Genomic DNA, 57671 nt, shown 5'->3' on the forward strand with positions numbered 1-57671 from the left:
CCATTGTGCCAATCCAATCCCCAAGCCGCCAAGTGCCCCATAAACCGCCCCAGACAGGATTCTCACAGGGAAAATCTGAGTGCTAGGTACAATCCAACCCACCGCACCAATACCGATAGCGGTGATGATACTCCAACCCAAAAGACTTGACAAAATCCACCTGATACAAAATATAGGTTCTTTGAGAAGACAACCTTGAGGAAGTGCGATCGCAAATCCGCCGATAGCCGCCTCTACTACCCCAATATCTGGCTTTTCGCCAACTTCGATAAACAGTAAACTTAATAAAAAACCGCCAAAAGTAGCGAAAGTCCACAGCAATATAAAGCTAAATCTAGTATTTCTCGGTGCAAATGGCATCAAAGTTTCTTTGGTTTTAACTAGTTCCGTGGGTTTAAGTCCCCCGGTTCAAAAATCACGCAAGTTTTGTGTTGGGGTTAAATCCCCATTACAAAACAAAATTTACGAATTACGAATTACGAATTACGAATTATTTAATAGTCTGACAGTTTTAGCATTAAACAGATCAAAAAAACCTTTGCGTCGCTGTTGGGGTGATTCGGGTACAATGTAACCCCAGAGACTCTCCCAGTAGAAAAAGGAGATACCATCAAAATTGCGATCGCGCACAACCTGAACTTGTTCTCTAATTTGTGCCATTTTCACAGGATTACGCACCGTTCCCGTTGATATACCAATACCTACAGGAATTAGACTTTGAGCCAATTTTATCGATGATTGTTCCAGTTGAGCGATAAAAGAGTTTTTGTCATTTCGATACACCTGCAAAATTAACTCATTAACTAAACCTTTTTTTACCCAATTTTCCCAATCTTGCAAATAGTATTTGTAGGCAAAAGCTTGATAGTTAGGAGACAGAGATATTCTAACTTTGGGTTTAACTGCCTTGACAGCTTGATAGATTTCTGCCATAAAATCAGTAATTTTGTCTGCCCGCCAACGCATCCACTCTGAGTTAAAAGGATCAGTTGGGGGACTTTTGCCTTGATGCTCTTGCTGGTAGAGTTCAATAGTGAAGCGATCGTAGCCAAACTGTACCGGCATCCCAAAATGATCGTCAAGCTGAATACCATCCACATCGTAATCTCTGACTACTTCTAAAATTAGCTCTTGGATAAACTCTTGCACTTGCGGATGTAGGGGATTCAACCAAGCCACCTTACTTACCAAAACATTATCGATTTCTTCTGGTGGGGCATCTTGGGTAGACTTTATCCCTTCTTGCCCAATTGTCAACCAGTCAGGATAACGCCTTGCTAATTGTGAATAATGCGGCGTCATAAATCCGTATTCAAACCAGGGGATCACTCTCAAATCTTTATTTTTAGCAAGTGTTACTATTTTTGCTAAAACATCCTGTCCACCGTGCATGAAGTTGAGCAAAGGTTGAGTTTCGGAACCTGTAGTCATTTTAGCTACAGCACTCTTATAAAAAGTATGTCCTCGGTTCCAAACTACAGGATAAATTGTATTAAAGTTGAGAGTCGATAATTGGTTTATAGCACGGTTAATACCCCAAGGAACAAATAGTACACCACTAGCAACATTAGTGAGCCAAACACCGCGAATTTCTGTAGTTAATGGACTTATATTTTCGGAGTAAACTGGCAGTGAAGAGACTGAAGAGAGTGAAAAAACTGTTAAGGTGGCTACTAATCCCAAACACAGTAAGTAAGAAACACAACGGTGAGCAACCCGATTCATTTGTAAGCGTGACCTAGTGCGATCATAATATATATAACTACAAAATTAAGTTGTAATCCTCCGGATGATGTAAAGAAATGATCATGAATAATTCAGGAGTCATAACTCAGAATTCAGAATTCAGAATAATTGAAATAATGCAGAGCCAATTTTGGTTATAAATATACTTAACGATACCAAAACCTGATAAATTATGACTCCTAACTCCTGTACAGGAGACGCGATTAATCGCGTCTCCTGTACAGACGCGATTAATCGCGTCTCTCCTAACTCCTGTACGCGATTAATCGCGTCTCTACTCCTAACTCTTAAAATCTTTCTACACCTTCAAATTGTTTAAGTGCCGATGCATTTGCTGCTTCACCACAAGTTCGTGGTGTGGGGAATATCTTTTCAGGATTTGCTAACCCTTTAGGATTAAAAACTTGCCGTACCCATTGCATAGTTTCTAAATCAACTTGGCTAAACATCTGTGGCATATAGCATTTTTTCTCTTCACCAATGCCATGTTCACCAGAAATACTGCCACCAACTTGGACACAAAGTTTGAGAATTTTTCCACCCATTTCTTCTACTTGTTCCAATGCTCCAGATACAGAATTATCGTAAAGAATTAGCGGATGAAGATTGCCATCGCCAGCATGAAATACATTAGCAACACGATAACCATATTGTTTACTTAATGCCTCAATTTCATGTAAAACATAAGGCAACTGAGTCCGGGGAATTACACCATCTTGCACATAATAATCTGGGCTTAAATGTCCAGCCGCAGCAAAAGCGGCTTTGCGTCCTTTCCATAATTTCAATCTGGTTTCTGGGTCAGTAGCAGAAGTGACATTTCGCGCCCCATTTTTTTTACAAATTTCGGTAACTCGCTGCTTATTTCCTGCAACTTCTACTTCTAAACCGTCAATTTCTATTAGTAAAATGGCAGTAGCATCGCGGGGATAACAATTAGTTGCTACAACATCTTCAACTGCATTGATGCTGAAGTTATCCATCATTTCCATACCACCAGGAATAATTCCGGCACTGATGATGTCAGAAACAGTTGCTCCCGCAGCTTCAATGCTAGTAAAATCTGCTAACAGCACACAAATTGATTCTGCACTTTTAAGAATTCGCAAAGTAATTTCTGTGGCAATTCCTAATGTACCTTCGGAACCAACAAAAACACCTGTTAAATCATAACCAGGCATTTCTGGAATTTGTCCACCTAAATCGATAATTTCCCCTTCTGGCGTGACAATTTTTAATCCTAAAACGTGGTTAGTAGTAACACCGTATTTGAGACAATGTACGCCCCCAGAGTTTTCCGCAATATTGCCCCCAATAGAGCAGATAATTTGACTAGAAGGGTCAGGAGCGTAGTAAAAACCAGCACCACTAACAGCTTGTGTTACCCAACTATTAATCACCCCTGGTTGTACAACTGTCCGTTGATTTTCCAAATCAATGCTGAGGATTTGCCGCATTAACGAAGTGACAATCAAAACAGAATCTTTTACTGGCAAAGCGCCGCCAGATAGACCAGTTCCAGAGCCGCGTGCTATGAAGGGGATAGAGTATTGGTTGCATATTTTCACAATTTGGGCAACTTGTTCTGTAGTTCTGGGTAACACCACCACAGCCGGACGTTGGCGATAGCCAGTTAAACCATCGCATTCATAGGTAATGAGTTCTTCGCGGCGTTGCACCACACCATTTTTGCCAAGGACAGCCTCCAATGCTTTGAGAATGGGTTTCCAGTTGCGTTGTTTTTTATCTTGGGTAAGCATAGTTTTTTAAAGTTCAAGGTAGATGTTGCAGGCTGGTTAGTATAGCTGTAACTACTATTGTTGCAAGAATAACAGCTAAAAGTGAGTAAAAGCGATCGCTCTGGTCTTCTGCATTCAGTGTAATGTTATACCATCTTAGTTTTCAGGCGACACATTTTTTGGTTCTCGTCTGTATGAGTTTATTAGTAGGTAAACATTTTGAGGGGTTGCTGAGGAAGTTTGGGTTAAATTCATTAATGTGTTTGATAACGAAGCTATATGAATGAGAAGCTGACTCAAAAAATTCAGAATGATTTTGATCGCATTGCTCTATATGACAAACAGGGATGGGATCATAATAATCACTATCACCATTTTCTACTCAAACAGTTTCCAAAGCAATGTAAAACCGTCTTAGATATAGGTTGTGGAACAGGTGAATTTTCACGTCTTCTCGCTAAATATGCTGACAGAGTTGTTGCAATTGACTTATCCCCAAATATGATAGAAGTTGCCAAGCAACGTTCAAGACAGTATACAAATATTGATTTTCAAGTTGCTGATATATTGCAGTGGAAGTTTCCAGTTGAGCAATTTGATGCAATCGTTTCTATAGCTACAGTTCATCATTTACCAATAGAAAACTTGCTGCCCAATCTGAAAGCTGCTTTGAAACCTGGCGGCAGTCTAGTGATTTTAGATTTATTAGAGCATGAGAATGTGCAAGAAATGTTGAGCGATTTTGTTGCTGTTCCTCTAAACTGGTTGCTTCAAACGATCAAAAATAGGCGTATTCAACCCTCATCAGAAGCAGCAGAAGCAATGAGAGAGCATCTTCGCACAGACAAGTACTTGACCTTATCGCAAGCACGACGAATTTATACAAGCTTCTTGGGTAAAGCGAAGGTTAGAAAGCACTTATTCTGGCGTTATTCCGTAGTTTGGAAGAAAGGTAATCTCCGTCAGCTAAGTCCAGCCATTATGTAGTTTTTGAATACCGGATACAATGTTAGTTACTGTTTTACTATGTGCAATCAATTAACCTAGAAATAACGCTCTTACATACTGGATAAAATCATGGTTCAGCAAGTTCTAATCAATGATGATGATTACTATGTGCCAGATGCCAACCAGCTAATCACTGAAGATGATACACCTGTGGACAATTTTGCATCTGCCAAACAACAACGTCTTTTAGTTAGCTCTCTTTACAGTTCCATACAGCAGCAGACTTTTTTGGCTGAGGCTAATGTCGGTATTTACTATACAGACGGTCAACCCGCAATTGTACCCGATGTTTTTCTCAGCTTAGATGTCCAAGTTCCTGAAAATTGGTGGAAAAAACAAAATCGTTGTTATATGGTTTGGCGTTTTGGCAAACCTCCAGAAGTCGTAATTGAAATTGTCTCTAATAAAGAAGGTGATGAACTTGGCAAAAAGCTGAAAATTTATGAACAAATGCGGGCTAGTTACTACATCGTATATGACCAGAATCAGCAATTAGGAGAAAAAGTCCTGCGCGTTTATGAACTCAGAGGAAGGCGCTACTTTGAAACTTCAGAAAATTGGTTAGAACAAGTTGGTTTAGGCGTAACTTTGTGGGAAGGTAAATTTGAAGACAGACAAGATACTTGGTTACGCTGGTGCTACCAAGATGGTAATGTTTTATCGACTGGAGATGAACACGCCGAACAGGAACGACAACGTGCCGAACAGGAACGACAACGTGCCGAACAAGCAGAACAACGCACCCAATTGCTAGCAGATAGGCTACGGGCTATGGGCGTAGATCCCGACACTATCTAGGACACTCAACTGTAAAGACGCAAAGTTTTTTTTGCGTCTTTGCATGAGCAAAAAAATTCTCACTAACTTGTGCGAATTATAAACTCATTTATCCGCTGCCAAACCTTCTCTAATAAATCAGGATCATCGGCATCAAACCATTCAATTTGTGGATATGCTCGAAACCAAGTGCGTTGTCGCTTGGCAAATTGTCGCGTATGCAAAATTGTTAATTCTTTCGCTTCTTCTAAGGAAATATCCCCAGCCAAATATTGCTTAATTTCTTGATAGCCCAAAGTATTCAACAAAGACAAATCAGCGCCATATTTTTGACAAAGATACTCCACCTCAGCAACCAAACCATTTGCTATCATTTGTTCAGTACGCTGTTGAATCCGAGCAAGCAACTTTTCAACATCGCAATCTAAACCAATTTGCAAAATTGGATAATTTGGTGGATTCTCCCCTTGTTGTTCTGAAATTGGATTCCCAGTAACATAATATACTTCTAATGCTCTTAAAGTTCGCACTAAATCATTGCGATGAATCTTTTGTGCAGCAACAGGGTCAACTTGTTGTAACATTGCATAGAGTTGTGGTTGACCGAGAGATTCAAGTTGCGATCGCAATTCCATCTGTGGTGCAACTCTCGGAATTTTCATCCCTTGGACAATGGAACGGATATATAAACCAGTGCCACCAACTAGAAACAGTGGTATAACACCAACAGAAGTAATTAAGGCTTGTGTTTGCTCCTGATAGTCTGCTACTGTCATCGTGTCTGTTGGATCGCAGATATCTATTAAATAGTGCGGCACCAATTTTTGTTCAGCTACAGTTGGTTTTGCCGTCCCAATATCAAACTCACGGTAAACTTGACGAGAATCAGCACTGAGAATTACAGAACCCAACCGTATCGCCAAAGCCAAAGCTAAACCCGATTTACCCGTTGCCGTCGCCCCACAAATTACAATTAATTTAGTCATTAGTCATTAGTCATTAGTCATTAGTCATTAGTCATTAGTCATTAGTCATTAGTCATTAGTCATTAGTCATTAGTCATTAGTCATTAAGCTATTCTCCCCCTGCCCCCTGCCCCCTGCCCCCTGCTCCCCCTGCCCCTCTGCCTCCCCGTGCCCCTCTTCCACGGTAGTGCAACCCCAGTATAAACTTCTCTTGAAAATGCCCTACAGACGCCAGCAAGGCTTTTGTGTTACAATTTTGGAGTGTTTTTACTTTTATTTGCCTTTAGGCGATTTCAACCCCACGCATCAGGAGAGTTTACATGACGAGCAGTTACAGTGCCGATCAGATTCAAGTTCTGGAAGGTCTGGAAGCCGTCCGCAAAAGACCAGGAATGTACATCGGTACCACTGGGCCGCGAGGACTCCACCATTTAGTTTACGAGGTGGTGGACAATTCAATTGATGAGGCTTTGGCGGGTCATTGCACTCATATAGAAGTGGATATCAACGCTGATGGTTCAGTAACTGTAACAGATGATGGTCGCGGTATTCCCGTCGATACTCACTCGCGCACCGGAAAATCGGCTTTGGAAACCGTAATGACGGTACTGCACGCCGGTGGTAAGTTTGGCGGCGGTGGTTACAAAGTTTCTGGAGGATTGCACGGGGTTGGTATTTCTGTTGTTAATGCCCTCTCTGAGGTTGTAGAAGTTACAGTTTGGCGAGATAAAAAGGTTCATCTCCAACGCTATGAACGCGGTATCCCGGTTAGTGAACTGCAAGTCAAGCCTTACAAAGAAGCTAGAACTGGAACTTCTGTCACCTTTAAGCCAGATACCCAAATCTTTACAACTAGCATTGAGTTTGATTACATCACTTTATCAGGTCGCTTACGGGAGTTGGCGTATCTGAATGCAGGTGTCAAAATTACCTTTACTGACCACCGTCTTGAATTACTAAAAAGCGATACACCTAAAGTAGAATCCTACAATTACAAGGGTGGTATTAAAGAATATATCGCTTACATGAACCGCGAGAAGCAGCCACTGCATGAAGAAATTATCTATGTGCAGGGGGAACGCAACAATGTACAAGTGGAAGTTTCTTTGCAGTGGTGTACTGATGCTTATACGGATAATGTTCTAGGTTTTGCCAACAATATTCGTACAGTAGATGGTGGTACGCACTTAGAAGGGTTGAAAGCAGTTCTGACTCGGACATTAAATGCGATCGCTCGCAAGCGCAATAAAATTAAAGAGAATGAACCTAACCTCAGTGGCGAACACGTCCGCGAAGGTTTGACTGCGGTAATTTCCGTTAAAGTTCCAGATCCAGAATTTGAAGGACAAACCAAAACCAAACTCGGTAACACTGAAGTTCGAGGGATTGTTGATTCTTTGGTAGGAGAAGTCCTCACCGAGTACTTAGAATTTCACCCGGCGATCGCAGACTCAATTTTAGATAAAGCTATCCAAGCTTTCAAAGCCGCAGAAGCAGCGCGTCATGCGCGGGAATTAGTCAGACGCAAATCCGTACTGGAATCTTCGCCATTACCTGGTAAATTGGCGGATTGTAGTTCTCGTGATCCCAGCGAATCTGAGATATTCATCGTGGAAGGGGACTCAGCCGGTGGATGTTACATTGGTAGTACGCTAGTAGCATTAGCTGATGGACGTAATCTTAGCCTTGAAGAAATTGTTACCGAACAGGCGATGGGAAAGGAGCATTTTTGCTACACAATCAGAGAAAGTGGGAATATTGGGATAGAAAGAATCATCAATGCCCGAATGACAAAGGCCAATGCCGAAGTCATCAAAATTACATTAGATAATGGGGAAACCCTAATCTGTACACCGGATCACCTACATATGTTGCGAGATGGCAGTTATAAGGCAGCAGAATTACTGACTCCAGAAGACTCGCTCATGCCTTTACATCGTCAGATATCGCAGAAGAATGAAGGGGGAACGGCACTTATTGGCTACGAAATGGTTTGGAATCCATTGAATGATAAGTGGATTTACACTCATTTGCTGGCAGATTTTTACAACCTTGAGCATGGTGTCTATAAGTCGTCAGATGGCAGCGATCACCATCATGTTGATTTCAACAAACTCAATAACAACCCGACAAACATCAAGCGGATGTATCGTGAAGTACACTTAAATCTGCATCGCCAACACCTGAAAAAAACATTACATCGACCAGATGTAATTGAAAAGAGCCGCCAAATTCATCAGAGTCAGGAATTTCGCGCCAAGATGAGCCAAAGAATGCAGCAGCCCCAAACGCGACAGATTTTGTCACAACAGGCTAAGATGCAATGGGCTTCGACAGCTTACAAAGCCTATATGACTGGCAAATGGCGCGAGTTTTATGACAATAACGAAACTTATCGTCAGCAAAACCGCGAACATCTTAATCAAGCACAGCAAAACTATTGGAATGATGAAACTAATTGTTTAGCTCAAGCTCAAAGAGTTAGCAATTATTTTGCTAATAATCCTGAGGTGCGTGAGACTTACTCAGTTCTAGCCAAGCAACAATGGCAAGATGAGGCTTTGTTGGCATGGCGGCGAGAAAAAACACAGGAACAATGGACGCCTGAATTCCGTACCAAACGCCACGCTGCTTTACAGCGAACCTACTATCGCAAAACTATTGCTGCTCTCAAGCAAATCGAAATTGAACAAGGTGCGCTTGAATTAGATGCTTATCAAGCTTACCGTCTACAGACACAAGACAAGTCTCTGTTAAAGTTCGATACGTTTTGTAAGCGCTACTTTGAAGATAATCAAGCTCTTGCTTGTGAAGCAGTTGCTAACTATAATCATCGCGTTGTTTCTATAGAACGCTTAGAAGAAAAGGTAGACGTTTACGACATCGAAGTTCCTCATACCCACAACTTTGCTTTGGCGAGTGGTGTATTTGTCCATAACAGCGCCAAACAAGGACGCGATCGCCGCACTCAAGCTATCTTGCCTCTACGTGGTAAAATTCTCAACATTGAAAAAACCGACGACGCGAAAATCTATAAAAATAACGAAGTTCAAGCGTTAATTACAGCCCTCGGTTTAGGTGTCAAAGGTGATGAATTCGATTCCACTCAACTGCGTTATCACCGCATAGTCATTATGACGGATGCTGACGTAGATGGGGCGCACATTCGGACTTTGTTGTTAACATTCTTCTATCGATATCAACGAGCGCTCATCGAACAAGGCTTTATTTATATTGCTTGTCCCCCACTGTTTAAAGTAGAACGGGGACGTAATCATGAGTACTGCTATAGCGATCGCGAAAAAAATCAAGCGATCGCCAAATTCCCTGCTAACGCCAACTATACCATCCAACGCTTCAAAGGTTTGGGTGAAATGATGCCACAACAACTCTGGGACACCACAATGAACCCAGAAACCCGCAAAATGAAGCAAGTCGAAATTGAGGACGCTGCCGAAGCCGATCGCATCTTCACAATTTTAATGGGCGATCGCGTCGCACCCAGACGAGAATTCATCGAAACCTATGGTTCTAAACTCAACTTCACCGATTTAGATATTTAATATCAATTCTCTGGCACGACTTCAATAATTTGTGACATTGGTAATGAGTGATACGTTTTCACCCATTACCTTTTTTATATCTAAAAATTGCTATAAAAACTATCTCTTTTGGCTGATGACAAATTAGTAAATGCGTAAATCTTTTGTATTAATATTTTTCTTACTACAAACTATGTCGTTAGATGAGTGACTATATCCATAAATTCAATAAGTATTGTTAATACCCTATTTCACTGGATTCTGCACAAAGCTATGAAAGCGAGCAAAGGCATAGTAGAAATATTGTTCAATATTATTGGCATAAGTAGCTTGATTGCTCTGTCTGCGTGCGCTCAACCTGTCGAAACTCCTACAGTAACTGTCCCTCCTATCACCCCAACTCCTACTGCCACCATTGCCACCCAAAATTTAGCAGAACTGGCAAAGTCAGCAGCCAGTCAGGGACAGTTTCAAACCCTTATCCGAGCAGTGCAAGCCGCAGGCTTAACTGAACAACTTTCTGCACCAGGCCCTTACACAATATTTGCACCTACTGACGCCGCTTTCTCTGCTTTACCAAAAACTACTTTAGACCAACTCTTACAGCCAGCAAACAAAAAACAATTAGTTAAGCTTCTGGCCTACCACGTTATACCTGGAGGAATTACCTCCCAACAATTGACATCTGGACAAGTTAAAACAATTGAGGGTAGCCCCGTTAAAATCACGGTTGATCGTGCCAGCAACTCTATCACAGTCAACAACGCTAAAGTGACTCAGCCAGACATCCCAGCTAGTAACGGCATCGTTCATATAGTTGACCAGGTACTTCTGCCACCTAATTTTCCCCCAAGTCTAAAAACCACCCCAACACCACGGTAGTTCAAGCATTGCTGATAGTTTCCAGTTTCCGCTAATAGTCTGTCAAGTCAAATTTGCTGGGTTCGTAGTAAGCACTTCAGTGCTTAAAAATCTAAATCTAGGACTAAAGTCCTTACTACGAACTTTTTCACCCCTCAAAATTAATGACATAAACCACTAGTAGTCTGTCCCATTAGTTCTGATAGGTAAATCAGTTTTAAATTTCTCTTCTTTACCTCTTATACTTCTCTGCGAGACGCTGCGCGAACGCGCTCTTTGCGTCCTTTGCGGTTCGTTTTTTTACCCTTCAAACTTCGCTTTACAGACTAGTAGTGGTTTGTCTCATTAAATTTGCTGGGTTCGTAGTAGGCACTGAAGTGCTTAAAAATCTAGTAGGACTTACGCAAAATATCTCTCAAACTCTGATTTCTCCGTGTACTCTGCGCCTAATAAGGTTCGTTATTCCGTAACTCTTGCGTAAGTCCTATCTAGGACTAAAGTCCTTACTACGAACTTGTTCACCCCTCAAAATTAATGAAACAGACCAGTAGTAGTCTGTAAAGCCAACTTTGCGGGGTTTATGCTAAGAAAACCAAGTTCTTTTCTCCCCCTGCCTCCCCTGCTTGCTTTCACCCTTCGTTTTTGGATTGGTCGAGTACTACGGCTAGATTTGAAAGCCATCCTGACTTTGAACTAGACGCTAACAATCAATAAAAAAATTAGGTTGCTTTACCACGCCAGTCGTAGGTCAGTGCGACATAACTACAAAAATTCTAAATTTTTCACTTAGTCAATAACCATATAATTTGCTTATTGTCAATATTTTACAAAAGTTCAATCTTATAGTGTTAGCTAAACTACCAACTTTATGGAAGTTTAGTTAAGATAATACTCTTTGCACTGACTGGCTGATTTATTTTGTCCACCAGCTAGAAACACATTTGTTATGCTTTAAGAAAATAACTCAATCTCATCTATCAAACAGCAATTAATAAGTATTTTGAGGATTTCTCATAATAAGATGACAGAAGCTTACCGAAATAAAAGTCTTTAAGTTTACAAAGTGCTTACGTAAATCAAGTTTGTAACCAAATCATCAGGCAATCTTCTAGGTTCTCCTTCTTCGAGGTAATGCCTACTGGAAGCGGACACCATCTGGCAGCAAACTTGTTAATATCTTCATGTACTGCCGTGGCGATCGCTATTGTATCGGATGTATCTAATGAACTTTTGCCTTAAATAAGACTATACTGGCGAGTTCGCAGGACAAATTCTTTTTGTATTGATTAAAATATCCTTGTATACAATAAGAAAAGTTTGTCAAGTTTCATAGGGCTGAAATCGCCACAGTGCGCTAACGTGTGAATAAGACCAAATTAGTTAAACCTAAATTGATCTGCTATCAGGTCGATTCTGCCAGAGCCTCAACTCCTCAGTTAAGGTAATTAGTACGCAGAAGGTTAACTGCTTTAAGGCAAACACCATCACCCTTGTTGTATTTACCCAAGGTCAAGAACCGCTTTAGTCTAAGGAATGCGTAATTTGTGAAGGAAATGTAAAAATGGGTAGATTAAGACGAATCGTTTGAGTTAACATAAAATTCACTCTTTCTAAGTAATTAATGTTGTGTAAAATACATGAAATTCGGCAAAAGCAAACGTACTTACTTTGTAATGTAATAAGAGGGTCACTGCAATTGGGAAAAGTGGAGAAAAATTTAAGGGTATAACTCCCGTTTTTAATGTCTTTTTGGTAATAGTGGCTAATAATTGCTTTAGAAGTTCATGATTAATACACAAAAAGAGTGCAATTTCTGTGAAACAGGCTACAATCGGAAGAGTCTTTCTAGGAAAATCTGCCAACAGTCTGAATTAATTAGTATAGAATGGCAAATTTTTTGATAAAGGCGAGTCTTTTTTTTGACCAGTTAGTTGAAAGCAGTGTGTAATAGCAACACACATAACATTTACTAAGATGAGCAAGTCACTTTTAGTAATCGCTTAAACTAAAGTAAAAAACCTCCGACCGGAGGTGTAAAACGTCCGAAAATATCTCTGGCAAATCTGCCAAAAAGCTTATTTTCGGTTGATGAATAGCTCGTTTAAAAGAGCAGTAAACACATCTTGAGTAATTGATTCTGCAAGGAGCATGAGGAACGCGGCATGAACCAGGCTAACAACGTACTCGAAAGCATATATCAGCCTGAACTAGAAATAATGAATCAGCCTGAGCTCGAGTTAGAAGAACTCTTAATAGACGATGAAGAGGACTTGCTGATCATCGATGAAGGTGACGAGGAATTTTTAGAGCCTCAGTCTGATGAGGACGACGCAAAGTCTGGAAAAGCCGCTAAATCGCGTCGTCGGACACAAAGCAAGAAGAAGCACTATACCGAAGATTCAATTCGGCTTTACTTGCAAGAGATTGGTAGAATTCGGCTGTTGCGGGCAGACGAAGAAATTGAATTGGCGCGGAAAATAGCCGATTTGCTGGAATTAGAGAGGGTGCGGGAAAGACTCTGTGAACAGTTAGATCGCGATCCTAGAGATAGTGAATGGGCAGAAGCAGTACAACTACCTTTGCCAGCTTTTCGTTATCGCCTCCATGTTGGTCGCAGGGCGAAAGACAAGATGGTGCAATCTAACCTCCGTCTTGTAGTTTCAATTGCCAAGAAGTACATGAATCGTGGTTTGTCGTTCCAAGACTTAATTCAGGAAGGCAGTCTCGGTTTGATTCGTGCCGCTGAAAAGTTTGACCACGAAAAAGGTTATAAGTTTTCTACATACGCTACATGGTGGATTCGTCAAGCAATTACCCGCGCGATCGCAGATCAATCCCGCACAATTCGCCTTCCAGTTCACCTTTACGAAACCATCTCTCGGATTAAGAAAACTACCAAGTTACTGTCTCAAGAAATGGGTCGCAAACCCACGGAAGAAGAAATCGCCACTCGCATGGAAATGACCATTGAGAAGTTGCGGTTTATTGCTAAATCCGCCCAGTTACCCATTTCACTAGAAACGCCCATTGGTAAAGAAGAAGATTCTCGATTGGGCGATTTTATTGAATCCGATGGTGAAACGCCAGAAGACCAAGTTTCCAAAAATCTTCTGCGCGAAGACCTTGAAAAAGTCCTCGACAGTCTAAGTCCTCGTGAACGCGATGTTCTCAGACTGCGTTACGGCTTGGATGATGGTCGGATGAAGACTCTTGAAGAAATCGGACAGATTTTCAACGTCACCCGCGAACGCATTCGTCAAATTGAAGCGAAAGCACTCCGCAAGTTACGCCACCCAAATCGTAACAGCGTTCTCAAAGAATATATTCGGTAGTCAATTAGTCATTAGTCATTGGTCATTAGTAAATAAACAAAGGACAAATGACAACTGACAAATGACAAAACAATAAAAAACCTGGTAGTGAATTAGCACTCCAGGTTTTTTTATTTATAGGTCATCTTAGATATTAAAACTTACAGGATGCCCCAAAAATGTAGAAAGCCTTGACCAGAAAAAAGCTCAACCAAAACGGCTGCCAAAAAGCCGATCATTGCCAAGCGACCGTTCCAAATTTCTGCTTGTGGGGTAAAGCCCCAGCGCCAAGCGTTGCGATCTTCAATTACAGGAGTAGTTACTTTTGTTGTGGTTGCATTTGTCATGGTTCGGACTCCAAGCTTTATTTTTAAGGTTTATTGCCTTATGTAAACTAATATAACAAATATTTTTATAAAGGCAACATTTTTTATACTTTTGTTTCCATACCTTGACATAAATAGAAATAGCTATTTATACATATAAAAACATCTGCCTTCAGTGAGATTTCCTGAGGTAGAAGAAATGTTATATAAATTTTTACTGTCATAAATAATATAGCTTATTGACAGTATTATTCAAGTAGATAACTTGTATTGCTTGATTTTATATGAGTTTGTTATTTTAAAATTAAAAAATATTTGATAATTTCTAGAGATATTTGGAGTCAAAAATACTTAGCTCAATACCAGACAATTTCCATTTCTTTTGAAGTTGAGACAAAACTAAGCTTCTCATAGATACGTTTACCATCCTCAGTGGCGTGAAGCCAGAGGCGTTTTGCCTCAGTTGCTCTGACAAAGCTGATAATTTCCTTTAAGAGTGCTGTAGCAATTCCCTGTCCTCGCCACATCGGAATTGTATAAACGTTCATAACGTAGGCTTCTAAGCCTGAAAGATTGCCGTTGTAGGGGGGTCGTTGAAAAAATACTAAGCCGCTAGTGGCAACAATTTGACTATCCACTTCAGCTACCCAAGCTAAAAACTCATTCTGCGGCATTTTTTCAGCAAAATACTTTCGAGTTGCTTCTGCTAGGTTTGCGGTGTCAGAGTTACCTTTTATATCGCCAGCCTCCCACAGGAGTTCGAGACGCAGTTGGATCAGCGCCTCTAAATCCCCCAAGTTGGCTTGTCGTAAGTTGAACATCACCCTAATTTACGATCGCACTTCGGCGACTGTGATGATTTTTTCATCACGGTTGAGTTGGAGGATGCTTTCACCTTTGACATCTTTACCTAAAATAGGCACTGTTTCCACAGGTATCCGCACTACCCGCTCCTTATTCGTCACTAAAGCTACCTCGCCAGATGCGTTGGCGTAGCCCGCCGTTCGCGTAGCGTCTCGTAGAGAAGGCATCGCTATAACCATACCAGCTAAGTTATCAGTTTTGCTGGCAAATTTCAGCGCTTGCGTGCCTAAATCGCCGCGATTAGCCGCTCTTAACTGGCTCGCAGGCATTCGTTTGGCATATCCTTCTTGAGTGACTAGCAGTAGCTGGTCATCTTTACCGACGGTGACACAGCCAACCATTTGCTGATTTTTCAATAACCGAAATGCTTGTAAACCCATCGCTGTGCGGCCCATGACCGGTAATTGTTCATCATTAACTGCAAAGCGCAACAGTCGCCCACCGGAACTAGCTAAAATCAGATGCTCCCCTGGTTTGGTGAACTGGGTAAATGACAATTCATCATCGTCTTTGAGCTTCAAAATCGTGATTCCGCGCCGAGTCAAGTTAGTAAATTCTCCCAGAGGCAGCCGCTTAATCCGTCCCTGTTTTGTTAGGAGAATCATCTGCTTAGTTTCGAGATTTTCCGGCAGCAAAAAGCGGCTGACTACAGCTTCTTGAGCACCTTGAGCAGTATTACTGAGCATGGTAATCAAAGGTTTTCCCCGTGGAGAACGTCCAGTGGTTGGGGGAATTTCTCCTACCTTCACAGGATAGACTTTGCCGCCACCAGTTAGTATTAGCAAGTCTTTTTCTGTGTCAGTTAAAACAGTTTGGATAATGAAGTCATTATCATGCAGACCATTTTCACCTTTTGACTTTTTCCCAGATGGCTGGGTGCGGCGCACATAACCCCGTTGGGTAAATTCTAAAACCGCTTCCTCTGCTGGTTCAGAAGATTTAAGTTCCTCTTCTTCCTCTACTCGTCCTCTTGTCCCCTTGTCCTCTTGTATCCTTGTGTCACTGCTGGTAGGCGCTAGCTTAGTACGCCGGGGATCGTTGTACTTGCGCTTGAGCGATCGCAAATCTTTTTTCAGTGCCTTGAGTAATTCTCGGCGATCGCTCAGTAATAGCTCCAACAATCTAATTTGTTCACTTATCTGCTCAAATTCCTGCTGCAAATTTTGCTGTTCTAAACTGGTGAGGCGACGCAACGGCATAGCCAAAATTGCATCTCCTTGTACCTCACTCAAATCTAGTCGGCTACAAAGGTTTATTTTTGCCGTACTTCCATCGGGAGCTTGCCGCAAAATTTCAATTACCTGATCCAAATTAGATAGTGCTTTGAGTAAACCTTCCACCAAATGCACACGACTTTGGGCTTTTTCCAACTCGTAATTGTAGCGACGGTTCAGCGTCTCTTCTCGGAAACTCAAAAACTCCTGCAATAGTTGACGCAAACTTAACTGGCGGGGTTGTCCATTTACTATTGCTAGGAGAATTGCCCCAAAAGTCATTTGCAAAGCAGTTTGATGATACAAATGCTGGAGAACTTCTTGGGGATTGGTATCGCGTTTTAGTTCAATTACCACCCGCATCCCTTCGCGATCGCTTTCATCCCGAAGATCAGAAATTCCTTGCAAGCGACCTTGATTTACTAAGTCCGCTACCTTCTCAATCCAGGCAGCCTTATTCACTTGATAAGGCAATTCTGTAATGATAATTGCCGTCCGTCGCTTGCTTCCCCTTGTGGCTGGAATTTCCTCCAGAGTCGCAACTCCCCGCAGCAGAATCCCACCTTTACCTGTGGTGTATGCTTCCCGAATTCCCGCCTCACCAATTATTTCTCCACCAGTAGGAAAGTCTGGCCCTGGAATTAACTCAAATAATTTTTCATCTGGCAAATCTGGATTGTCGATTAAGGCAATTAACCCATCGACAACTTCCCCCAAGTTATGGGGTGGTACATTCGTCGCCATTCCCACGGCAATACCAGAACAGCCATTGAGCAACAGAAACGGCAACTGAGCAGGTAACACCGTTGGTTCTTGCTGGGAATTATCGAAGTTCCCGACAAATTCCACAGTTTCTTCGCCAATTTCTGTCAGCATTCCCTCATGGCTGATGGGTGCGAGGCGCGTTTCTGTGTAACGCATCGCTGCTGGCGGGTCATTATCGACGCTGCCAAAGTTACCGTGTCCTGCCAGCAAGGGATAGCGGCTAGAAAAATCCTGTACCAGCCTGACTAAAGCATCGTAAACTGATTGGTCGCCGTGGGGATGGTATTTACCCAACACATCACCCACTACACGGGCACATTTTCGATAGGGTCTATCTGGTACTAAACCGAGTTCGTGCATGGCATATAAAATACGGCGATGCACTGGTTTTAAGCCATCACGCACGTCTGGTAGCGCTCGCCCGACAATCACGCTCATGGCATATTCTAGGTAAGACCGTTGCATCTCGGTATGCAGGGCTGTTGTAATTACCTGTCCCGTTGAGAGAAGGTTTAACTGTTTTGCCATGAGTTTTTTCCCTGAAATTTAACTACACTAAAGCCGTCGGAACTCAATATTGCAGCAACCACAGCATAACGGATGAAATGGGATTCCTAACAAAATATTGATAGTCATAAAAGAAAAAGCAGTAGTATCATCCTTGATGACAGGATGTACATTGACTATTAAAAAGGAAACAGATAGCAGATAGCTGTTTTAATCGAATGATAATCTGCTGCACACTTAATTTGTATTGACTCCATAGCCAGGATACTTGCCATGACTGCATTTTCTCATTTTAAATTTTCAATTGCCTAATCACCTTACCTCTACCTCTATAACTAAAAATCTCATGAAAACTGTTTTAATTGTCGAAGACGATCTAATTAATGCTCGTGTTTTTTCCAAAATTTTGTCCAAGCGTGGCGGCTTGGGTGTGAAACACACTGAAAATGTGGAAGAAGTAATAAAAATTGCCCAATCAGGAGAAGCCGACCTGATTTTGATGGATGTTTCTCTGTCTAGAAGTGTTTACCAAGGTAAATCTGTGGATGGAATCAAAATTACACAAATGTTAAAAGCTGATCCAAAAACAGCAAACTTACCCGTTATTTTGGTGACGGCACATGCTATGGAAGGCGATCGCGAAAACTTTCTCAAGCAAAGCGGCGCTGATGGTTACATTTCTAAGCCAGTTGTTGACCATCAACAGTTTGTTGACCAAATCATCGCACTTCTACCCACAGACGACCACTGAGAATTGACGACTTATTTCAGGAATACTCGCCCGCAAACATTTTTGGGCGACTAGTTCCGCAAGGCGGAAGTCAAAAGTCACACATGCTTTAATTTGGGCTTTCTGGATGTAATGAAATGGTAGGTTTATTTCCGCCGACCTGTACTAGTTCCTGTATCTAATCAGTTTAGTATAGATGTACTACGAAAAGGTGCAATTAGGCAAGTGGTAATAAGAGAGTTAGGAGTTAGGAGTTATGAGTGAGGAGTTAAATCAGTGAACAGGGAACAGTAAACAGTGATCGCGGTTTCAGTCAGGGATTTGACACTTCGGCAGACCTACGTGACCACCCGACTGAAACAGACCACTTGTTAGTTGTGGGGGACTCTGACTCCCAACGGACAAATTAACTGATAACTGTTGAAATATTTAACTCCCAACTCCTAACTCCTAACTTTTAACTCCCCACTCCCACTCCTATTGAGTAGGCTGTTGTCCAGGGGCTGATGATGAGTTTTCTCGTTGCTGTAGGGCTGCTTGAATACGAGGTAATTCTAAGAATTTTTTCGTATCAGACAGTAAGCGATCGCCCCAGAGATTTTCTTTGAGAAAATTCAAATTAGCATAGCGCGAATCGATGCGGAGTGCGGTTTCTCCCAAGCTTAATCCTTGTTGGCGTAAGCGTAGCTCGCCGGAGGCATCGCCTTTAGTATACAGTGCCACTGCCAAAGCCAACAAAGGTTCTGCGGCTTGCTTATCAAGGCTTACAGCAGATTGCCATCGCTTAATCGCTTCGGGGATATCACCCTGTTCGTAGTTGATTAAGCCAATATTGTTGAGCGCCGGCCAGAATTTTTTATCTTGAGAAACTGCTGTATTGTACTGTGTGATCGCATCTGGCAATCGACCCAGCAAATAGTAAGCATTACCCAAATTAAACAACCCCTCTGGATCATTGGGTTTTAACTTCAAACCGTCTTGGTAATTGACAACAGCTGCTTGGTAATTTTTCTGCTGAAAATTAGCTGAACCCAAAGCAAACAAAATATCACCATTTTTGGGGTTGATAGATTGCGCTTTTTTCAGGCTAGCGATCGCCCCGTCAAACTCTTTAGTTTGCAGTTGCAATCCACCTAAGAGCAACCAAACTTTATCATTCTTAGGAGCGAGTTGACTAGCCAGCCGCGCTCGTGGCAAAGCTAATTCAACCTGTTGAAACTGAGCCAGTTGAGCCGCTTCCTGTGCCAAGCTCAACCCCTGCTTCTCTAACTTTGTCGCATCTAGCTGCAATGTATGGGGTATTAACGCCTGCGCGTTAGCGGCTTTTGGCATACTCCATAAACTACAGACCATTAGAAAAGAAATCAAACGAACATGTTTAGGCACACTACCGCCTTTAAGCCACTAATCAAAGAATCTTTCAGCTAGCTTAAACGATCTGCGCTGTTGACGGTAGCAAAATCTTACAAAGAAAGGCACGAGGGAGTGGGGATGAGGGGCAGGGGGAGCAGGGGAGGCAGGGGAGACTTGGGGACAAGAGGTGAGAACTTGCAATAAGTCTTTCCCCTTGTCCCCAAATCCTCTTTCTCATGCCCAATACTTCGGCTTACCTCGGCAACTCTTGGAGACGCTATTCGCGTTCGCTCGGCACAAATCGCTCAGTACAAGTGCCCAATGCCCCATTCTCCACTCCCTACTCCCCACTCCCCACTCCCTATTAAAAAAACTTATGACTTTGGTCATACATCAGTCTGGAATTACTAATGACTTTGGTCATACATCGCTTTGGACGTTTTAAGCAATAATTAATATGTATGAATTTATACGAAGAGGTAAATATTAAACACCTTCATACCAAAACAAAAATAACTGTCTAAAGATTGCTGAATTCAAACCTCAGCAAAATATAACTTTAATGCAAATAAGGAATCAATTCCATGTTAAAAGCAAACCGGATATCGATAGTCTTAGCTGCTGCTGCCCTGATCATTGTTCCCACTCTCTTGACTGCGCCTGCAAGTGCCCAGACGAAAGTCTACGTTGTTGGCGATCGCAATAGACTTCCCAACGGGGATATTCTTCTTCCTAATCAGGAAATTGTTCCTGCTGGGAGATTAGTTAGAGTGCGTGATGATTACTTCAGACTTCCTAGTGGATTGGTACTGCAAATAAACCTTTAAAACACTAAAAACTCAAAATCATTGTCAGTATAAGGCTAGCAGGCTATAGTTTTAGCCGTTCTTTATAGACAAATCAGATATGAAAATTGATACAAATAAAACCGTAGATTCACCAGTTTTGGTTCCAGAGGTAAAGAAAAAAAAGGGGGGACATAATTGGCTCTCTTGGCTAATTGCTCTTTGCCTTTTGGGTGGAATTGGCTATGCCGTTTATTACCAAGTAACGGTTGCTCCCCGTCAACAAGCCAGCCGCCGGGTGCTGACACAGCCTGTAGAAAGGCAGAGTTTAACAATCACAGTTTCAGCGAACGGAACGGTGAAACCTGAGCGGTCAATCAACCTCAGCCCGAAAAATTCCGGCATCTTGAAAACACTGCTGGCGAAAGAAGGAGATATCGTCAAACAAGGACAGATTGTCGCTTACATGGATGATTCCAACCTGCGGGGGCAACTCACGTCTGCTCAAGGACAATTGGCACAAGCCGAGGCGAATCTGCAAAAAGCGATCGCAGGCAATCGCCCTCAAGATATTGCTCAAGCACAAGGAGTATTAGACGAAGCCCAGGCGAATCTGCAAAAGGTACAAGCAGGCAATCGCTCTCAAGATATTGCTGCTTCACAGGCACGCTTGCAAAGCACTCAAGCCGTCCTCCGCCAAGCAGAAGATAATTTTGTTCGTAATCAACAACTTTACAATGCAGGCGGTATTTCCCTTCAGACTCTTAACCAAAACCGTGCCGATCGCGACAGCGCCCAAGCTAATGTAAATGAAGCACAGCAAGCACTGGCTCTGCAAAAAGCCGGGTCACGTCCAGAAGACATCGAGCAAGCACAAGCTGTGGTGAAGCAAAGACAGCAAGCTTTGGCACTTCTAAAAGCCGGAACGCGCATTGAAGATATTGACGCAGCCCGCGCCCAGGTAACATCTGCTCGCGGTTCGCTGCAAAATATCCAAGCCCAAATCAATGACACAATTATTCGCGCACCTTTTGATGGTGTGGTGACAAAGAAGTTTGCTGATCCCGGCGCTTTCGTGACACCTACAACTGCCAGTAGTGAAGTAGCTTCTTCTTCTTCTTCTTCAATCTTGTCTCTAGCTTCAACAAATGAAGTTGTCGCAAATTTAGCGGAAACAAATATTTCCAAAATCCGCCTTGGTCAAAAAGTCTCGATTAAGGCAGATGCCTACCCAGGAAAAACCTTTGAAGGTAAAGTGAGCCAAATTGCTGCCCAAGCAATAGTAGAGCAAAACGTCACCAGTTTTGAAGTGAGAGTATCACTTTCAGACCCTCAAAGGCTACTGCGATCTGGGATGAATGCGGAAGTAGATTTTCAAGCCGGCCAAGTTCAAAATGTTTTAGTAGTGCCAACGGCCTCGGTGGTGCGGCAAGAAAATGCCACAGGTGTGTTTGTGGCAGGAAAGAATAACAGACCTGTATTTACTCCCATTGAGGCTGGTGTCAGCGCGAATAACTTTACCGAAGTTAAATCTGGATTGACAGGAAACGAAAGGGTATTGCTCAGTTTCCCACCAGGATCACGTCCGCAATCAACACCAAGAGGAGGAGTTTTCCCTGGTCTAGGAGGAGGCGGAGGCGGAGGTGGTCGTTCTGGTGGTGGTCGTCAAGGCGGTAGTTCCCCTTAAAGTTAGTTTTAAATCAATACGGTTTAGTTAAAAAGAGGCAAGGGAGCAGGGGGTATGGAACAGAAAGGGGAGTAAAAAGGCTCAACTGTCGAGCAAAAAGGCTCAACTGCCGAGCAAAAAGGCTCAACTGCCGAGTAAAAAGGCTCAACTGCCGAGTAAAAAGGCTCAACTGCCGAGTAAAAAGGTTCAACTGTCGAGTAAAAAGGTTCAACTGTCGAGTAAAAAGGTTCAACTGCCGAGTAAAAAGGCTCAACTGCCGAGTAAAAAGGTTCAACTGTCGAGTAAAAAGGTTCAACTTTTTTAGGACTTACGCAGAAAACCTCTCAAACTCTTATTCCTCCGTGTCCTCTGCGTCGCGCCAGTTGCTTCAAGTCGGGGAACCCGCCCAACGCACTGGCTTCTCTGTGGTTCGATTTTCCGTTCCTTGTGCGTAAGTCCTGTTTTTTAACGAACCGCCAAGGACGCCAAGGACGCAAAGGAAGAGAAGGAAGAAATGCTTAACTGAATTGTATTGAGTTTCAAATAAAACTTTATGTTTAAGATATTTAAAGGCTTTTACAAAACTAAGAATACTCGCACAGTGCCGTTGCTGGAAATCTTGACAATGGCGGCAGAGACTCTGTGGAGTAACAAATTACGCACAGGTCTAACTATGTTGGGCGTAATTATTGGGATTTCTTCAGTTATTGCCATTACTTCTGTTGGTCAGGGAGTGCAAAAAGGGGTTGAGCAACAGATACAAGCATTGGGTACAGATGTCATCCAAATTTTAGCGGGTGCGGCAAGAAGCGGGAATGTCCGTCAAGGAGTAGGTTCTAGCAGCACCTTGACTTGGGAAGATGCAAAAGCGATCGCTACACAAGCACCATCAGCACAGATGGTTTCTGCTTATCTTCAACGCAACGCCCAAGTTGTATATGCAGGACAGAACACCTCAACAACCATTTATGGCACAGATTTGAACTACCCAGAAATTAGAAATACCCACCCCCAACAAGGGAGATATTTTACTCAAGAAGAACTAGATACTGTCGCACAGGTAGCTATTCTTGGCCCTACAGTTCAAAGAACACTCTTTGGACAGGGTGTAAATCCTATCGGTGAGAAAATTCGGATTCAGGGAGAGGCTTATGAAGTAATTGGGGTGATGGAACCTAAAGGTTCTCAGGGGCCGATGGATCGAGATGACCAGGTTTTCATTCCTCTAACTAGTATGTCGAAGAGACTAGTTGGGAACAATGCCCTGGTAGGTGTTTCTGTAAATGGAATTTTAGTTAAAGGCGCTAATCAGGAACAGTTAGAAGCCGCTCAGTTTCAAGTTACCAATCTTTTACGGCTACGTCACAACATTTATCCGCCGCAAGCTGATGATTTTCGGCTGACCAATCAAGCTGATATTGTTAGTACCTTCACTAGTATTGTGGGTTTATTTACAGTAATGGTGGTAGCGATCGCTGGAATTTCGTTAGTGGTTGGTGGAATCGGTATTGCTAACATTATGCTGGTTTCCGTGGTTGAGCGGACGCGAGAAATCGGGATTCGCAAAGCCGTAGGAGCCACAAATTCTGCAATACTTAATCAATTTTTAACTGAAGCGATCGTGATTTCCATTGTTGGCGGATGTATTGGGATGGTCACTGGTATTTTATTAGCCTTTATAGCTGCAAACACTTTCAAATTCCCCTTTGTAATTTCTTTATTGTCGATCATTGCTGGCTTTGGACTCTCATTGAGCGTTGGCTTAGTGGCTGGGGTAATTCCAGCACGGAATGCATCTAAATTAGATCCAATTACTGCTTTAAGAAGCGACTAAATAATTCGTAATTCGTAATTCGTAATTCGTAATTCGTAATTCCTAACTTCTAATTCTTATGCCAACAATGATTTGGATGGAATCTATTACTAAAACTTACTACTTGGGAGAAGTTAGTGTCCCAATCCTCAAGGGAATTGAACTCTCTATTGAAGAAGGGGAATATGTCTCGATTATGGGTGCGTCAGGTTCGGGTAAATCCACGCTCATGAATATTTTGGGATGTCTGGATCGTCCGACAACTGGAGACTATATTTTTGAAGGCAGAAACCTGACGACTTTTGATGATGATGAATTAGCCTATATTCGTAACCAAAGAATAGGTTTTGTTTTCCAACAATTTAACTTATTGGCGCGGGCAACAGCGCTGGAAAATGTTATGTTACCAATGGTTTACGCTAACTTGCCTAAGCCAAAACGCCGTCAAAGGGCATTAGATGCCTTGGAAAAGGTGGGACTAGGGGAACGCATATTTAACCGTCCGAGTCAACTATCTGGGGGGCAACAACAACGGGTAGCGATCGCTCGTGCTTTGGTCAACCGACCTGCATTAGTTTTGGCAGATGAGCCAACAGGAGCTTTAGATACTGAAACTTCCCATGAGGTGATGAGTTTGCTGACAGAACTTAATGACCAAGGGATCACGATTGTGATTGTCACTCATGAACCAGATATCGCTGCTCAAACCAAAAGGATTATTCGAGTTCAGGATGGCTTGATTGTAGGCTAATTTGTTAATATCAACCCTTGGAGGGGGAATTTAAGATTTAAATTTCTGTAGGTCAATCAGGATGAAAACTTTTGATTGTTCCCTCAAAGAAACCTAATTAATGACTAGATTTATTTATGAATTTCAGCTTATTGTTCGTGCATTCTACCTGGGTTAGCGTAGCGTTGGCGGTAGCCTTGCCGTCAGGCATCGCTATTTTTTTTCCAAATGCAGCAAGTGCAGCAACTCCCCCAAAACCGCAGAATTCCTCAAGCGCTGTACAGGTTCCCGATTACCTCAACCCCAATCCCAATCCTCTCCAATTTCCTACCAAACCGGAAGAAGTAAGGATTCAGAGAAATGTACCAATCAGTTTGGCACAAGCTTTAGAACTAGCAAAACGCAACAATCGAGACTTACAGGTAGCCATATTAGAGCTAGAACGCAGTCGCTCGTCCCTACGCGAGTCTCAAGCTGCCTTATTTCCTACTCTTGCAATCAACAGTAGTTTAATTAACAGTGGTAATGGTTTTACTAGCAATTCATCTCAAGCCAGCACCTCTTTCAATGGTTCAGCACAACTGAATTATGGCCTCTACACTTCTGGGAACCGACAAGCTGCTATCCGAGCCGCAGAGGAACAGCTACGGGTAGATGAATTAAATGTTGAAAGCACATCTCTGGAAGTCGATCTGAATGTTACTACTGAATATTACGATTTGCAACAAGCAGATGAAGAAGTACGAATTAATCGGTCTGCTGTAGAAAATGCCCAGGCTAGTTTGCGGGATACCCAAGCAAGAGAACAGGCTGGAGTGGGTACGCGGTTCGATGTGCTGCAAGCTCAGGTGAATTTAGCAAACGCCCAACAACTACTGACTAATGCTATCTCAAACCAGCAAATTGCTCGTCGTCGGTTAGCAACTCGGTTAAGTTTGGCACAGTCGGTTAATATCACTGCGGCAGATCCGGTACAATTAGCGGGCCTTTGGCAGCCAACACTGGAAGAAACTATTCTCCGAGCATTTCAAAATCGTCCAGAACTGCAACAGCAATTAGCACAACGTAACATTGATGAGCAACGGCGACGACAGGCACTTTCACAGCTAGGGCCACAAATTAGTTTGGCAGCCAACTACAATCTGCTAGATCGCTATGATGATGGCGTCAGCATTACTGATGGCTATTCAGTGGGACTTGAAGGAAATGTCACTTTGTTTGATGGGGGAGCAGCAAGAGCAAGCGCGGCTCAGTCGAGAGCTAATATTGCGATCGCAGAGAGTCAATTTGGTAGCCAGCGCGACCTAATTCGCTTTGATGTAGAACAGTACTATTCTCAATTACAATCCAATTTAAATAATGTGCAGAGTTCTACTGTGGCTTTAAATCAAGCTAGGGAAGCTCTGAATTTAGCAAGGCTGAGGTTCCAAGCTGGTGTGGGTACTCAAACAGAGGTGATCTCTGCTGAAAATGACCTGACAAGAGCAGAAGGAAATCGAATTGCAGCTATTTTGGATTACAATCGCGCTCTAGCTAATTTGCAAAGATCAGTAACTTCCAGGGCTTCGCGCTAAAGTCAAATAATTCGTAATTCGTAATTCGTAATTCGTAATGGGCTTCGCCCCGCAACGCTTTCGTAAATTTTGTTTTGTAATGGGGATTTAACCCCAACACAAAACAAAATTTTTATTGAACCGGGGGACTTAAACCCACGGAACTAGTTAAAGAAAAGTTTACTTAGTACTGCTTTACGTAAAATCGTAGCGAATTGAGGGTTGAAATTTAAACGCACAGGGGAGGCAGCGCGTTGCGGTGAGTCCAGCGCTGTAGGCGGGTTTCCCGCCGTAGGCGACTGGCGAACCCGGAGGGGGGTTCCCACGCCACTTGCTTTATGCCGGGGAACCCGTCCACCGCAGTGGCTCCCCGTTGTAGCGACTGCCGTCGCGCAGAGGTAAGCGCAAAGGTATGCGTTTACTTCGACATCGGTCTAAAAGATTAAACTGTCATTGTCATTAGTAACGGTAAGATTATTATGCAATACGCTTGGGTTAAGGATAATTGTAGGTTGGGTTGAACTTTAGTGTTACCCAACAAATGCCCGAAAATGTTGGGTTTCGTTCCTCAACCCAACCTACGCAAATTTATTTTTATGGCTTAACTGAACTGTATTGGATTATTATGCGCGATCGCCCCTGTAAATTCAGCAGCAAAGCTTTGCTGATCAACTTATTTTCGAGCGCGAACAAAGAACTTTGTAGTGTCTTCCCAAATACCTTGATCAGTTGCTAGTTTCTCAATTTCTGCTTTGTACTCAACTTGTAACTGATTTAATTGTTCTTGTGATAATTTTGACAACAAAGGATTACCTTTAAAATTTATATTAATTGCAGTCCAAGGTAATCTGTTATCCCTTAGAGGGCGATAACGTCCTGATGGCTCAATCTTAATTTCGATATCTCTAAAACCTGCCTGATTGAGTAAATTGCGGCATTTTTCTGGAGTCCCAAGTGGTTCAAGGATATGTGGTAACGATACACCCAAAACTCTAGCGCAGATACTCTGATGAAAAGATGCCATAATAGCAGTTTCGGGAGGACAGGTAAATGCCACAAACCCTCCTGGTTTTAAGTAGCGATACCACTTTTGCAAAGTAGAAAGGATATCAGGAAAAAGTACAATTGCCTCACAGCAAAAGACAACATCAAAACTAGCATCACTAAAGTTGAAATATTCTGCATCTGCCTCAATCAACTCGATATTTTTTAATTTTGCTGCTGCAATCTTCAGTCTTGCTTGATGCAACATTTCAGGGGTCATGTCAATCCCAATCACGTAGCCTTCTGAACCAACTTTTTCAGATGCAGGAATCGCAACTAAACCTGTTCCAGTTGCCACATCAAGGATTTTTTGTCCAGAATCTAGTGGAACAAATTCAAGTAGAAGCTTGGCTTCTAGAGGATGGCGAGTACCTTCCTCATGGTCATAAGTCGTCCTACTACCATAAAATTCTTTTAGTTGCTGCTTATAGCTATCCAGATCAGTCATAACCAAATGTCAAATTTTTTCCACTTTTTTCTACAATTTATAGTAACTCTTGTTGTGATGTTGAGTTGCTTGCTGCTGAATCCAACTCTGTCAGCACAAGCCGCGACTGGTGCGATGTCTACGACGGGCTACGCCTACGCTGTTTACGAACAACGGATAATCCATAGTCCAAATGGTATCGGCAAATATTACATGGGGCGAGAAATTGCCAAAGTCATGGGATACACAGGTGCTGGGTGGCTAGAACGTCCAAGCCGAGAGGGAGAGGAACAGCCAAGTAAAATAGTCAGCCTCCTCAACCTAAAAGCTAACGATGTAGTGGCAGATATTGGCGCTGGTACAGGCTACTTAAGCTTTCGCATCGCGCCGCTATTAACAGCAGGTAAAGTGTTGGCTGTAGATGTTCAGCCAGAAATGTTGGAAATCATTGAGTTATTCAAAAAAGAAAAAAATATCACCAATGTTGAGCCTGTTTTAGCAACCCTTAGCGACCCAAACTTACCATCTGAAAGTATCGATTTGGCGTTGATGGTAGATGCTTATCATGAACTTGAGTATCCCCAAGAAGTGATGCAAGGAATTGTGAAAGCACTTAAACCAGGTGGTCGGGTAGTGCTGGTTGAGTACCGGGGTGAAAATCCCTTTATTATGATTAAAGGTCTGCACAAGATGACCCAAAAGCAAGTCCGTAAAGAAATGCAAGCTGCCGGTTTGGTTTGGCGTGAAACTAAAAACTTGTTACCTCAACAGCATTTAATAATATTTGAAAAACCTGAATCTAGCGATTTTAGTTTACTCTGAACTTACTTCGATTCCTCTCTCCTAAAAGGAGAGAAGCTTTGATACTTACTCCCATTCCCTTGTAGGGAAGGGGCTGGGGGTTAGGTCTGTATTGAACTCAACCCAGAAGCGCTATATAGTTATTTAATAAATCTGTAGAAAAATATAGCAGTCCTAAATCATTCGTGAAAATTATATCTCTCTTTCTTCTTTCTTTCCTTTGCGTCCTTGGCGTCCTTCTCTTACGAGACGCTGCGCGAAGGCGGTTCGTTTCCTAACCATATTTTTCACAACTCAAATAGGATTGCTATATGCACCAAGCCATAAGAAAGTAAGACTCCTTAGCAGAGCAGAAAATCATGGTCAACTTATCACTCAAGCAGCGAATTCCTCCTTTAGAGAATGGCGATCGCCTCACTCGCTACGAATTTGAGCGCCGCTATCAAGCAATGCCCCGTCATCAAAAGGCAGAATTAATTGAAGGAGTTGTATACTTTGCATCCCCATTACGCTTTGAAAGTCATGCTGAACACATGGTCATCTAATAGGTTGGTTGGGAGTTTATGAAGCATCAACTCCTGGTGTGAGATTGGGAATTAAGCCAACAGTCCGCTTAGATCGAGACAATGAACCGCAACCAGATGGAGTGCTATTAATCACACCAATAGCTAACGGACAATCTCGTTTTAGTGATGATGATTACATAGAAGGTGCGCCAGAATTGGTAATAGAGATAGCAGCTAGCAGTGTTGCTATTGATTTACATGACAAGAAAAAAGTCTATGGTCGTAATGGGGTAAAAGAATATATTGTTTGGCAAATATTTGAAAACAAATTAGATTGGTTTAGCCTGCAACAAGGAGAATATGTGTCTTTACAAGTGGACGCAGATGGAATTATCAAAAGTCAAGTATTTCCTGGTTTGTGGTTGTCAATGTCAGATTTACTTGCTGGCAATATGCAGCAAGTATTGGCTGTATTGCAGTTGGGATTAAATTCGCCAGAACATCAAATATTTGTGCGGCAATTGTCTGGGGAAAAAAGATAGTCAAATTAATTCGTAATTCGTAATTAATTGCACCATTAATTACGAATTACGTTAGCGTAGCGGTAGCGATAGCGCAGCGTTAGCGAGTCATCGAGCGTCGGAACGAGCGTCATTACGAATTACGAATTATCAGACTGGCGCTTTTGGTTGCACTATCCCAAACAATCCAGCTAATAGAATTATCTAAATCTTCGGGGCTGTTTGAAACTTTGAAATATAGCTTTTCTTCGCCTTTAGTTTCAATAGCAAAGTCGGCATTTTGAGCATAAACGACTATAAAACCTTTGTCTCGCAAACAATACATCGCCCAGGCTTTCAATGATTGCTTGTATGGTTCGTGTGGAATTGGCGGTTTTTTGATTGTGTCTTCAATTAGTTTAAATATTTGCGTGATTTTCGCAGTCATAGTAGATACTTTTCTGATTACCCCTAAGTTAACTTGCTTCTGGATCGCAACGAATTTCAATCATAAAGCCATCTGGATCGTAAAAATACACTCCTCGACCAGTAGGACGAGTGACTGGGCCATGTGCGATCGCTATTTTATTTTCTCTGATCACTGTCACCGCTTGCTCAAATAACTGCGGATCGATGTCAAAGGCTAGATGGTACGCCCTGGTGAAAGTCTTTTCTGGGTCTGGATTTGGTGGTGATAATTCTGGTTCCCCAAATAAATCCAGAATCATCCCATCCGGGGTGATGAAGTTGGCTACTTTCCCAGATGCGACAAGTTCCGTTAGAGTTGCGGGTACTTCATCGCCTGTGAGTTCATGCAAACCCAGGATTGTGCCATAAAAGTAGCGGGAAGCTTGCATATCTTGGACGTTGAGGGCAATATGATGCACTTTACGCAGATTTCCTGGCGCAAGGACACTGTTCACGGATTGGGTGCTAGATAGCATAATCAAACAAAATCTCAATACTTAGATAGAAGTTGAACTTTTTTTTAAAGTTTACTATTCCTAATAAAAATCTATCATGGCTTTTGATTATTCTTTAGACTTTAAAAATATTGATTTTCGCCAACATCCTGAACTCTATCGTGTTGGCAAGGGTGAGCAGGGTGTGCTTTTGGTTGAACCATACAAATCAGAAATCCTTCCCTACTGGCGGTTCAAAACTCCTGAGATTGCTAAAGAGTCGAGTGAAAAAATCTACGAGATTTTTCTTGATTATTTAGAGAAAGATGATTTTGTCGGCGCAGATATGGCAAGAAAGTTTATCCAAATGGGTTATACTCGCTCTCGCCGTTATGCTAATCATAAAAGCGGCAGGAAGTATAAAAAAAATTCTGAAACTTCAGATTCCAAAAAAGAGATTCTTCCTTATGAAGTAGATGCAGTTAAAGCGGAATCAGCAGCAATATTTAAAGCCAAGTGGGTAGAAGCAAAGACAAATGAGAAATATCAAGAGCTTTTAGCCAAGCATAAGCAGATGTATGAAGTAGGTTAGTGACCTTGGAAGGTGCGTTAAGAACTTAAAGCACCTTCCAAGATGTTTTTACTGCCTTATGCTGTCGCTAACACACTCTACCAAACAGCCGATGAGTCTTTGATACTCGCCGACGAGTCTTTGATACTCGTGAATGAGTCTTTTATACTCGCCGACGAGTCTTTGATACTCGTGAATGAGTCTTTGATACTCGTGAATGAGTCTTTTATACTCGCCGACGAGTCTTTGATACTCGTGAATGAGTCTTTTATACTCGCCGACGAGTCTTTTATACTCGTGAATGAGTCTTTGATACTCGCCGACGAGTCTTTTATACTCGTGAACGAGTCTTTTATACTCGTGAATGAGTCTTTTATACTCGCCGACGAGTCTTTGATACTCGTGAACGAGTCTAGAGGACTGATTGCATAAGCTGGTTATATTGTCGCCAATTAATTTAAGAGTAACGCGATCGCATTTCCCCTTCAACAACCCGAACAAATCATACTGTGCAACAATAGCTGTAGCTTAGTCGGAGTAAAAACTATGGACTGGCGACAGTACATTCATTCAGACCCCAAAATTCTGCTGGGTAAGCCGACTGTGAAAGGAACTCGTTTATCTGTAGAGTTCTTATTGGGTTTGTTTGCTGCGGGATGGACAGAACAACAAGTGCTAGAAAACTATCCTACTCTTACCTCAGAAGCACTAAGAGCGGTGTTCGCTTTTACGGCAGAGTGTATGCGTGAAGAATCTTTGTACACTCTACCGCTTTTGTCTGAGGCGGGATGATGCGGTTTCTAGCAAATGAAAATTTTCCTCTGATGAGCGTTAGATATTTGCGCTCTGCTTCACCGTATTATCACCTTTTTCCCGAAATTATCGCCGATACTCGTCGCCACAATCGCCGATTAGCTGGTACAAATCGCGTGATTGGCGAGATACTGCATTGATGCGATCGCGATCGTCTGCATCTAAACTAAAATTAAATACTTTGGCGTTATCTTCTATATGTTCAGATACACCAAGTTTTGCACCAACTATCACACCGCCCACGGTTGGCTGATCTAAAATGTAACGCACTGCTACGTTAGAAATGCTTACCCCATGCTTATTAGCAATTTCCTTTAGGATAGCTAGCAACTCTTGAAATAATCGCCAACCACCCCAAGCATCGATCATATTTTTATATTTTTTCAAACTGGCAGTAGATAGATCAAATCCTCGCGGTTCCGGTTTACCCAAATAGTTTTCTGATAACAAACCGCCGCACAGTGTACCGTAAGTAAAAAGCTTTATGTCATGCTGTTGACAAAACTGCACCATATTAACTTCGGGACGGCGGTCAACAAGGGAAAATTGCACTTGGTTAGAAACAATTTTGATACCTGCTTCGGTAATCAGCTTCAAGTTTTCTGTGTCAAAATTAGTTAAACCTAGATGCTTAATTTTACCCTCAGTCTGAAGCTCTGCCATATATTTGAGGGCATCCAGGTAATTTTTATCCTGATATTCCCACCAGTGGAATTGCATCAAATCTAACGATTCCACATTCATCCGTCTCAGGGAAATATCAATATTTTCTTCAACGAGTTTTTTCGTCATTTTGCCAGGACGAGGCACCCATTTTGTAAAAGCTTGCACCTGAGATAAAGCATCTTTCCCACGAGTGTCAATTAGTTGACAGCGAAACTCACCAATAAAGTCTTCTGCGGGGCCATAGTGGTCTGCTAAATCCCAAGTGGTAAAGCCTGCATCTACATATTTGAACATAGTCTCAATAGCGGCATTGGGATTAATGCGTCCGTGTGCGCCGGAGACTTGCCACATCCCATTTAATATGCGGCAGATATTTAAATCGGGAGTGAATTGGAGACGGCTAGCTGTGGGTAAGTTCATTTTCCAGTTTAGGAGGAGTGATAAGTGAGGAGTGAGGAGTTAGAGGAATGAAGAATTAGTTAGTAAACATCTTATTACAACATTCTTAGGCTTTATACCTTCTTAAGAACCATTTATAACAGCGATAATCAATAACTCTTAAATCTTGTACAGACGCGATTAATCGCGTCTCTTAACTCTTGTACAGACGCGATTAATCGCGTCTCTACTCCTAACTCCTGTACAGACGCGATTAATCGCGTCTCTACTCTTAACTCTTGTACAGACGCGATTAATCGCGTCTCTACTCTTAACTCTTGTACAGACGCGATTAATCGCGTCTCTACTCCTAACTCCTGTACAGACGTGATTAATCGCGTCTCTTCTAACGCCAGCCTTTTTCAGCTTGTTGGAGAACGTAAGCAGCAACATCTTGAATTTGCTGTTCAGTGAGGCGTTCTTTGTAGGCTGACATATTATTTTTACCATTGGTAACTATAGATGTAACTGCCTCTATTGAATCCATACCATACTTTTTCAGCGCTTGCTTTTTGAGATTTTTACCTCGCCTGATGATGTTGCTGCCGTTAATATGACAACCAGCACAATGAACACTAAATATTTGTTCACCGTTAACTGTGTCTGCTGCACTAGCAGGTAAAGTAAAAGTGCTTATCAATAACAAAAACATTACTAATACTAATGTAAGTAGTCTTTTCAATTAATTTCTCCTGATTTGGACATATTGGTTGCAGAGATTAGTGTCAGAACCAATACTACAAGGATTCAAAGTCAGTTGTAAATCCAGCAAAATTTGCACAATCTTCTTGAAAGGCTTCGGCATCGCTAACATCTTCAATTTTATAAGACATGATGCGAGTCCCATCTGGCATTTTTTTGGAACCAATCAATTCACCTTGATATTTTTCTGCGATCGCTTTAAATTCAGTACCATAGAGCTTCCAGGCATCGGCTGAACAAGTAATATTTACTCGCCACATATTTGCATCTCAATTACTACCAACAATTAATCATCTCACGAATGGGCAACATGCTACACATCACCTCTTAAGGGTTATTATTTTCTATCTAAAGGAAGTGCCTAGCTCTATCAGACTACGCCATAATGTGGGTATGGGAACATGTCTAGAAAATATTATCCAAAATAGTTAAACCCTAAGAGTTGAAAATGCCTAACAATATCAAACAACAAATTCAAGCAGACCTGCAACAAGCTAAAGAAACTGGACAATTAAGAACTGAGCGGATTCGAGAAATTGTGAAATCCGCAGTTTCTCAAGTCGCTTCTGAGTTTAAACAAGGTTCAAGTGAAGTTCGTAACCTTGTTAAAGATGCTGTTTCTGCTGTAATTGAAAACTTCCAAGAAAAAGGTAGCGAACTCAAAGATGAAGTGACAGCTTCTATTGAAGGAGCGCTGGAAGGGATTAATAGCAAAAGACACGAAAGCATTGCTAAAACTCAGACAGATATAAAGCGGCTACAGGCTCAACTAGATGGTGAAGAAGAACAACTACAGCAAGAGGTTGATGTAATTTTGGCAGAAATTGAAGAGACGAGTAAGGAAAAACCTGCTAGTACCAAAACTGCAATTGATTCTGCTATCAATGCCCTTAAAGATAGTGAAGAAGCAGGATTGTTAAAGAAACGTTACGCCCAACTGCAAGCGCAGCTAGCGATTGTCCGAGCTAACTTAGCTGCACGCTATGGCGGACGTAATATGGAGGTTCAGGATTATCTAGACGAGGCTAAACACTGGTATGATAAAGCTCGTCCTCAAGCAGAATCTATGGCTGTGCAGGTAGAACAGAAGCGATCGCAGCTAGAAGATAAACTGGGTGAAGCTGGTACCTCTCTAGCAAGAAAAGAGCGCCAAATCAAACAAACGTTAAGGGAATTACTCTTAACGGCGGCTGACTTATTCAAAGATAAGGAACCTGCTAATAAAGAGCGGGATACAATTCATAAATAGACTAGACTGCTTTTTCACAAAACTCTGATACATATAGAATTTTCGTAGGGACACGGCAATGCCGTGTCCTTAATAACGTATTTGTATAATTATTAAACGTAGGGTGCGTTAGCCTTTGGTATAATCCACCGCTTGATAAGCTGAAAAATATCTAGATTGGATAATCGTAGGACTATTGTTATAGCGGTTCTTGACCCAGTAAGGTACAATTTTCACCTCACTTCCATTCCTCTCTCCTAAAAGGAGAGAGGCTTTGAATTTTTCCCCCTTCCCGCTTCGGGAAGGGGGTTAGGGGGTTAGGTCTTATAACTTCTAATTCTGCTAGAAACTAAAATGGTGCGTTACGGCTTTAGCCGTAACGCACCCCACTCAAGATTCCCTAAAATTCATCTTGCGTATTAGTAAATATTTCCTTCTCTATTCAGTTGTTCATCATGCTTGGCAATAACCCAAATTGCATGAATACTACCGGGTAACCAACCTAGAACTGTGAGCAAGATGTTAATAAATAAGGTTGGGCCAATTCCAACTGTCAGGAAAACGCCTAAAGGAGGCACTAACAAACCTAGAAGAAAACGAACTAATTTCATGATTTTGCCGTATTTTTGTGAGTTTCTTTAATTACATTTTGGTGAAGATACCGAATTAGTAAATCCACTTTCGGTTATTTGGAGTAGAAACGTGAGAGAATTAGTATTTCTACTCCTTATAATACTTATCTAGAAGGTAATTCACCTTGGCTTTTTACATCACCACTGCCAGTTAACAGGTTTCTTTCAACAAAGTAGTTGTTAATGAAGGTGTTAGCAAAAGTTAGAATAACTGGCCCAAGAAGGAAACCAATAATTCCGCGAACTGCGAATCCAGGAACTAGCACTGCTGCTAACCAGAAACACAAACCGTTGACGACGAGCGAAAATGCTCCAAATGATAGAAAGTTAAGTGGTAGAGAAAGAGCAGACAAAACTGGTTTAACTGAACCGTTAATTAGACCAATTACTAAAGCAGCAATTATAGCTGCCGGAAAATTAGCAATATTAACGCCTGGAACAACTAAATCAACAATCAACAGGCTCAAAGCTGTAGCTAGGGCGGTTAATAATGGTGTTAACATTTTTCTTACCTAATCACTAAAGATTTTTTGTAACTTCTTATCTCATATTCAACTATCTACTAGGTTTTAACCTCTCTTGCAAGATAGAATTTCCTTCTACCGTTAGGCCGATCATTGAGAAAAATATAGCGATTTCAATACTGCGTAGGTTTTGCTTAAAAAAGCACTCCGAGGTAGTTGGGTTGAGGAACGAAACCCAACATTTTCATGGTTTTGTCGGGTTTCACTACCTTTAACCCAACCTACAAATCTTCTTAAGCGATTAGTATTGCGATCGCTTAGATTTTCCCGACTCAGGCTGATAGTAAAGGGCTGATTTATACAAGATTTGTTCTTGATGGGTTTCTAAAGTGCAATTAGATAAGGGATAAGTTACACAAGTAACAACATAACCAGCCTGTACTTCACTTGGGCGCAGAAATTTTTGCTCACTTTGATCAACTTCACCGCTAATCAGTTTGGCGACACAGGCAGAACATTCGCCTTGTTTGCACCCAGATGGTAGGCGGATACCTGCTTCTTCTGCCATATCCAGAATATATTGATCGTCTGGTACTGGAATAGTCCGATCTAATCCAAGTGTAGGATTGATGAATTGAACTTGATAAACTGCCATCTGCTGTTTGTAATTATTGTTTAACTGCTTTCATTGACAAACTAATCCGCTTGAGTTTCTCGTTGATTTCTAGCACCTGCACTTTGACTACTTGTCCGACTTTGACAACTTTGTTGGGATCGTCTACAAATCTATCAGCAAGTTGGGATATATGCACCAAGCCATCTTGATGTACGCCGATATCAACGAAAGCACCAAAGTTGGCAACATTTGTGATCATTCCCTCTAGTTCCATTCCTACCTTTAAGTCCCTGATTTCCTTAATTCCTTCTCTGAAGGTGGCATACTTAAATTCTGCACGGGGATCTCTACCTGGTTTTTCTAGTTCGCTGAGGATGTCGCGCAGTGTGGGTTCGCCGACGTTATCGGTAACATATTTTTTCAGGTTGGTCTTTTTGAGTTTCTCGGCAATTTGTGTCACCTGATTTAATGGCACATTTAGATCGGATGCGATCGCTTCTACTACAGAATAACTTTCTGGATGCACTGCTGTATTATCTAATGGGTTGTCACCGCCGCGAATCCGCAGAAAACCCGCCGCTTGTTCAAAAGCCTTTGGCCCCAGCTTCGGAACTTTCAAGAGTTGTCGGCGATTTTTAAAGGCTCCATTCTGGTTACGATAGGCGACAATGTTATTGGCAACTGTTGCCGTAATCCCAGAGACGGAAGTCAGAAGTTCTTTGGAGGCCATGTTCAAGTCTACGCCGACGTAGTTAACGCAGCTTTCTACAGTCTCATCCAATTTCTTTTTCAGCAACTTCTGATCGACATCGTGCTGATATTGTCCCACACCAATAGATTTGGGATCGATTTTCACCAGTTCCGCTAGAGGGTCTTGCAAACGGCGGCCGATGCTAATTGCACCGCGCACGGTAATATCTAAATCGGGAAACTCTTCTAGCGCCACAATACTTGCAGAATATATAGATGCGCCAGATTCATTTACCATCACCTTAACTGGTTTGCGTTCTATGGTTTCCAATACTTGTGTGACAAACTCCTCTGTCTCGCGGGACGCTGTACCGTTACCAATGGCGATTAACTCAATTTTGTACTTTTCAATCAGATTTTTGACAGTTTGTGCAGCTTTAGCGCGTTGTTCAGCCGCTTGGTGGGGAAAAACCGCTTGGTATTCCAAAAATTTCCCCGTTTGGTCGAGGACAGCAACTTTACACCCAGTTCTAAATCCAGGGTCTATCGCCAAGGTGGGTTTCATTCCTGCTGGTGCAGACAGCAGCAACTCTCGCAGATTAGTTTCAAATGTCTTGATTGATTCCATGTCTGCGTAGACTTTAATCTCAGAAATTACCTCTCCCATTAGAGAGACTTTCATCAAACGATTGAATGCATCCTTCAACATCGCTTGATAAAAATCCCGAATTGTCCGAACTTTGGTTTTAATTTCTTTCGACTCAAGATAGTAAAGTACCGTATCCTCATCAAAAGCAATTTCAAAGCTTAATACTTTCTCCGTTTCACCCCGACACAACGCCAGCATATTGTGGGGTGCAATATTTTTTACCTTAATTTGATAGTTACGGTACATCTCAAATTTGGTTGTACCTTCGGGATAATCATCTTTGATACGGGAGACAAATACCCCTTCTTCGAGAAGATAATCGCGGATATATGCCCGTAATTCAGCTTTTTCAGCCACTTCTTCCGCTAAAATATCAGCAGCGCCTTTGAGCGCTTCTTCTGCTGTTTTTACTCCCTTGGTTTCAGAAATATACTTAGCCGCTTCTTCTTCTAGAGAAGCCGTTGCAGCATTTTTTACATTTAGCAACTTGATAAATTCCGCCAGAGGTTCGAGTCCTTTTTCTCTGGCGATAGTGGCGCGGGTGCGTCGTTTTGGGCGATAGGGTAGATATAAATCCTCAAGTTCGGTTTTTTGTAAGCAGGATGAGATTTTGGCTTTGAGTTCATCTGTGAGTTTACCAAGTTCTGCGATCGCACTTAAAATCACAGATTTTCGTTCTTCCAGTTCTGTTAAATAAGTATATCGATCAGCCAGTTCACGTAGTTGCACTTCATTCATCTCATCGGTGCGCTCTTTACGATAACGTGCAATAAAGGGAATCGTTGCACCCTCCGCCAAAAGTTCCAGCGCGTTTTGCACCTGATGGGGTTTGAGGTTGATTTCAGTTGCCAGTAATTGAGGAATGTTCAGCATTGAGTGTCTAAAATGAAAAAATGAAAATGCTACTTCTATAGGACTTACGCACGGGTAACAACGGAAAACGAACCACAGAGAAGCCAGTGCGCCCTTGCGGTTAAGAGACTTGAAGCAACTGGCGTGTCACGGAGGAATGAGAGTTTGAGAGGGTTTTTGCGTAAGTCCTATTCTAAAGGTAATATGCTAGATCCTTATCCTGGCGCAAGGCCAAAGTTTTAAGCTAATTTACCAGATGATTGTTCACAAAAGTGCAATTGGCTAAATAGACAAAACCCACCTTCGCAAGTTTTAAAGCCTTCCAATCTGCGTGGGTAAACAAGAGTTTGTATAGCATAGCGCAGCTTTACTGAGTTGGGATGTCACCAGAAGGGATTTTGCACTCCTCACCAAGCTACGCCTAGCGTCTGGTAACCTACTGTTAAAGCCAGCTTGGCTCACTATCGACCACAAAAGAAGGAGTTATTAGCCAAGCTTTTGGGCGCTGCTTCTGTCGCAAGAATTATTCCAATTTGTGTAAGATACGACGTTGCGTAATCTTGATTTTCTATAATGTTTATTTCAATGGGCTGTTGTGGCTAAAACCTCATTGGATGTAAAATTAACCACAATTCCAAAAAACAATTTCAGTTTGTTTTATAAGCACAACAACTTATAGTTCAGAAGTTAGTAAAATGGCTTTGTTTTTTTTGATACCACTGTGTACGGCTTTAGCCACTGGCTACTTCTTTAAAAAGAGTAGTGATGAACTTGCATATATTGCAGGTGTATTTGCAGCTATTAGCTTAATTTTCAGTTTAGTATTAGCACCCTGGCAGATTCAGTTTGGATTGTTAATCATTGTCTTAATTATTACCAATAGACTTTTGCAGGAAAATGAGTCCAAACAAACTCCAAGCAAAGGAGAACAATTTAGAGAAACTAAATAAGAGCAACTACCATGAACTAATTTTTTTAGGACTAATTTAAAGCACGTTAAAGAGTGGGTGTAGTTTCTGTTGGACTTAATGACTAATAACTCTCGCGTTGCGGTTTGATAAGAGAATTCAGAAATAGGGGCTTGCGGCTTACTTAGTGTATAAGTTAACCTTCAACTAAGTTTTGTCTGAGATATCTGAATTTGAAGATTTTCATGGATAAATAAAACACGATTCAGACTATCGGTTAGCATCTATAGTTTTGGTTGCTTAAACGTTTTTATACTAAAAGCACAGCTATTTTCACTGTTGTTAAAATTTAAATTCTTCTTTTTCACACTCTTAGCTTTGCACTTTTAGAGTCTGACACTAAATCCCTACTTCTGCAAGTTTATTAGCCAGAAACTGGTACATCAATGTACAAATTCTTAAAAATAAAGATTCATCAAGAGCAAAGCGTAGATTTTATAAAGTTTTTGTTTAGGTATATTTTATTAAAATGAATTTTTGATGAAGTGTGGCGATAAATTTGCAACATTGTTTTCTCGTGGTATTCTAGTAAGTGATTATATGTAAAAATTAATTTTGAGATAAAGCTCTAGTTAAAATTACATATAGTTAAGAACAATCAAACAACACTAATACTTAAGATAATGTAAAAACATCTCAAATTGACTTAACTCAACGTAAGTAAGCTGCAAGTTGATCACCAAACGCTAGTTTACATTAGCCCTTAGTCCCGTCGAAAACTCCATTTTGACATTCAATAAAATTCCCCAAAAACCTGTAAAGCACATCACTGTAGAGTTATCTATCGATGGTTTTCTCTCTCAGGCAGATTTCTGTTATCCATTGTGTTCCGATGTCCAAAAAGAACATCTATGCACACTCAATTTGAGTACAAATTTTTATGAATCGGCTTAGTCTCCAGCCGAAATTGCAGATATGTCTGTGAACCTGGATAAATTCTATGGTATGTCATAAAACTAATAAACACTTCCTGGAGAAAATTAAAAACATTTATCAATCCAGCTTAGTTTTGATGCACAAGTTAATGGCTTGAGAAGTTGAGTAGTGTCTTCAACAAGGTTTCTATAGCAGGATACAACTGATGAAAGTTAATGAATGGATTAATCAAAAATTCCGGAAATCCATTATTATTCGCTTAACTCCATCTGTTGAACATGCGGGCCGAATCCGAGTTCAGCATAAGCGATGTCTCACTGCTAAACTTTGTCCACAAATTTGTGGCAGAGGACTCAATGTTCCCTATATCTGCATCCACTATGACATAGATATTGCGATCGCACTAAAACTAGTCTGGAAACATAACTGGCTGATACGGAAGACATCTGCAATTCACAATTGGGCAAAGCCTAAATTGATTGTACCAATTGTCAAGCAAGGAAACTGTTATGTCTGCAAGTGTAACCGATTCTACTCGGATAATATCGGGCGTTGCCATGAGACAGCAACCGTCCTACAAGCTGCATAGTATTTAGTTGCTAACTCTTAGACATGAGCTTCGATGATGATTTTGATATCAGCCACTTCAACATACCCTTCCTAATTTTGTTGTCTATTTACTGAAGTGGAAGTCGAATTGCACAAAAGGTGTGACCAAAATCCGAAACGTTCAAAACGATGGGCTGTTTACTGTCCGGTTCATACCTACTATCTTGATTGAGGCAAATGTACTATGAAATCTATCTCGCAAACTTCAAGCGTTAAAATAATTCCTTATATTATCCTGTTTGTCAGTATTTTATTTAGTATTTCTGGGCAATTGCTGATGAAGCATACCATGAGTAATACAAATGAGGGACTATTTAATTGGGTATTTATTCAAAACTTAGTATTAGCTATTAGTGTTTATTGCTTGGGAGTAGTAAATTGGATTTTGGCTCTACGATCTGTAAAATTGAGTGTTGCTTATCCACTGACTAGTTTAAATTATGTCGGGATACTTTTCGGCTCATACTACTTTTTTACTGAAGAGATTACACTAACTCGAATAGCAGGAGTAATCACTATTTTTTTTGGTGTTCTTTTAGTAGTTATTCCATTGAAAAAATCTACATAAACTTATAGTAAATCTTATCAGGAAGCCTTCACAAATGAACATCATTACTTGGCTAGTTTTAATGCTTGTGGTTTTATTCGGAACAACAGCTAACCTATCACTAAAGTATGGACTTTACATTTCTAGCCCTACTAAGGGAGCAAGCGCATCTATCCAAAATCTGTTATTGTCTCGTTATTTTTGGATTTGGTTTGTTTGCTATACATTTATGACTATATTGTGGCTTTATGTATTGCGGACAATTCCTCTGAGTCAAGCATTTCCAGTTCTAGGATTAATGTATGCACTTATACCCATTGCTTCTCACTATCTTCTAAAAGAGCAGGTTATATTTAGCCAGTGGGTAGGAATTTCCATTATCATAACTGGTGTCGTTCTTGTTGTAAACTAATAGCTAAATCGGCAGATAGCAAGGCTATTAGAACTAAAATTCTCTGAAAATAGAATTTCCAAGATATTCCTACAAAAATCTGAATTAAATTTATGAATATAGGCATCATTGGCGGGGGTATAACTGGGCTGGTATTAGCCCAACGTCTTTCAAATCAAGGACATAAAGTAACTGTATTCGACAGTAATAAACAGCTTGGTGGACTTACCACTTATCATGATTATGGGTTGTTTACCTGGGATCGGTTTTATCATGTTATCCTCCCTTCTGATACTCATTTAATAAATTTTCTCAGAGATATTGGCCTTGGAGATAAACTGCGCTGGCATCGAAGTTTAACTGGCTTCTACGACAATCAAAAGTTTTATTCTATCAGTAACTCTATAGAATTCCTCCGCTTTCCTCTATTTGGACTTATAGGTAAAATAAGATTAGCTTTCACTCTCTTGTATGGTTCGCGCCTTAATAACTGGCGGCGCTTAGAGAAGATATTAGTTGAAGATTGGCTATTGAAACTTGGTGGTAAAAGCACATACGAAAAGCTCTGGAAACCCTTGCTTCTATCCAAATTAGGAGAGAACTATAAGCGAATATCAGCAGTTTTTATCTGGGCTTATATCAAACGGTTATTTTCAGCGCGGGATTCTTCATTAAATAAAGAACAACTTGGTTATGTCTCAGGCGGTTACAAAACTGTTTTTGACCATATAGAAAAATTAGTTTACGCTGCTGGGGGTGATATCCGCACAGGCGTTGCGGTGGAATATATTGCACCTCATCCAGAGGGTGGAATGTGGGTAGAATATCAGGGTAAAAAGGAACATTTTGATAAAGTCATCTTTACTGGCCCAGTTAATATTCTGCAACAGGTTGCTGCCAAAGAACTGGTAAAAGTTTCAGACACAGGTGAAACAGTGGAATACCTGGGCGTAATCTGCATGGTACTTATTACTCGCAAGGCTTTAATTCCTTATTACGTAGTAAATATTGCCGATAGAAATGTTCCCTTTACTGGAGTCATCGGGATGAGTAACCTAGTTTCTTTGCAAGAGACAGCAGGATATCATATCACATTCCTACCAAAATATATCCTTTCCACTGACCCGTTGTTGAAACAGCCAGATGATGAATTGCGCCAAGTATTTTTCCAGGGTATACGTTTGATGTTCCCAGAACTCAAAGCAGATGATATTGTCGCAGCACACATTAATCGAGCTATTAAAGTACAGCCGCTACAAGTTTTAAATTATTCAAGCCTTGTGCCAAAAGTGAGTACTGAAAACGATGATTTTTTCGTCGTCAATACCTCACAGTTGGTCAATGATAGCGTCAATAACAACGCAGTCGTCCGACAGGTCGATGAATTTCTCAAGAAATCAACATTACTGAATTCTTGAAATCTGATAATTATATTTTGAAAATCACACGAGGTACTTATGAGTCTTTTTGTTCTTTTACCCGCATACAATGAGCAAGAATCAATTTGCCCCTTGTTCAAAAAGTTTCAGGTATTGCAGGAAATCTCTAATCTGGAGATACGGCTGATTCTTGTTGATGATGGTAGCAAGGATGCAACTGCTCAGACTGCAATAGATGAATCTCAATCGTTAGGGATATCACTGAAATTAGTCCAACATGCCAAAAATGCTGGTTTAGGTCAAGCAATTAAAACAGGTTTCACAACTTTCTTAGAAATTTCTAAAGAAGGCGATTTTTTAGCCGCGATGGATTGCGACAACACTCAACCACCAGAACTATTAATTAAGATGTATGAGACGATGATAGCTGGTAGCTATGATATTGCGATCGCATCTAGATATCGAAAAGGCTCCAAAGTCATAGGTTTATCAAAATTTAGAGAGATAATGAGTTACGGAGCTAGCTGGCTTTTTAGAATTGCAGCCCGTGTACCAGGTGTAAGAGACTATACTTGCGGCTACAGACTGTATAACCGTACTTTCGTCAGCAAACTAGATATGTATTATGGCGATAGTTTATTCACTGAAAGTGGATTTGCTTGCATGATAGATTTACTGCTGAAAGCCAAACTGCTCAAACCAAAAATTGTAGAAATTCCAATGGTTTTGAGATACGATCAAAAGCCGAGTGCCAGCAAAATGAAAATTCTTAAAACTATTACTCGAACTCTAAAGCTTTTGTTTAAGAATTTAACATCAGCAGCGCCAACTGCTGCTAATTTAGGTCAGACTTTCAATCAGCAAGAAACAGCAAGAATTCCCTTGAAAATGACAAATCGTAAATAAACCTGAGAAGGAATAGGCTCTCACCAAGAATTAACTGGATGGAAAATGGTAATTTATCAACGGTATCATTCTAGGGACGAGCAAGGCAGAAATCAAAAATAAGTTTGATTAAATTGTTGCTTTTACCAATATATGTCGATCTTCTTTCCTATAGTTTAAGAAATTGGAAGGCAGTCTAAAACTGTCTTCCAATTATTTATGTATGAATGTTTTCACTTTCTGATTTGCTCATTCTCTGCGTCTAAAACGTTACACCCATTATTGCAACTGATTCTCTAAACATTCTCTTCACTTATTACCAGGGTGCAACTATGCCATAGATAATTTGAATATTTTGCTTCATGCCAAGGTCAGTAACAGTGACAAGATATTGTAACAACGCATCAACATCCTTAATAGCTTTAGCAGTAAGCCGAACTTTTCCAGTTGGTGTTTGTGTCCAAGAACATGCAGGGATGGGAAAACCATGAGCAAAACTGTGTCTGACTTGCAGAATATCGTTTAGCATCTGTCGAGTGGCGAGTGCATTCATGCTTCTTTTTGACCAAACCCAATCGTTGATAGGGTCATAGTCAGTATATTGAACCAAAAGGTTACGCGAATTATCTGCATTTGGTGTATTAAATTGTTTAAGCGATCGCTCTGCTGCATTTTTAGCAATAGAATGTACAGCATGAAACTGAGGATCTAAAGGATTTGCGGTTACATCAAAAAAGTTGCGAACTAGTTCCTCAATATAAGCCTCCCATCCAGCAACAAACATCGCTAAAGCTGAATGGTAATAGACTTGAGTTTGGCTGTTTAATATTGGACGTAAGCGGGGATCTGTCGCAGTATCACGTAGGACACGAGCCTTATAAGCCGCTTTATTGTACCTTAATGCTGCTGGTGATGGCACGGCGATGCTCTTAGAGACAATTCACAAACTCTTCAAGTGCATCTCGATACCTCTGTAATGGCTCTGAATTTAATTGCACTTGCTGTTCACCAATTTTTTTGATACCTGGTTTGAGTTTATGTAAAGGGGTGCCAGTTGTCGCAACAACCATAGCAACAGTGTGAAAAGCAGGAATTTCAATTATACTCTTACTGGGAATTTCAAGAAAACTATTACTCGGTAAGTCTTTGGGATTAGCAAAAATATGACGATTTTTCTGATGTATATCATCCATAGTTTTCTGAATCATTTTGTTTATAGCTATGGATGCAGAAGCGGTTCTACCTGCGTACATTGTCACCCGATTAAGAACAAATGCATATAATTTTGGCACGGATATGCCTTCTTCTTTTGCACGTTTAGCAAAGCTAATTTTTGCATAGGGTGCAGTATTGATATCAGTTATGCCATATAAAAGTGCAACTACATTTTCAATCGCATGAAGTGAACTTTCTTCCGCAGTAAATGGGATAACAACACCCTCTGCTGCAACCAGACCAAGCTGTGTATAAATAGCGAAACTAGGGCTACAGTCAATTAAAAACACAGTATCTCTCTCACCACTAGATATACGCAGAGAAACTGTTAAATCTCGAATCCAATTAAGCACCTGTTTCCAAGCATCATTTGGTATGGACAGTTGAGAGGTTTGCCTAATTGCTTCAGAAATTATTTCGAGAAGATTGTCCCCACATACGAGTTTCAAATTTTCTGGTATTTGGGGATTAAATTCTCTTGGTTCACACACATAAGGAGATACATCGGTAATCATTCGGAAGGGAGAATTAAGACGTGCTTCCAGGTAGCCAGCCACAGTCGAGCGCGGTGTTTTACTGCTCAAAGAATGTAGTGCTTTTGGACTATTAAGATATCCCCCTAGTATGGTTTCTGAGACATTGGCTTGGGGACACAAGTCAATTACATAAACATCTGTATCGGGGTGACGGTGAGCATATTCAGCAGCAGCCACAAAGCAAAGAAAGCTCTTTCCCACGCCACCTTTGTTGTTCCAAAAAGCATACGAACTCATTTGTTATATTCCTTTTCTAGGTAAAACAGTCCCGGCGGGTATTAGCAATGCTGTGGAACTTTTACCCCTATTGTCGCAAAATGAAACTGTATTCTATCTTGAATCTAGATGATAGCGATCGCTCTCCAAAGGGCGTTACTTACAATATTTCCCTGACGGAGGGGAAAGTAAGTTTCCCAGGTGAGGAAACCCCTACTACTTAATTGCCGACTCTGGCTTTCACTGATTTGTTAGACTAAACACACCAAGATTTTTCAGTCAAATCTCTGAACTACGCCAGCAGACGAGGCTACCCATGCTTACAAGTACGCTACTTCTCTCGAATCAACTTCCTACTCTACAATATTCCTCCACACCAGAGCGTTTCGATGAAACCTGGGAAGCCCCCCTGGCTACCCTCCTGGGACTAGGACGCGCCGCAGGTGCTGACTTCATCGAATTATTTTTAGAACGTCGCAACTATATTAGTTGTCTTGCAGAAGATGACTCCATAACTAGTATTTCACCCAGTCTGTCTACAGGCGCGGGAGTCAGAGTATTTCGTGGCAAAGCCGATTGCTACGTCAGCACCAATGACCTTTCTTTTTCAGGTTTGAAAGCAGCTTTAGAAAAAGGTCTTTCTATCCTGGGATTGCAACTACCAACTCCTAAATCTTTTATCCCAGAAATCAATCTGGAATTATTGAGAGATTACGCCACCAAAAGAGGTAAAGATGCCTGGCTACCAGTGTGTAGCTCCATCCGAGAAATGGGAGAAGTCCTTCTTGATGGTACTGGCCACCTGAAGCAAAAAGCTAGCCACGTCCAATCGCGCCGTGCTACCTATTTCCGTGATTGGCAAGAAGTCTTAATCGCCGCTAGTGACGGTACTTTTGCCCGTGACATTCGCCTTACCCAGTCGGTAGGATTTAACCTGTTGTGTGCTGATGGTGCTAATCGTGCTTCCATCGGTGAACGCGCTGGTAACACCAGCGATGCCAACTTCTTGAGGACTTGGGATTCTCAACAAGCCGCCGAAAAAATAGCAGAATCTGCTGGCAAAATGCTCTACGCCGATTACGTAGAATCAGGTACTTACCCGATTATTATGGCCAATCACTTTGGCGGCGTAATCTTCCACGAAGCTTGCGGACACCTGCTAGAAACCACCCAAATTGAACGCAATACCACTCCCTTTGCTGACAAAAAAGGCGAAAAAATTGCCCACGAAAGTTTGACAGCCTGGGATGAAGGGCGGTCTGAAAATGCCTTCGGGACAATTGATATGGACGATGAAGGTATGCCTGCTCAAAGAACCCTATTAATTGAAAAAGGCGTTCTTAAAAACTTCTTAGCAGATAGAACAGGTTCTGCACGCACCGGACACCCCAGAACTGGAAGTGGACGCCGCCAAAATTATACCTTTGCTGCTGCTAGCCGGATGCGTAATACTTATATTGATTCTGGCGAATATAGCATTGATGATTTATTTACCTCTGTTGATAAAGGTATTTACTGTAAAAAGATGGGTGGCGGAAGCGTTGGTGCTACAGGCCAATTTAACTTTAGTGTTGATGAAGCTTATTTGATTGAAAATGGCAAAATCACCAAACCGCTAAAGGGAGCAATTCTAATTGGTGAAGCCAAGGAAATTATGAACAAAATTTCCATGTGTTCCCAAGATTTGGAAATTGCACCAGGTTTTTGTGGTTCCGTCAGTGGCAGTATTTACACCACAGTAGGACAACCCCACATCAAGGTTGATTCTATTACCGTCGGTGGACGATAATAATTTTGGATTTGAGATTTTGGATTGTGAATGATCAGGATATTGTGTCAATAAAAAGCTATGAGACAAATATAAGTCATAAGCTAAACCACATCTAGCATAATACTCAGTTGTAGGGTGGGCGTCTCGCCCGCCCAAGAAATACAAGCAAATTTTATGTGGAAAAGCTTAACATCCAAAATCCAAAATCTAATATCCAAAATAAAATTGCTTCAAATCTAAAATTCAAAATCCAAAATTGACTATGCCAAATATCAATGAAATTGCAAATTCTGCCAAGGATAATGCTGAGAAGCTTGGTATTAATAAATTCGACATTTATGGCTCAACAGTAGATGATACTAGCGTGCAAGTAGACCAAGGTGAGCCAAAACAAGTCAAAGCTTCAAACCGCTCTGGTGTTACTGTTCGTGTCTGGAATGAAGATAATACAATGGGTGTCACCAGCACCACAGATGTAGACCCCAAAGGACTGGAATTAGCTTTGAAAACTGCCTACGAAGCCAGTTTCTTTGGTGTTAAAGAAAATGTTCCTGATTTTAGTCCAGAAGCTACTGCTCCTATTGAAAATAAACCTCTAGATAAGACACCCCAAGCACCTGTTGCTGAACTCATAGAAAGATTGTTGGTAGCTGAAAAAGAACTACTAGCAGCTCATCCAGCAATTAAAGGTGTGCCTTATAATGGGTTATCGCAAAGAGATATTGACAGGTTTTATCTCAATAGTGACGGTGCCGTGAGAACTGAATCTCACTCCTTAGCATCAGTTTATCTTTACAGCAAAACTGAGGAAGAAGGAAAAAAACCTCGCAGTGCAGGTGCTTTTAGAATCAACCATAGTTTAGATAATCTAGACATCAATGGTTGCATCAAAGAAACCGCAGATAAAACTATCAGTCACTTAAACTATGAAAAAATTAAAACTGGTAAATATCGGGTTGTTTTTTCACCGGAAGCTTTCTTAAGTCTGTTAGGTGGTTTTTCTAACTTATTCAACGCTCAAAGTATTTTGGACAACCAAAGCTTATCTACTGCTGATGATTTAGGTAAGCAAATTGCTTCTCCTCTGCTTTCAGTTTTTGATGATGCACTTCACCCAGCTAACGTAGGCGCAGAAAGTTTTGATGGTGAAGGAACTCCTACTCGTCAGGTTTCGCTGATTGAAAATGGTGTTTTAACAAGTTTTCTCCACAGTGCAGGCACTGCCAAAAGGTTCAATACCCAGCCAACAGGTAATGCCAGTATTGGTGCAAAAGTTAGTGTTAGTCCCAATTTTTATCACGTTTTTTCAACAGCAACTCCTGACCAGGAGTTTAGCTTAGAAACTGCTGAAAATGTGATTTTTATCGATGATTTACAAGCTCTCCATGCTGGAGTGAAAGCTTTGCAAGGTTCGTTTTCTTTACCGTTTGATGGTTGGCTAGTTAACAAGGGTGTGAGGACGAGTATTGAGTCAGCAACTGTTGCTGGCGATTTCTTGGAAGTCCTGAAGTCAATTATTTATGTAGAAAAAGAGGCAGAGTTAACGCCAGGGGGAGTTTGCCCGAAAATCTGGGTTAATGAACTGTCGATTACTGGTGAGTAAAAGTTAAAAAGTAGAGAGTTAGGAGTTGAATATAACTCTTAACTCATCACTTTGAAGTCATTACTCACCATTAGTATTCACCACCAATGCTAATGGCAGTATTAAATACATCAGCACCGCTTAAATCAATATTAGCCATAACAGCGCCATCTACGTCACTATTATATAAACGCGAATTACTCAAATTAACGTTGGTAAGATTAGCGTTATTTAAGGTAGTATCGCTGACGAATGCTTTTGTGAGATTAGCAGACTTCAAATTTGCACCAGTTAAATCAGCACCTTCTAAGTTAGCACCTTCGAGATTAGCCCCTTTTAAATTTGCATTTCTGAGGTCAACACCTATCAGGTGAGCGCCTTTGAGGTTGGCTCCTGTTAAATTACATCCAGAACATTCTCTAGTTTCCAGCAAGCGCCGGACAGGGGCGGAGTTTTCTGCTTTGACGGAAAGGGGAGCAGCTAGAGATAGCGTGCTGAGTAAGGCTGCTGCCGTCAAAAAAATTCGTTTCATATTTACCTCCGACACTTCTAGAAGTCATTAAATTTTTGAACTTCTACGATACCAGTGTGCCAAGATTAGAGAATTCTGTACTCATGCGATCGGAGTAATACATAATTTCTATGAGAATAGGTATTCTTCGGTAAGCTAGTCCGATGGGACTAATATTAAAAGATTGTTAGCAATAACTCCGCAGGCTACCGCAAAGGAATAAGAGTTTCAGACAATTTTTGCATAAGTCTTATCTGACATCACCAAACTGCTATCGGGTGAAAATGTATTGCCAGGATGTAGCTTGAGTCTATCCTGTTATTAAGCTTTGCCGCTACCTAATAAATATAACAGCGCCATACGAACGGCGACACCACTGGTAACTTGCGATTGAATGAGACTAAATTCTGGGTCATCCATCAATTCAGAACTAATTTCAACACCACGGTTAACTGGGCCTGGATGCAAAACTTTGACGTTAGGTTTACAAAGTTGTAACTTTGTACGGGTAATGCCAAATAGCTGATGATATTCTCGCAAACTTGGCAGTAAATGAGCCGTCATACGTTCCTTTTGCAGGCGCAAAGTCATGACAAAATCGGCATTTTGCAAAGCTGGTTCTAGTTGCCAATGTAGAAATAGTTGGGGAGTGGGGAGTGGGGAGTGGGCTTGCCGTGAGCGAAGCCGAACGGGAGTGGGGGATGAAGAGATAATAAACTGCTGATTCTTGACTCCTGCCTCTTCCAAGATATACTCGGCAAATAATTTAGGTAAGAGGGTGGGTGGGGCTGCGAGATGCACTTCGGCACCACTGGCAATTAAACTCCAAATATTCGATCGCGCTACACGAGAATGCAAAATATCCCCAACAATGGCAATCTTTTTCCCCTTTAAAAGTTCTAGTCGGGGACTAGCTGGGTCAATTAGAGTACAAATGGTAAATAAATCTAGCAGTGCTTGGGAAGGATGCTCATGTTGACCATCACCAGCATTGAGGACACTAACTTTTACACCTAGACGATCCATTTCAGCCGCGATCGCATTTGGTACTCCTGCCTCTCGATGGCGGACTACCATAATATCAGTTCCCATTGCCAAATAGGTTTTCGCCGTGTCGAGAATTGTTTCTCCCTTAGTCATAGAAGATGTGGCTGCGGCGAAATTCAGCGTATCTGCGCTTAACCGTTTCGCCGCGAGTTCAAAACTGCTACGGGTGCGGGTAGACGATTCAAAAAATAAATTCGCCACCACTTGTCCCTGTAAGGTTGGTACTTTCTTCGTCCGCCGTGATAGCACCTCTTGAAAACTGGCCGCAGTTTGCAAAACTGTATCGTATTCAGTAGTAGTGAAGTCAGCCAGGGAAAGAATGTGATGACGATTCCAGGTAGTAGTAGGCATATTTGGGGACTGGGGACTGGGGATTGGGGATTGGGGGAGATAAGGGAGAAATAATCAATGCTCAATACTTCGGCTTCGCTCAGTACAAGTGCCCCATGCCCAATGCCCAATCCTTTTACGTTGGTAAATGCAAAACGTTTAAAGCTAGAGAAATTAGGCTGAGGAACGTTAAAAACCCAATTGTATCTAGCATTGTAGTCACTAACGGGCCACTAACTAAAGCAGGGTCAAGCTTCAGCCGTGTCAAAGCCATTGGCAGCAAAGTGCCGAGTGTAACAGCCACAATTGTATTAGTTGCCATTACCATTCCGGCAATTAAAGCCACCCATCGTTCTTGGGGTCGCGCCCAAATTAAGGAAAGCAGGATCATCGTTGTGGCTAAAGCTAGGGCTGTACCTAAACCAGCTAGAAGTTCCTTGCGGAGAATTTTTAAAGTATCTTTGGGTGTTACCTCGCCCACTCCCAAGCCACGAATTGTCACCGTTAATGATTGAATCCCAACAGTACCACCAGTGTTAGAAAAAATCGGCATGATTACTGCTAAGACTGGCACTGCGGCAATTACAGATTGAAAAGGCGCGATCGCACTAGCTGCACCAATATACATTGCCATGATGCCCAACAGCCAAGGTAAGCGGTTACGGATAGTGAGGAGGGGAGAGGATAAAGCGGCTTCATCACCACTGACACCCGCCAGTTTTTGGATATCTTCTGTGGCTTCCTCTTCCAAAATATCCATGACATCATCAATGGTGACGATGCCCACCAATCGGTCTTCTCGGTCAACCACGGGGATAGCGATTAAGTCATAGCGCTGCATGATTCGCGCCACTTCTTCTTGAGGGGTTTCAGTTCTAACTTTGATGACGCGATCGCTAGCAATATCTTTAATGAAAACATCGGGAAAAGTAAACAACAACTGGCGCAGTGAAACTACTCTCACCAGCGTCCGATTGTCATCTGTGACGTAGGCGTAGTAAATCGACTCCTTGTCTTCGTCCTGACGGCGGATTTTGCTTAGGGCTTCACCTACAGTCAATCCTTGGCGTAATCGGACATATTCGGTTGTCATCACCCGCCCAGCAGTGCCTTCGGGATAGCCGAGAATTGTTGCTGTTGCTTGTCTTTGTTCTGGACTCAGTTCTTGTAATAGCCGTTTGATTACTCCAGCAGGGAGTTCATCAAACAATTCTGCCCGTTCGTCGGGACTCATCGCTTCTACAAGTTGCACTACCTGGACATCATGCAGAGAATTAATTAGTTCTTCCTGCACCTCTGTGGGCAGATATTCAAATACATCAATTGCCTGAGCTTTGTTGAGTAAACGGAATGCGATCGCGCGTTGTTTTTCAGGCAATTGTGTAATGTATTCTCCCACATCCACAGGTTGTAAGCGATTTAAATCCCATTTCAACTGGTTTAAATCGGTAGTATCAGTCAGCAAATCACGAATATCTTCTGTGAGCATGAGATATATCTCCTAAGTCTCCCCCGCGCTGGGAGACTTCCTCACCACAGCTCAGAGGAGGTTGATACTGCCATCTTGTGGACTATGGTCCATAAAATTTCAACAATTCAATATCGATAGCTAAATCAAAGCATTGCTAGTCATCATCCTAACCCGGAATAGCGCTCTCCGGTAGATACTGAGATATCAGTATTGAGTACTTATGATATTTCTCACTAGAAACTAACTTAATTTCCCTGACTTTCAGGAAATTTTCGTGTAACTTAAGGTAGATTTTATTACTGCCACAAGTTATGTCAACCCAATCAACGAATTTACTCGCAAACTTTATAGAGTTAAAATATTTACAATATCAATAAGTAATATTTGATATCAAGCAACTTCATGCATAGTCACCTGGACGACGGAGAATCAGAAATGGGTTAGCAGGTTTCACTTCATAGTCGCGGTAATGTGTTTGAGCTTTGGCGATTGCTTCTGATGCAATCCACTCAGGATGGTTGTCTTGCCACAGAGGATGGCGTAAAATCAGGATTGTCTGACGGTTCTGATTTTGGTGTACGTAACCTGTAAGAGTTCCGAACTGAGTGGGTAAGCCGTAACCAAGGCGTTGAAGGGTAGCGGTAATTGGTGCATTCATCCCTTGATATAGTTCACTCCAAGGATTTGAAATACTGCCGTTGGGGGACTTGAGATCGATTGCAGATGAGGCTGATAACACTAATTGCGCCATATCTAAAGCCAGTCGCCAGTCTAATAACCCGTGATAAGCAAGGTTCTGGTAGTCTCGCAAACATAAGTTGCATGATGTATCACAAGCGTTTCCATGTGGCTGATTTATCCACTTGCTGGCAATGCTATTAAGAATATTGGGATTCGCCAAATTCATCAATTTTTTAAATTCTTTTGGCTTTTGCAGAAACCGACAATATCCTGCCCCATTTTCCAGATGATCGCACAAAAAAGCCTGCCCGATCACAGATCCATTTTGCTCTAGCGATCAGAACCCAGCTTGCAACTCCATTGCATCCACATCTAATTGGGTGGCGGCTGCTACCCGCAACCAAAAAGCAAAGGAATACCAACCAGCACGTCCTATAACTGTGGTTGGGTCTGCAAAAATACCAGTAGGCCACTCTTCAATATTTACCAACAAAATATCTGTCTTCCGCCGAGATAACAACGCCACCCGATAGGCAGAACCAGATGTTGTCACCTTATTCTTGTTATCTGGAGAAACGGCGTAAGCTCCGGGTTTGGGCTTACCATAAATTAAGGCATTTTGAAAGTCAAATCCGCCAACGCCACCGTTGTCATTCACAGAAATGATGTGGTCATTAAATGCAGACACGGAAGCGTTAAGGGTACGCTGGATATTCCCGACCTGAGCATTTACACTTAAAGATGGTCTGGTTGATCGCGGTTGCCACTCAAATTGTCCATCAAAGTCATCTGATACCAAGTCGGTAAAAAATCCTTTGGGTTCTCTAGCATCTAGACAACGCAAAGCATCCACCCCGCAGACTGGACAGATATCTTTTGGCGGTTCCTGATATCCCGGATGTGGTTTATTTAACAATTTGTATGGGTAAATAACCGCTTGACAATTACCACAAAGTCCCAAAGATTTATTTTCTTGGGTGAGTGCTGGCACAAGTCCTGGTTTAGATTTTATGTTCTTACCTTGGGGATATAACTCGACTACACCACAAGCTGTATGCACAGCTTTGTCTTTGACAGTTTGGGAACGAGGGGCAAATTGACTTAGGGCAATATCTAGATTTCGATCAACTACTCCCTCTGTTGGCGGCCATTGGTCGGTGCGTGTAGGAAAGTGGGTATAAAGCGATCGCACCCGTGTCGGAAAGCCAAACATCGGCAATAACCCGGCATTTGCCAGACGTTCACTCAATTTATCTTGGGTGTAAGTATCGTCTTCCACAACTGTTTGAATTTCTGAGATTAAATCATCGCGCAGGAAATTCAACATTTGGGCATTGTTGGCGTTGGGTAAAGCTGTCTGCACTCGCAAGCTATCTAATATAGTGATTATGGCTGGCTCATTCTTGGGATCATGCAACCAATCTTGGATATCTGGTTTGTAATTGTTCCAATCAATTACATTACCAAATTCCCCGTGTACATTGTCACCTCCATTAGCAGCACTAATACCTAAATCGCTAAAGGCTTGGCGCAAAACTTCTTTGATCAGAACCCGTTCAAAAATGGGAACGCTTGTCATATCAACATAGGGCGGCGGTGGCGGATCGCCTGTAATACTTTCCGGGCGTTGGAAGTAAAAATCATCGTGGCTTCTACCGCGACAGAAGGTAACAGCTAAGGCAACTCCAGCAGAACGTCTACCCGCGCGACCGACTCGCTGTTGATAGTTGAAGCGACGGGGTGGCATATTTGCCATCATCACTGCCAACAGCGCACCGATATCAACCCCAGCCTCCATTGTAGTTGTGACGCTTAAAAGGTCGATACCTTGGACGCGGGAGATTTCATTATTGATAAAAATATCTTGAAACCAGCGTTGGCGTTTGGTACGTTGATCTCGGTCGGTTTGTCCAGTCAACTCGGCGGCGTTCATACGGAACGGCTGACCTGACGAAGAAAGATAGGTATAGTAATCGAAGTCGCCAGTTGGGGTTCCAGCACCAAGTTGTTGAGGATTTTTGTTGGTGTTATTACGGGTATTGCATTCAGGACATAAACCAGCAGCAGGATGCAGATAGAAAGCATTGCAGCGATCGCACCGATATCCTTGATTTTTGGCCGACGGTAGCATTAAATAAAGTTTATTTGGATCTAATGACAAATTACCACTAGCGGCAATTCCAGCTTGTGAGTTGAGTAATTGCTGTTGTATATCTTGAGGTTTTAAACCTGTAGACTCAATATACTTTTGGGCAAAGCTAGGTAAGTTATGATCTGTTCCAGGGTAAAAAAACTTAGAATACTGGTGTCGGCGACGGATGCCCAATTGTCTAATTACTGCGTCAGTCGCTTCAATGATCTTAGATGGTGTATTTTCTAGCGGTTGATAGCTGACCCACCCTTGCCCGAAACCCTCCATTGTGCGTACCATGTGATCAAACAATGGATTCATCAGTTCAGCAGTGAGCATATCTTCCAGTCGGGTAGCATGGTCAGTCTGGGTTTGTGTCGCTGGAAAAATTCTCGTCACCGAATTACCAGACCAGTTGTAGCATTCAAACCAAGAATACCGTTGCTGACCCTGATTTTGTCCAATTGAATAATTCAAGGCGCGGAAACTAGAACCACCGGGACAAATACCACACTCTAATAAAGCATCTCTAACTTTTTGCCGTAATTCCAACAAAGGAATGCGTTCGGGGTAGCGTTCGAGTAAACCAAGCCATGCACTACTCGCCTGTTGATTACTCGCGGGTAAACCCATCACCCAGAAAAGCGCCTCTGTAACTAAGGTAGGATTAGCATTAGCAAAGCGATCGCGCCGAGTCATATCATCTGCTGCTTGGGCTACAGCATTATAAAGATTAGCGTTTAAAGTCTGCAATTTCGCAAGACTGGCTGGGTTATTAGCACTAGTAATCCGCAAAAAGGCTATCAGGTCATCCCAATATTGATAAAATGACTGAATAAGTAGCAAACGCACCATATCGCGGTAATGGTCGAGTTCCATTCCCGCAGCCAGTTTCGCTGCATCTTGGCGACTATCGGAAAATATTACCAACTTGCGAGAACTACCTAATCCCTGTTGAGACGGTGCTGGCATTTCTCGTAACAGTCCACTAGCAATAACTTGACAAGCCTTTTGAAAGCCGGTGCGGTGGATACGTAAAGGTGTGGGGAATTTCTCTCGTCTACCGTAGTCAGCATCACATCGGGGACACTTTGTTGGTAGTGCTGGTTGATCTAAATCATCTCCCGTTACCTGATACAGCCACCCTGGAATCTCATCAGTTTTCGGTGGTGTGGCATTCTGGATAAGTACGCCTGTTTGTTTGTCTAACTTTGCTTTCACCCACTGGCGTTTTATCCGATCAACAGTCCATTCTAAAACTTGAGGTTGTGTAGTCCAGGCTGGTGTTTCTCCCGGTAATGGCCAAAATACTCGATAGTTGCCGTAACGTTGATTCATCACAACCAAATCGGGTATACCTTCTAAGTTCGGCTGATCTGGCGTGAGGATATCTACTGTTAGGTTAATTAGCTTGCGAGTACTTTTGTATCCTCCCAAAAAGACATCGCCACAGACTTCGCACACAATTAAATCGAGAACGCGGGAACCACAACCGCAGCTGAGGCGATGGTTAGCATGGATAGCACCAATGGTTGGTGGATCGCTTTGTCTTTTCACGTCATCTGGAAAACCTAACCCCCCAGCCCCCTTCCCTACGAGGGAATGGGGAGAATTCAAAGCCTCTCTCCTTGCAGGAGAGAGGTTTGGAGAGAGGTTTTCTAGATTCTGTGAAAAGTCAGGTTGATCGCTTTGTCGCTGAATTTGATCAACTTGGGTACAACTTGGGTTACAGCAAGCCCATAAGCTTTGCAAGTTGTGGAAAAATAAAT

The 57671-nt window shown here is 41.8% G+C and carries 50 protein-coding genes and 1 pseudogene (2 of these 51 cut by a window edge); 25 read left to right on the forward strand and 26 right to left on the reverse strand.

All coding sequences use genetic code 11. The features are described from left to right. The 3 genes from LC653_RS07345 to glcD form a co-directional block, all read right to left on the reverse strand. A protein-coding gene (locus tag LC653_RS07345; protein WP_229493760.1) for a hypothetical protein crosses the window boundary here: on the reverse strand, window positions 1-360 show its 5' portion. The gene continues 204 nt to the left of window position 1, outside the view; 360 of the gene's 564 nt are visible here — the first part of the coding sequence; its start codon is at window positions 358-360; its stop codon lies off the left edge, out of view. 123 nt (window positions 361-483) lie between these two features. Further along, window positions 484-1725 (reverse strand): glycoside hydrolase family 10-like protein, encoded by a 1242-nt coding sequence (locus LC653_RS07350; protein WP_229493761.1) that lies wholly within the window; start codon window positions 1723-1725, stop codon window positions 484-486. Between the two features lie 308 nt (window positions 1726-2033). Continuing rightward, window positions 2034-3506 carry a glycolate oxidase subunit GlcD gene (gene glcD / locus LC653_RS07355; RefSeq protein ID WP_229493763.1) on the reverse strand — a complete coding sequence of 491 codons (1473 nt, stop codon included), beginning with the start codon at window positions 3504-3506 and terminating at the stop codon, window positions 2034-2036. A gap of 258 nt (window positions 3507-3764) precedes the next feature. On the opposite strand from glcD, the gene LC653_RS07360 reads away from it, so the two are divergent. Next, window positions 3765-4472, forward strand: a complete 708-nt coding sequence (locus LC653_RS07360) for a class I SAM-dependent methyltransferase (protein WP_229493765.1) — start codon at window positions 3765-3767, stop codon at window positions 4470-4472. Between the two features lie 90 nt (window positions 4473-4562). After that, the gene (locus LC653_RS07365) at window positions 4563-5291 is read left to right on the forward strand and encodes a Uma2 family endonuclease (protein WP_229493767.1); all 729 of its coding nucleotides are present in this window, start codon (window positions 4563-4565) and stop codon (window positions 5289-5291) included. Window positions 5292-5353: 62 nt separating this feature from the next. Here LC653_RS07365 and miaA read toward each other — a convergent pair whose 3' ends face one another. Continuing rightward, entirely contained in the window at window positions 5354-6256 is a 903-nt protein-coding gene (gene miaA / locus LC653_RS07370) for a tRNA (adenosine(37)-N6)-dimethylallyltransferase MiaA (protein ID WP_229493769.1), read from the reverse strand. A gap of 371 nt (window positions 6257-6627) precedes the next feature. Between miaA and gyrB the strand changes: the two genes are divergently transcribed. The 3 genes from gyrB to rpoD all read left to right on the forward strand — a co-directional run bounded on the left by gyrB (window position 6628) and on the right by rpoD (window position 13970). Beyond that, entirely contained in the window at window positions 6628-9798 is a 3171-nt protein-coding gene (gyrB, locus tag LC653_RS07375; protein WP_443689852.1) for a DNA topoisomerase (ATP-hydrolyzing) subunit B, read from the forward strand. 252 nt (window positions 9799-10050) lie between these two features. Beyond that, the gene (locus LC653_RS07380; protein ID WP_229493772.1) at window positions 10051-10659 is read left to right on the forward strand and encodes a fasciclin domain-containing protein; all 609 of its coding nucleotides are present in this window, start codon (window positions 10051-10053) and stop codon (window positions 10657-10659) included. Between the two features lie 2141 nt (window positions 10660-12800). Further along, window positions 12801-13970, forward strand: coding sequence for an RNA polymerase sigma factor RpoD (gene rpoD / locus LC653_RS07385; protein ID WP_196525044.1), 1170 nt, complete (start codon window positions 12801-12803; stop codon window positions 13968-13970). Between the two features lie 140 nt (window positions 13971-14110). Here rpoD and LC653_RS07390 read toward each other — a convergent pair whose 3' ends face one another. The 3 genes from LC653_RS07390 to gyrA form a co-directional block, all read right to left on the reverse strand. Continuing rightward, window positions 14111-14296 (reverse strand): CAB/ELIP/HLIP family chlorophyll-binding protein, encoded by a 186-nt coding sequence (locus LC653_RS07390; RefSeq protein WP_109009401.1) that lies wholly within the window; start codon window positions 14294-14296, stop codon window positions 14111-14113. A 335-nt stretch (window positions 14297-14631) separates the two neighbouring features. Further along, window positions 14632-15096 carry a GNAT family N-acetyltransferase gene (locus LC653_RS07395; RefSeq protein ID WP_229493774.1) on the reverse strand — a complete coding sequence of 155 codons (465 nt, stop codon included), beginning with the start codon at window positions 15094-15096 and terminating at the stop codon, window positions 14632-14634. 9 nt (window positions 15097-15105) lie between these two features. Further along, window positions 15106-17646: a DNA gyrase subunit A gene (gene gyrA / locus LC653_RS07400; protein ID WP_229493776.1), complete on the reverse strand. Its 2541-nt coding sequence runs from the start codon at window positions 17644-17646 to the stop codon at window positions 15106-15108. Between the two features lie 325 nt (window positions 17647-17971). On the opposite strand from gyrA, the gene LC653_RS07405 reads away from it, so the two are divergent. Continuing rightward, entirely contained in the window at window positions 17972-18376 is a 405-nt protein-coding gene (locus tag LC653_RS07405) for a response regulator (protein ID WP_229493777.1), read from the forward strand. Between the two features lie 456 nt (window positions 18377-18832). On the opposite strand, the gene LC653_RS07410 is transcribed toward LC653_RS07405, so the two are convergent. Beyond that, window positions 18833-19741: a tetratricopeptide repeat protein gene (locus LC653_RS07410; protein WP_229493779.1), complete on the reverse strand. Its 909-nt coding sequence runs from the start codon at window positions 19739-19741 to the stop codon at window positions 18833-18835. Between the two features lie 551 nt (window positions 19742-20292). Here LC653_RS07410 and LC653_RS07415 point away from each other — a divergent pair. The 5 genes from LC653_RS07415 to LC653_RS07435 all read left to right on the forward strand — a co-directional run bounded on the left by LC653_RS07415 (window position 20293) and on the right by LC653_RS07435 (window position 26276). Continuing rightward, window positions 20293-20535: a hypothetical protein gene (locus tag LC653_RS07415; RefSeq protein WP_229493781.1), complete on the forward strand. Its 243-nt coding sequence runs from the start codon at window positions 20293-20295 to the stop codon at window positions 20533-20535. 79 nt (window positions 20536-20614) lie between these two features. After that, window positions 20615-22180, forward strand: a complete 1566-nt coding sequence (locus LC653_RS07420) for an efflux RND transporter periplasmic adaptor subunit (protein ID WP_229493783.1) — start codon at window positions 20615-20617, stop codon at window positions 22178-22180. A 532-nt stretch (window positions 22181-22712) separates the two neighbouring features. Next, complete coding sequence (locus tag LC653_RS07425) at window positions 22713-23993, forward strand: ABC transporter permease (protein WP_233715439.1); 1281 nt, start codon at window positions 22713-22715, stop codon at window positions 23991-23993. A 58-nt stretch (window positions 23994-24051) separates the two neighbouring features. Next, the gene (locus tag LC653_RS07430) at window positions 24052-24723 is read left to right on the forward strand and encodes an ABC transporter ATP-binding protein (protein WP_308189050.1); all 672 of its coding nucleotides are present in this window, start codon (window positions 24052-24054) and stop codon (window positions 24721-24723) included. Window positions 24724-24839: 116 nt separating this feature from the next. Further along, window positions 24840-26276, forward strand: a complete 1437-nt coding sequence (locus LC653_RS07435; RefSeq protein ID WP_229493785.1) for a TolC family protein — start codon at window positions 24840-24842, stop codon at window positions 26274-26276. A gap of 652 nt (window positions 26277-26928) precedes the next feature. On the opposite strand, the gene LC653_RS07440 is transcribed toward LC653_RS07435, so the two are convergent. After that, window positions 26929-27747 carry a class I SAM-dependent methyltransferase gene (locus LC653_RS07440; protein WP_229493786.1) on the reverse strand — a complete coding sequence of 273 codons (819 nt, stop codon included), beginning with the start codon at window positions 27745-27747 and terminating at the stop codon, window positions 26929-26931. A 6-nt stretch (window positions 27748-27753) separates the two neighbouring features. Between LC653_RS07440 and LC653_RS07445 the strand changes: the two genes are divergently transcribed. Then, complete coding sequence (locus LC653_RS07445) at window positions 27754-28548, forward strand: class I SAM-dependent methyltransferase (protein WP_229493788.1); 795 nt, start codon at window positions 27754-27756, stop codon at window positions 28546-28548. A 338-nt stretch (window positions 28549-28886) separates the two neighbouring features. Beyond that, window positions 28887-29575: pseudogene (locus LC653_RS07450) on the forward strand (Uma2 family endonuclease). A gap of 112 nt (window positions 29576-29687) precedes the next feature. Here the strand turns inward: LC653_RS07450 and LC653_RS07455 are convergent. Then, window positions 29688-29981 carry a hypothetical protein gene (locus tag LC653_RS07455; protein WP_229493790.1) on the reverse strand — a complete coding sequence of 98 codons (294 nt, stop codon included), beginning with the start codon at window positions 29979-29981 and terminating at the stop codon, window positions 29688-29690. A 28-nt stretch (window positions 29982-30009) separates the two neighbouring features. Beyond that, window positions 30010-30477 carry a VOC family protein gene (locus LC653_RS07460; RefSeq protein ID WP_229482705.1) on the reverse strand — a complete coding sequence of 156 codons (468 nt, stop codon included), beginning with the start codon at window positions 30475-30477 and terminating at the stop codon, window positions 30010-30012. A 76-nt stretch (window positions 30478-30553) separates the two neighbouring features. On the opposite strand from LC653_RS07460, the gene LC653_RS07465 reads away from it, so the two are divergent. Then, the gene (locus LC653_RS07465; RefSeq protein WP_229482704.1) at window positions 30554-31027 is read left to right on the forward strand and encodes a DUF4385 domain-containing protein; all 474 of its coding nucleotides are present in this window, start codon (window positions 30554-30556) and stop codon (window positions 31025-31027) included. 48 nt (window positions 31028-31075) lie between these two features. Here LC653_RS07465 and LC653_RS07470 read toward each other — a convergent pair whose 3' ends face one another. Further along, the gene (locus LC653_RS07470) at window positions 31076-31507 is read right to left on the reverse strand and encodes a coiled-coil domain-containing protein (protein WP_229493791.1); all 432 of its coding nucleotides are present in this window, start codon (window positions 31505-31507) and stop codon (window positions 31076-31078) included. A 45-nt stretch (window positions 31508-31552) separates the two neighbouring features. Here LC653_RS07470 and LC653_RS07475 point away from each other — a divergent pair, with 45 nt between their 5' ends. Beyond that, window positions 31553-31798 carry a DUF433 domain-containing protein gene (locus tag LC653_RS07475; RefSeq protein ID WP_229482702.1) on the forward strand — a complete coding sequence of 82 codons (246 nt, stop codon included), beginning with the start codon at window positions 31553-31555 and terminating at the stop codon, window positions 31796-31798. An 87-nt stretch (window positions 31799-31885) separates the two neighbouring features. Here LC653_RS07475 and LC653_RS07480 read toward each other — a convergent pair whose 3' ends face one another. The 3 genes from LC653_RS07480 to LC653_RS07490 all read right to left on the reverse strand — a co-directional run bounded on the left by LC653_RS07480 (window position 31886) and on the right by LC653_RS07490 (window position 33885). Then, on the reverse strand, window positions 31886-32905 hold the full coding sequence (locus LC653_RS07480) for an aldo/keto reductase (protein WP_229482701.1): 1020 nt from the start codon (window positions 32903-32905) through the stop codon (window positions 31886-31888). 364 nt (window positions 32906-33269) lie between these two features. Beyond that, a complete protein-coding gene (gene petJ, locus LC653_RS07485; protein ID WP_229493792.1) occupies window positions 33270-33605 on the reverse strand; it encodes a cytochrome c6 PetJ in 336 nt (111 codons plus the stop codon). 55 nt (window positions 33606-33660) lie between these two features. Further along, window positions 33661-33885, reverse strand: coding sequence for a hypothetical protein (locus LC653_RS07490; RefSeq protein ID WP_229482699.1), 225 nt, complete (start codon window positions 33883-33885; stop codon window positions 33661-33663). 188 nt (window positions 33886-34073) lie between these two features. On the opposite strand from LC653_RS07490, the gene LC653_RS07495 reads away from it, so the two are divergent. Continuing rightward, entirely contained in the window at window positions 34074-34874 is an 801-nt protein-coding gene (locus LC653_RS07495) for a histidine kinase (protein ID WP_229493794.1), read from the forward strand. Window positions 34875-35272: 398 nt separating this feature from the next. On the opposite strand, the gene LC653_RS07500 is transcribed toward LC653_RS07495, so the two are convergent. From LC653_RS07500 to LC653_RS07515, 4 genes are all read right to left on the reverse strand, one after another. Further along, the gene (locus LC653_RS07500; RefSeq protein WP_100898558.1) at window positions 35273-35464 is read right to left on the reverse strand and encodes a YqaE/Pmp3 family membrane protein; all 192 of its coding nucleotides are present in this window, start codon (window positions 35462-35464) and stop codon (window positions 35273-35275) included. Window positions 35465-35589: 125 nt separating this feature from the next. Beyond that, window positions 35590-35988, reverse strand: coding sequence for a phage holin family protein (locus tag LC653_RS07505; protein ID WP_229493796.1), 399 nt, complete (start codon window positions 35986-35988; stop codon window positions 35590-35592). 262 nt (window positions 35989-36250) lie between these two features. Then, window positions 36251-36604, reverse strand: coding sequence for a 2Fe-2S iron-sulfur cluster-binding protein (locus tag LC653_RS07510; RefSeq protein ID WP_229493798.1), 354 nt, complete (start codon window positions 36602-36604; stop codon window positions 36251-36253). A gap of 13 nt (window positions 36605-36617) precedes the next feature. Next, window positions 36618-38777, reverse strand: a complete 2160-nt coding sequence (locus LC653_RS07515; RefSeq protein ID WP_229493800.1) for a Tex family protein — start codon at window positions 38775-38777, stop codon at window positions 36618-36620. A 674-nt stretch (window positions 38778-39451) separates the two neighbouring features. Between LC653_RS07515 and LC653_RS07520 the strand changes: the two genes are divergently transcribed. From LC653_RS07520 to LC653_RS07550, 7 genes are all read left to right on the forward strand, one after another. Next, window positions 39452-39706 carry a hypothetical protein gene (locus LC653_RS07520; protein WP_229493802.1) on the forward strand — a complete coding sequence of 85 codons (255 nt, stop codon included), beginning with the start codon at window positions 39452-39454 and terminating at the stop codon, window positions 39704-39706. 744 nt (window positions 39707-40450) lie between these two features. Beyond that, window positions 40451-40618 carry a hypothetical protein gene (locus LC653_RS07525; RefSeq protein ID WP_229493804.1) on the forward strand — a complete coding sequence of 56 codons (168 nt, stop codon included), beginning with the start codon at window positions 40451-40453 and terminating at the stop codon, window positions 40616-40618. 187 nt (window positions 40619-40805) lie between these two features. Beyond that, window positions 40806-41189 carry a hypothetical protein gene (locus tag LC653_RS07530; RefSeq protein ID WP_229493806.1) on the forward strand — a complete coding sequence of 128 codons (384 nt, stop codon included), beginning with the start codon at window positions 40806-40808 and terminating at the stop codon, window positions 41187-41189. A 204-nt stretch (window positions 41190-41393) separates the two neighbouring features. Next, window positions 41394-41777, forward strand: coding sequence for an EamA family transporter (locus LC653_RS07535; protein WP_229493808.1), 384 nt, complete (start codon window positions 41394-41396; stop codon window positions 41775-41777). Between the two features lie 34 nt (window positions 41778-41811). Continuing rightward, window positions 41812-42168, forward strand: a complete 357-nt coding sequence (locus tag LC653_RS07540) for an EamA family transporter (protein WP_229493809.1) — start codon at window positions 41812-41814, stop codon at window positions 42166-42168. A 92-nt stretch (window positions 42169-42260) separates the two neighbouring features. Beyond that, a complete protein-coding gene (locus LC653_RS07545) occupies window positions 42261-43565 on the forward strand; it encodes an NAD(P)/FAD-dependent oxidoreductase (RefSeq protein WP_229493811.1) in 1305 nt (434 codons plus the stop codon). Window positions 43566-43604: 39 nt separating this feature from the next. Then, window positions 43605-44432, forward strand: a complete 828-nt coding sequence (locus tag LC653_RS07550; protein ID WP_229493813.1) for a glycosyltransferase family 2 protein — start codon at window positions 43605-43607, stop codon at window positions 44430-44432. Window positions 44433-44727: 295 nt separating this feature from the next. Here the strand turns inward: LC653_RS07550 and LC653_RS07555 are convergent, their stop codons facing one another. Further along, complete coding sequence (locus LC653_RS07555; RefSeq protein WP_229493815.1) at window positions 44728-45330, reverse strand: HEPN domain-containing protein; 603 nt, start codon at window positions 45328-45330, stop codon at window positions 44728-44730. A gap of 10 nt (window positions 45331-45340) precedes the next feature. Then, window positions 45341-46399, reverse strand: coding sequence for a ParA family protein (locus tag LC653_RS07560; protein ID WP_229493817.1), 1059 nt, complete (start codon window positions 46397-46399; stop codon window positions 45341-45343). Window positions 46400-46694: 295 nt separating this feature from the next. Here LC653_RS07560 and LC653_RS07565 point away from each other — a divergent pair, with 295 nt between their 5' ends. After that, a complete protein-coding gene (locus LC653_RS07565; protein WP_229493819.1) occupies window positions 46695-48167 on the forward strand; it encodes a TldD/PmbA family protein in 1473 nt (490 codons plus the stop codon). A 244-nt stretch (window positions 48168-48411) separates the two neighbouring features. Next, window positions 48412-49752 carry a TldD/PmbA family protein gene (locus LC653_RS07570; protein ID WP_229493820.1) on the forward strand — a complete coding sequence of 447 codons (1341 nt, stop codon included), beginning with the start codon at window positions 48412-48414 and terminating at the stop codon, window positions 49750-49752. 70 nt (window positions 49753-49822) lie between these two features. Here LC653_RS07570 and LC653_RS07575 read toward each other — a convergent pair whose 3' ends face one another. The 5 genes from LC653_RS07575 to LC653_RS07595 form a co-directional block, all read right to left on the reverse strand. Then, a complete protein-coding gene (locus tag LC653_RS07575; RefSeq protein WP_229493821.1) occupies window positions 49823-50263 on the reverse strand; it encodes a pentapeptide repeat-containing protein in 441 nt (146 codons plus the stop codon). 300 nt (window positions 50264-50563) lie between these two features. Then, entirely contained in the window at window positions 50564-51640 is a 1077-nt protein-coding gene (locus LC653_RS07580) for an aspartate carbamoyltransferase catalytic subunit (RefSeq protein ID WP_229493823.1), read from the reverse strand. 115 nt (window positions 51641-51755) lie between these two features. Further along, window positions 51756-53108, reverse strand: a complete 1353-nt coding sequence (gene mgtE, locus LC653_RS07585; protein ID WP_229493825.1) for a magnesium transporter — start codon at window positions 53106-53108, stop codon at window positions 51756-51758. Window positions 53109-53490: 382 nt separating this feature from the next. Further along, entirely contained in the window at window positions 53491-54087 is a 597-nt protein-coding gene (locus LC653_RS07590; RefSeq protein WP_229493827.1) for a hypothetical protein, read from the reverse strand. 21 nt (window positions 54088-54108) lie between these two features. After that, on the reverse strand, window positions 54109-57671 hold the 3' portion of the coding sequence (locus tag LC653_RS07595; protein WP_229493829.1) for a DEAD/DEAH box helicase. The gene runs 1684 nt beyond the window's last position; 3563 of the gene's 5247 nt are visible here — the last part of the coding sequence; the start codon falls outside the window, past its right edge; it ends in the stop codon at window positions 54109-54111.

The sequence above is a fragment of the Nostoc mirabile CHAB5784 genome (genome assembly GCF_020829645.1).
Taxonomy (GTDB): Bacteria; Cyanobacteriota; Cyanobacteriia; order Cyanobacteriales; family Nostocaceae; genus Nostoc; species Nostoc mirabile.

Bases quoted from the DNA above. Each gene is read 5' to 3' on its own strand.
- LC653_RS07395 (WP_229493774.1), bottom strand. From the start codon at position 15,096: ATGTTCAACTTACGACAAGCCAACTTGGGGGATTTAGAGGCGCTGATC.
- LC653_RS07455 (WP_229493790.1), bottom strand. From the start codon at position 29,981: ATGACTGCGAAAATCACGCAAATATTTAAACTAATTGAAGACACAATC.
- LC653_RS07490 (WP_229482699.1), bottom strand. From the start codon at position 33,885: ATGTGGCGAGTAAATATTACTTGTTCAGCCGATGCCTGGAAGCTCTAT.
- LC653_RS07550 (WP_229493813.1), top strand. From the start codon at position 43,605: ATGAGTCTTTTTGTTCTTTTACCCGCATACAATGAGCAAGAATCAATT.
- LC653_RS07580 (WP_229493823.1), bottom strand. From the start codon at position 51,640: ATGCCTACTACTACCTGGAATCGTCATCACATTCTTTCCCTGGCTGAC.
- miaA (WP_229493769.1), bottom strand. From the start codon at position 6,256: ATGACTAAATTAATTGTAATTTGTGGGGCGACGGCAACGGGTAAATCG.
- LC653_RS07350 (WP_229493761.1), bottom strand. From the start codon at position 1,725: ATGAATCGGGTTGCTCACCGTTGTGTTTCTTACTTACTGTGTTTGGGA.
- LC653_RS07430 (WP_308189050.1), top strand. From the start codon at position 24,052: ATGCCAACAATGATTTGGATGGAATCTATTACTAAAACTTACTACTTG.
- LC653_RS07360 (WP_229493765.1), top strand. From the start codon at position 3,765: ATGAATGAGAAGCTGACTCAAAAAATTCAGAATGATTTTGATCGCATT.
- LC653_RS07515 (WP_229493800.1), bottom strand. From the start codon at position 38,777: ATGCTGAACATTCCTCAATTACTGGCAACTGAAATCAACCTCAAACCC.
- LC653_RS07575 (WP_229493821.1), bottom strand. From the start codon at position 50,263: ATGAAACGAATTTTTTTGACGGCAGCAGCCTTACTCAGCACGCTATCT.
- LC653_RS07420 (WP_229493783.1), top strand. From the start codon at position 20,615: ATGAAAATTGATACAAATAAAACCGTAGATTCACCAGTTTTGGTTCCA.
- LC653_RS07415 (WP_229493781.1), top strand. From the start codon at position 20,293: ATGTTAAAAGCAAACCGGATATCGATAGTCTTAGCTGCTGCTGCCCTG.
- gyrB (WP_443689852.1), top strand. From the start codon at position 6,628: ATGTACATCGGTACCACTGGGCCGCGAGGACTCCACCATTTAGTTTAC.
- LC653_RS07435 (WP_229493785.1), top strand. From the start codon at position 24,840: ATGAATTTCAGCTTATTGTTCGTGCATTCTACCTGGGTTAGCGTAGCG.
- LC653_RS07520 (WP_229493802.1), top strand. From the start codon at position 39,452: ATGGCTTTGTTTTTTTTGATACCACTGTGTACGGCTTTAGCCACTGGC.
- LC653_RS07500 (WP_100898558.1), bottom strand. From the start codon at position 35,464: ATGAAATTAGTTCGTTTTCTTCTAGGTTTGTTAGTGCCTCCTTTAGGC.
- LC653_RS07475 (WP_229482702.1), top strand. From the start codon at position 31,553: ATGGACTGGCGACAGTACATTCATTCAGACCCCAAAATTCTGCTGGGT.
- LC653_RS07570 (WP_229493820.1), top strand. From the start codon at position 48,412: ATGCCAAATATCAATGAAATTGCAAATTCTGCCAAGGATAATGCTGAG.
- LC653_RS07565 (WP_229493819.1), top strand. From the start codon at position 46,695: ATGCTTACAAGTACGCTACTTCTCTCGAATCAACTTCCTACTCTACAA.
- gyrA (WP_229493776.1), bottom strand. From the start codon at position 17,646: ATGGCAAAACAGTTAAACCTTCTCTCAACGGGACAGGTAATTACAACA.
- LC653_RS07545 (WP_229493811.1), top strand. From the start codon at position 42,261: ATGAATATAGGCATCATTGGCGGGGGTATAACTGGGCTGGTATTAGCC.
- LC653_RS07535 (WP_229493808.1), top strand. From the start codon at position 41,394: ATGAAATCTATCTCGCAAACTTCAAGCGTTAAAATAATTCCTTATATT.
- LC653_RS07440 (WP_229493786.1), bottom strand. From the start codon at position 27,747: ATGACTGATCTGGATAGCTATAAGCAGCAACTAAAAGAATTTTATGGT.
- LC653_RS07445 (WP_229493788.1), top strand. From the start codon at position 27,754: ATGTCAAATTTTTTCCACTTTTTTCTACAATTTATAGTAACTCTTGTT.
- LC653_RS07365 (WP_229493767.1), top strand. From the start codon at position 4,563: ATGGTTCAGCAAGTTCTAATCAATGATGATGATTACTATGTGCCAGAT.
- LC653_RS07495 (WP_229493794.1), top strand. From the start codon at position 34,074: ATGCCTAACAATATCAAACAACAAATTCAAGCAGACCTGCAACAAGCT.
- LC653_RS07510 (WP_229493798.1), bottom strand. From the start codon at position 36,604: ATGGCAGTTTATCAAGTTCAATTCATCAATCCTACACTTGGATTAGAT.
- LC653_RS07560 (WP_229493817.1), bottom strand. From the start codon at position 46,399: ATGAGTTCGTATGCTTTTTGGAACAACAAAGGTGGCGTGGGAAAGAGC.
- glcD (WP_229493763.1), bottom strand. From the start codon at position 3,506: ATGCTTACCCAAGATAAAAAACAACGCAACTGGAAACCCATTCTCAAA.
- mgtE (WP_229493825.1), bottom strand. From the start codon at position 53,108: ATGCTCACAGAAGATATTCGTGATTTGCTGACTGATACTACCGATTTA.
- LC653_RS07480 (WP_229482701.1), bottom strand. From the start codon at position 32,905: ATGAACTTACCCACAGCTAGCCGTCTCCAATTCACTCCCGATTTAAAT.
- LC653_RS07405 (WP_229493777.1), top strand. From the start codon at position 17,972: ATGAAAACTGTTTTAATTGTCGAAGACGATCTAATTAATGCTCGTGTT.
- LC653_RS07390 (WP_109009401.1), bottom strand. From the start codon at position 14,296: ATGACAAATGCAACCACAACAAAAGTAACTACTCCTGTAATTGAAGAT.
- LC653_RS07505 (WP_229493796.1), bottom strand. From the start codon at position 35,988: ATGTTAACACCATTATTAACCGCCCTAGCTACAGCTTTGAGCCTGTTG.
- LC653_RS07540 (WP_229493809.1), top strand. From the start codon at position 41,812: ATGAACATCATTACTTGGCTAGTTTTAATGCTTGTGGTTTTATTCGGA.
- LC653_RS07530 (WP_229493806.1), top strand. From the start codon at position 40,806: ATGAAAGTTAATGAATGGATTAATCAAAAATTCCGGAAATCCATTATT.
- rpoD (WP_196525044.1), top strand. From the start codon at position 12,801: ATGAACCAGGCTAACAACGTACTCGAAAGCATATATCAGCCTGAACTA.
- LC653_RS07425 (WP_233715439.1), top strand. From the start codon at position 22,713: ATGTTTAAGATATTTAAAGGCTTTTACAAAACTAAGAATACTCGCACA.
- LC653_RS07380 (WP_229493772.1), top strand. From the start codon at position 10,051: ATGAAAGCGAGCAAAGGCATAGTAGAAATATTGTTCAATATTATTGGC.
- LC653_RS07460 (WP_229482705.1), bottom strand. From the start codon at position 30,477: ATGCTATCTAGCACCCAATCCGTGAACAGTGTCCTTGCGCCAGGAAAT.
- LC653_RS07465 (WP_229482704.1), top strand. From the start codon at position 30,554: ATGGCTTTTGATTATTCTTTAGACTTTAAAAATATTGATTTTCGCCAA.